This window comes from Bacillus salipaludis, assembly GCF_004358205.1.
The window spans coordinates 1-57,671 of the sequence record NZ_SMYO01000012.1 but is presented as its reverse complement, the minus strand read 5'-3'; the positions used below and the strand labels follow the sequence as shown (position 1 = coordinate 57,671).

Annotated in this window: 47 protein-coding genes and 2 pseudogenes (1 of these 49 running past the window's edge); 12 read left to right on the top strand and 37 right to left on the bottom strand. The window is 40.4% G+C overall.

Translation table 11 applies throughout. The features are described from left to right. The 10 genes from E2K98_RS22450 to E2K98_RS22405 form a co-directional block, all read right to left on the bottom strand. Positions 1 to 575, bottom strand: partial view of a DUF6449 domain-containing protein gene (locus E2K98_RS22450; RefSeq protein ID WP_133338145.1) — the 5' end (the start) only. Its footprint begins 1,399 nt before the window's first position; only the first 575 of its 1,974 coding nucleotides appear in the window; the start codon lies at positions 573 to 575; its stop codon lies beyond the left edge, outside the window. Beyond that, a complete protein-coding gene (locus E2K98_RS22445) occupies positions 550 to 1,449 on the bottom strand; it encodes an ABC transporter ATP-binding protein (RefSeq protein ID WP_133338143.1) in 900 nt (299 codons plus the stop codon). Before E2K98_RS22445 ends, E2K98_RS22450 begins: the two co-directional genes overlap by 26 nt. After that, positions 1,442 to 1,831, bottom strand: coding sequence for a GntR family transcriptional regulator (locus tag E2K98_RS22440; RefSeq protein ID WP_133338141.1), 390 nt, complete (start codon positions 1,829 to 1,831; stop codon positions 1,442 to 1,444). The genes E2K98_RS22445 and E2K98_RS22440 overlap by 8 nt, the downstream gene beginning before the upstream one ends. A 231-nt stretch (positions 1,832 to 2,062) precedes the next feature. Continuing rightward, positions 2,063 to 3,085, bottom strand: coding sequence for a galactose/methyl galactoside ABC transporter permease MglC (mglC, locus tag E2K98_RS22435; protein WP_133338139.1), 1,023 nt, complete (start codon positions 3,083 to 3,085; stop codon positions 2,063 to 2,065). 12 nt (positions 3,086 to 3,097) lie between these two features. Further along, on the bottom strand, positions 3,098 to 4,603 hold the full coding sequence (gene mglA / locus E2K98_RS22430) for a galactose/methyl galactoside ABC transporter ATP-binding protein MglA (RefSeq protein ID WP_133338137.1): 1,506 nt from the start codon (positions 4,601 to 4,603) through the stop codon (positions 3,098 to 3,100). 259 nt (positions 4,604 to 4,862) lie between these two features. Further along, positions 4,863 to 5,921: a galactose/glucose ABC transporter substrate-binding protein MglB gene (mglB, locus tag E2K98_RS22425; protein ID WP_133338136.1), complete on the bottom strand. Its 1,059-nt coding sequence runs from the start codon at positions 5,919 to 5,921 to the stop codon at positions 4,863 to 4,865. A gap of 282 nt (positions 5,922 to 6,203) precedes the next feature. Next, entirely contained in the window at positions 6,204 to 7,799 is a 1,596-nt protein-coding gene (locus E2K98_RS22420) for a response regulator (protein WP_133338134.1), read from the bottom strand. After that, the gene (locus E2K98_RS22415) at positions 7,792 to 9,255 is read right to left on the bottom strand and encodes a sensor histidine kinase (protein WP_133338132.1); all 1,464 of its coding nucleotides are present in this window, start codon (positions 9,253 to 9,255) and stop codon (positions 7,792 to 7,794) included. Before E2K98_RS22415 ends, E2K98_RS22420 begins: the two co-directional genes overlap by 8 nt. Continuing rightward, the gene (locus E2K98_RS22410; protein ID WP_133338130.1) at positions 9,239 to 10,261 is read right to left on the bottom strand and encodes a sugar-binding protein; all 1,023 of its coding nucleotides are present in this window, start codon (positions 10,259 to 10,261) and stop codon (positions 9,239 to 9,241) included. The genes E2K98_RS22415 and E2K98_RS22410 overlap by 17 nt, the downstream gene beginning before the upstream one ends. A gap of 268 nt (positions 10,262 to 10,529) precedes the next feature. Next, positions 10,530 to 12,719: an alpha-galactosidase gene (locus E2K98_RS22405; RefSeq protein WP_133338128.1), complete on the bottom strand. Its 2,190-nt coding sequence runs from the start codon at positions 12,717 to 12,719 to the stop codon at positions 10,530 to 10,532. A 215-nt stretch (positions 12,720 to 12,934) separates the two neighbouring features. On the opposite strand from E2K98_RS22405, the gene E2K98_RS22400 reads away from it, so the two are divergent. Continuing rightward, the gene (locus tag E2K98_RS22400; RefSeq protein WP_133338126.1) at positions 12,935 to 13,441 is read left to right on the top strand and encodes a DinB family protein; all 507 of its coding nucleotides are present in this window, start codon (positions 12,935 to 12,937) and stop codon (positions 13,439 to 13,441) included. Between the two features lie 68 nt (positions 13,442 to 13,509). On the opposite strand, the gene E2K98_RS22395 is transcribed toward E2K98_RS22400, so the two are convergent. From E2K98_RS22395 to E2K98_RS22380, 5 genes are all read right to left on the bottom strand, one after another. Beyond that, the gene (locus tag E2K98_RS22395) at positions 13,510 to 14,052 is read right to left on the bottom strand and encodes a DinB family protein (RefSeq protein ID WP_235824907.1); all 543 of its coding nucleotides are present in this window, start codon (positions 14,050 to 14,052) and stop codon (positions 13,510 to 13,512) included. A 138-nt stretch (positions 14,053 to 14,190) separates the two neighbouring features. Further along, positions 14,191 to 14,349, bottom strand: coding sequence for a hypothetical protein (locus tag E2K98_RS31150; protein WP_165976348.1), 159 nt, complete (start codon positions 14,347 to 14,349; stop codon positions 14,191 to 14,193). A gap of 182 nt (positions 14,350 to 14,531) precedes the next feature. Further along, positions 14,532 to 16,085: a glutamate synthase-related protein gene (locus tag E2K98_RS22390; RefSeq protein ID WP_372512571.1), complete on the bottom strand. Its 1,554-nt coding sequence runs from the start codon at positions 16,083 to 16,085 to the stop codon at positions 14,532 to 14,534. A 288-nt stretch (positions 16,086 to 16,373) separates the two neighbouring features. Continuing rightward, a complete protein-coding gene (locus E2K98_RS22385; protein WP_133338122.1) occupies positions 16,374 to 17,780 on the bottom strand; it encodes an amino acid permease in 1,407 nt (468 codons plus the stop codon). A gap of 27 nt (positions 17,781 to 17,807) precedes the next feature. Beyond that, the gene (locus E2K98_RS22380; protein WP_133338238.1) at positions 17,808 to 18,662 is read right to left on the bottom strand and encodes a dimethylarginine dimethylaminohydrolase family protein; all 855 of its coding nucleotides are present in this window, start codon (positions 18,660 to 18,662) and stop codon (positions 17,808 to 17,810) included. Between the two features lie 196 nt (positions 18,663 to 18,858). Here E2K98_RS22380 and E2K98_RS22375 point away from each other — a divergent pair, with 196 nt between their 5' ends. Beyond that, complete coding sequence (locus E2K98_RS22375) at positions 18,859 to 19,596, top strand: IclR family transcriptional regulator (protein ID WP_133338120.1); 738 nt, start codon at positions 18,859 to 18,861, stop codon at positions 19,594 to 19,596. Between the two features lie 119 nt (positions 19,597 to 19,715). On the opposite strand, the gene ilvB is transcribed toward E2K98_RS22375, so the two are convergent. The 3 genes from ilvB to E2K98_RS22360 form a co-directional block, all read right to left on the bottom strand. After that, complete coding sequence (gene ilvB / locus E2K98_RS22370) at positions 19,716 to 21,386, bottom strand: biosynthetic-type acetolactate synthase large subunit (RefSeq protein WP_133338118.1); 1,671 nt, start codon at positions 21,384 to 21,386, stop codon at positions 19,716 to 19,718. A 166-nt stretch (positions 21,387 to 21,552) separates the two neighbouring features. Next, positions 21,553 to 22,092, bottom strand: a complete 540-nt coding sequence (locus tag E2K98_RS22365; RefSeq protein WP_133338116.1) for a GDYXXLXY domain-containing protein — start codon at positions 22,090 to 22,092, stop codon at positions 21,553 to 21,555. After that, positions 22,085 to 23,161 (bottom strand): DUF2157 domain-containing protein, encoded by a 1,077-nt coding sequence (locus E2K98_RS22360; protein ID WP_165976347.1) that lies wholly within the window; start codon positions 23,159 to 23,161, stop codon positions 22,085 to 22,087. The genes E2K98_RS22365 and E2K98_RS22360 overlap by 8 nt, the downstream gene beginning before the upstream one ends. Positions 23,162 to 23,414: 253 nt before the next feature. Here E2K98_RS22360 and E2K98_RS22355 point away from each other — a divergent pair, with 253 nt between their 5' ends. Next, positions 23,415 to 23,945: a ribonuclease H-like YkuK family protein gene (locus tag E2K98_RS22355; protein ID WP_133338112.1), complete on the top strand. Its 531-nt coding sequence runs from the start codon at positions 23,415 to 23,417 to the stop codon at positions 23,943 to 23,945. A 144-nt stretch (positions 23,946 to 24,089) separates the two neighbouring features. Here E2K98_RS22355 and E2K98_RS22350 read toward each other — a convergent pair whose 3' ends face one another. The 4 genes from E2K98_RS22350 to E2K98_RS22335 form a co-directional block, all read right to left on the bottom strand. Then, positions 24,090 to 25,550, bottom strand: a complete 1,461-nt coding sequence (locus E2K98_RS22350) for a PAS domain-containing sensor histidine kinase (protein WP_133338110.1) — start codon at positions 25,548 to 25,550, stop codon at positions 24,090 to 24,092. Between the two features lie 170 nt (positions 25,551 to 25,720). Beyond that, positions 25,721 to 26,224 carry a hypothetical protein gene (locus E2K98_RS22345; RefSeq protein ID WP_133338108.1) on the bottom strand — a complete coding sequence of 168 codons (504 nt, stop codon included), beginning with the start codon at positions 26,222 to 26,224 and terminating at the stop codon, positions 25,721 to 25,723. A gap of 307 nt (positions 26,225 to 26,531) precedes the next feature. Continuing rightward, entirely contained in the window at positions 26,532 to 28,052 is a 1,521-nt protein-coding gene (locus tag E2K98_RS22340) for an acetyl-CoA hydrolase/transferase family protein (protein ID WP_133338106.1), read from the bottom strand. A 118-nt stretch (positions 28,053 to 28,170) separates the two neighbouring features. Further along, on the bottom strand, positions 28,171 to 28,815 hold the full coding sequence (locus E2K98_RS22335) for a LytTR family DNA-binding domain-containing protein (RefSeq protein WP_133338104.1): 645 nt from the start codon (positions 28,813 to 28,815) through the stop codon (positions 28,171 to 28,173). A 702-nt stretch (positions 28,816 to 29,517) separates the two neighbouring features. On the opposite strand from E2K98_RS22335, the gene E2K98_RS22330 reads away from it, so the two are divergent. Next, positions 29,518 to 30,735 (top strand): MFS transporter, encoded by a 1,218-nt coding sequence (locus E2K98_RS22330; protein ID WP_133338102.1) that lies wholly within the window; start codon positions 29,518 to 29,520, stop codon positions 30,733 to 30,735. 82 nt (positions 30,736 to 30,817) lie between these two features. On the opposite strand, the pseudogene E2K98_RS32365 reads toward E2K98_RS22330, so the two are convergent. From E2K98_RS32365 to E2K98_RS22300, 8 genes and pseudogenes are all read right to left on the bottom strand, one after another. Continuing rightward, a pseudogene (locus tag E2K98_RS32365) lies at positions 30,818 to 30,910 on the bottom strand (peptide ABC transporter ATP-binding protein); the annotation flags it as partial. 35 nt (positions 30,911 to 30,945) lie between these two features. Then, on the bottom strand, positions 30,946 to 34,116 hold the full coding sequence (locus E2K98_RS22325) for an ATP-binding cassette domain-containing protein (protein WP_133338100.1): 3,171 nt from the start codon (positions 34,114 to 34,116) through the stop codon (positions 30,946 to 30,948). Between the two features lie 155 nt (positions 34,117 to 34,271). Beyond that, positions 34,272 to 34,409, bottom strand: a complete 138-nt coding sequence (locus E2K98_RS31145; protein ID WP_155925532.1) for a hypothetical protein — start codon at positions 34,407 to 34,409, stop codon at positions 34,272 to 34,274. Positions 34,410 to 34,706: 297 nt separating this feature from the next. Continuing rightward, positions 34,707 to 35,681, bottom strand: a complete 975-nt coding sequence (locus E2K98_RS22320) for a 5-oxoprolinase subunit C family protein (protein ID WP_133338098.1) — start codon at positions 35,679 to 35,681, stop codon at positions 34,707 to 34,709. Next, a complete protein-coding gene (locus tag E2K98_RS22315) occupies positions 35,682 to 36,563 on the bottom strand; it encodes a 5-oxoprolinase subunit B family protein (protein ID WP_133338096.1) in 882 nt (293 codons plus the stop codon). It abuts the gene before it with no gap. Beyond that, on the bottom strand, positions 36,547 to 38,643 hold the full coding sequence (locus E2K98_RS22310) for a sigma 54-interacting transcriptional regulator (RefSeq protein WP_133338094.1): 2,097 nt from the start codon (positions 38,641 to 38,643) through the stop codon (positions 36,547 to 36,549). Before E2K98_RS22310 ends, E2K98_RS22315 begins: the two co-directional genes overlap by 17 nt. A gap of 244 nt (positions 38,644 to 38,887) precedes the next feature. After that, complete coding sequence (locus E2K98_RS22305) at positions 38,888 to 40,873, bottom strand: hydantoinase B/oxoprolinase family protein (protein ID WP_133338092.1); 1,986 nt, start codon at positions 40,871 to 40,873, stop codon at positions 38,888 to 38,890. Position 40,874: 1 nt separating this feature from the next. Then, positions 40,875 to 42,920 carry a hydantoinase/oxoprolinase family protein gene (locus E2K98_RS22300; protein WP_133338090.1) on the bottom strand — a complete coding sequence of 682 codons (2,046 nt, stop codon included), beginning with the start codon at positions 42,918 to 42,920 and terminating at the stop codon, positions 40,875 to 40,877. Positions 42,921 to 43,516: 596 nt separating this feature from the next. Between E2K98_RS22300 and E2K98_RS22295 the strand changes: the two genes are divergently transcribed. Continuing rightward, positions 43,517 to 43,840, top strand: a complete 324-nt coding sequence (locus tag E2K98_RS22295) for a DUF3870 domain-containing protein (protein ID WP_208025408.1) — start codon at positions 43,517 to 43,519, stop codon at positions 43,838 to 43,840. Positions 43,841 to 44,323: 483 nt separating this feature from the next. Next, positions 44,324 to 45,877 (top strand): ABC-F family ATP-binding cassette domain-containing protein, encoded by a 1,554-nt coding sequence (locus E2K98_RS22290; protein ID WP_133338088.1) that lies wholly within the window; start codon positions 44,324 to 44,326, stop codon positions 45,875 to 45,877. 146 nt (positions 45,878 to 46,023) lie between these two features. On the opposite strand, the pseudogene E2K98_RS22285 reads toward E2K98_RS22290, so the two are convergent. Further along, positions 46,024 to 47,506: pseudogene (locus E2K98_RS22285) on the bottom strand (MFS transporter). Positions 47,507 to 47,719: 213 nt separating this feature from the next. On the opposite strand from E2K98_RS22285, the gene E2K98_RS31140 reads away from it, so the two are divergent. Continuing rightward, positions 47,720 to 47,860: a hypothetical protein gene (locus tag E2K98_RS31140; protein WP_165976346.1), complete on the top strand. Its 141-nt coding sequence runs from the start codon at positions 47,720 to 47,722 to the stop codon at positions 47,858 to 47,860. A gap of 143 nt (positions 47,861 to 48,003) precedes the next feature. Here E2K98_RS31140 and rlmD read toward each other — a convergent pair whose 3' ends face one another. Next, positions 48,004 to 49,377: a 23S rRNA (uracil(1939)-C(5))-methyltransferase RlmD gene (gene rlmD / locus E2K98_RS22280; protein WP_133338086.1), complete on the bottom strand. Its 1,374-nt coding sequence runs from the start codon at positions 49,375 to 49,377 to the stop codon at positions 48,004 to 48,006. Positions 49,378 to 49,512: 135 nt separating this feature from the next. Between rlmD and cidR the strand changes: the two genes are divergently transcribed. After that, the gene (gene cidR / locus E2K98_RS22275; RefSeq protein ID WP_133338084.1) at positions 49,513 to 50,406 is read left to right on the top strand and encodes a cidABC operon transcriptional activator CidR; all 894 of its coding nucleotides are present in this window, start codon (positions 49,513 to 49,515) and stop codon (positions 50,404 to 50,406) included. A gap of 102 nt (positions 50,407 to 50,508) precedes the next feature. Here cidR and E2K98_RS31135 read toward each other — a convergent pair whose 3' ends face one another. Further along, a complete protein-coding gene (locus tag E2K98_RS31135) occupies positions 50,509 to 50,679 on the bottom strand; it encodes a hypothetical protein (protein WP_165976345.1) in 171 nt (56 codons plus the stop codon). Positions 50,680 to 51,326: 647 nt separating this feature from the next. Here E2K98_RS31135 and E2K98_RS22270 point away from each other — a divergent pair. Both E2K98_RS22270 and E2K98_RS22265 read left to right on the top strand, forming a co-directional pair. Next, positions 51,327 to 51,860: an acyl-CoA thioesterase gene (locus E2K98_RS22270; protein ID WP_133338082.1), complete on the top strand. Its 534-nt coding sequence runs from the start codon at positions 51,327 to 51,329 to the stop codon at positions 51,858 to 51,860. Then, entirely contained in the window at positions 51,860 to 52,231 is a 372-nt protein-coding gene (locus E2K98_RS22265) for a hypothetical protein (protein ID WP_026573578.1), read from the top strand. The genes E2K98_RS22270 and E2K98_RS22265 overlap by 1 nt, the downstream gene beginning before the upstream one ends. Positions 52,232 to 52,367: 136 nt before the next feature. Here E2K98_RS22265 and E2K98_RS22260 read toward each other — a convergent pair whose 3' ends face one another. The 3 genes from E2K98_RS22260 to E2K98_RS22250 form a co-directional block, all read right to left on the bottom strand. Then, complete coding sequence (locus E2K98_RS22260) at positions 52,368 to 53,831, bottom strand: nicotinate phosphoribosyltransferase (RefSeq protein WP_133338080.1); 1,464 nt, start codon at positions 53,829 to 53,831, stop codon at positions 52,368 to 52,370. Positions 53,832 to 53,894: 63 nt separating this feature from the next. Further along, the gene (locus E2K98_RS22255; protein ID WP_133338078.1) at positions 53,895 to 54,446 is read right to left on the bottom strand and encodes a cysteine hydrolase family protein; all 552 of its coding nucleotides are present in this window, start codon (positions 54,444 to 54,446) and stop codon (positions 53,895 to 53,897) included. A gap of 107 nt (positions 54,447 to 54,553) precedes the next feature. Then, on the bottom strand, positions 54,554 to 55,495 hold the full coding sequence (locus E2K98_RS22250; protein ID WP_026573575.1) for a diacylglycerol kinase: 942 nt from the start codon (positions 55,493 to 55,495) through the stop codon (positions 54,554 to 54,556). 413 nt (positions 55,496 to 55,908) lie between these two features. Between E2K98_RS22250 and plsY the strand changes: the two genes are divergently transcribed. Continuing rightward, on the top strand, positions 55,909 to 56,523 hold the full coding sequence (gene plsY / locus E2K98_RS22245) for a glycerol-3-phosphate 1-O-acyltransferase PlsY (RefSeq protein ID WP_133338076.1): 615 nt from the start codon (positions 55,909 to 55,911) through the stop codon (positions 56,521 to 56,523). A gap of 159 nt (positions 56,524 to 56,682) precedes the next feature. Here the strand turns inward: plsY and E2K98_RS22240 are convergent, their stop codons facing one another. Then, positions 56,683 to 57,237, bottom strand: coding sequence for a thioredoxin family protein (locus E2K98_RS22240; RefSeq protein WP_133338074.1), 555 nt, complete (start codon positions 57,235 to 57,237; stop codon positions 56,683 to 56,685). A 273-nt stretch (positions 57,238 to 57,510) separates the two neighbouring features. Here E2K98_RS22240 and E2K98_RS22235 point away from each other — a divergent pair. Beyond that, a partial coding sequence (locus E2K98_RS22235) for a sodium:solute symporter family transporter (protein ID WP_407921223.1) occupies positions 57,511 to 57,671 on the top strand: 161 nt, incomplete at its 3' end.

Sequence of the window (57,671 nt, the reverse complement as noted above, 5' to 3'; positions counted from 1 at the left end):
ATTGTTATTCCCACTGGAAACAGGACAAAAATATAGGTTAACACAGCCTGAACTACCGATAATCCAGTCATCATTGCAATAAACACACCAGCTATAAAAAACAGCAGGTCAAATAAAATCGTGGTTCCTGCCCAAATAAAAATATCGGTTTTGCTATAAATCGCCGTAATATCAAGGTTGATCCGAATGATTAATAGCAAAATCGTTGTAATCGCAACCGGTAAAACCAAAAGGATGATTCCCGTGAGCGCATAGTGATGGAAAATTTTATCCCTTTTAAGCGGAATACTATGCATCAGGTCTGAAGCCTGTTTTACATGTAAAAAACGGAATAAAAACACCGCCAGCAAAACAGGAACTGTAATCATTAAGGTAATTTGAATATCATAATAAAATTGAAAAAGGTTTTCAGGCTTCGTGTAAAAGGCTCTATTTTCTTCCGAAGAATACCTCATGATCAGCTGCAGTGGCAGCGCAAACAACAGTCCAAAAAAATAAACGATGGAAATCCAGCCCGTACCCCTGCCAATCTGCATGATTAGTTCTCTATTAAACAATGACATTTTTGATGGCATAGCCGATATCCCCCATTTCGTAAATAAAGATTTCTTCGAGAGTGAGCGGCAGCAAGTCAAAAATGACCGGATTCGTCTGGCGGATTTGTTTTGCAATTTGATCCTCGTCGCCTCTAATAATGAACAAGTAGATACTGCCCCGTTTTTCTTGATGGAGTAGGTCCAAATTTTTCAGCAAATGTTTTGGAAGTCCATCCTTATACGCAACCTGAACTTTTTGAACATTGGCTTTTAAATCATCCAGTTCTTTTTGTATGATGAGCTTTCCCTTATGGATGATGCCAATATGATCGCAAATATCCTCAATCTCACGGAGATTATGAGATGAAATAAGAATCGTCATTTCCCGTTCCGCCACATCATTGATGAGCAGATTCTTCACTTTTTTCCTCACAACTGGATCCAGTCCATCCATTGGTTCATCTAGAATAAGAATTTCAGGATTTGAAGAAAGAGCAAGGATGAAAGCAATTTGTCTTTGCCAGCCTTTTGAAAACGTGTGGATTTTTTTCGATAGGTTGACTTCAAACAGCTCAGCCAGTTTATGAAAACGCTCCTCACTCCAGGTTGGATAGATGTTTTTATAAAAACGGGCCATTTGCTTGGTTGTATAATGGGATAAAAAATACGGCTGATCTGGTATGTAAAAAACCTTCTGTTTCAGGCTGATGTTTTCAAATACTGGTTGACCCTCCACCGTGATTTCGCCTGACTCTTGGCGGTAAATACCAGCAAGCAGCTTGATTAAGGTTGTTTTCCCTGCCCCATTAGAACCGATTAATCCGTAAATCGATCCTTTTTGGATGGAAAGATTTACTTGGTCTACAGCTTTAAAGCAATCAAATGTTTTGCTGACATTGTTCATTTCAATCATTGCTTTCGCCTCCCCCTTTTGAAGCGTCTAAATCTTCGATTAATTCGATGATTTCTCTAGCTTGGATTCCCAGGTATAGTGCCTCTATAATTAGCTTCTCTAGCTCCTTTTTAACCTCAGTGATTTTCTCATTGTCCTTCACCTGGTTGTTCGGACTGACAAAGCTGCCTTTGCCTTTTATGGAGTAGATAAATCCTTGGGTCTCAAGTTCCCTATAAGCCTTCTGGATGGTATTGGGATTGATGGATAGTTCAGTGGCAAGCGCCCGGACCGAAGGCAGCTGCTCATCCGCTTTGACCACCTCATTCATAATCAATTCCTTCATTTTGTCGACAAGCTGTTCATAAATGGGCTTACGGCTTCGAATATCAAGCTCAAACATAAAGACCCCCCATCTGTACTAAGTGTACTATTATTCGTAATACAGTTGTATTATATTCCATCTACTACCAAAAGAAAAGGGGGATTCGAAAAAAAATAAAAAAAGCCCAGCTCTCAACCAAGAACCAGACTTTGTGATCAATTTAGTATTCGATTCAGAAGCGTCCGTCACACGTGGACAAATCAAGGTAAAAGTCCACGAACGGTGTCAGGCACCGTCTTAGGCATCGCCTTATTTTTTCTTTGCGTGTTTGCGCATGTCAAAGGCTACTGCGACGATGATGATGGCGCCTTTGACGATGAATTGGATGTATGGGCTTACGCCAAGGAAGGCTAGGCCATAGTTGATGATTTGGAAAATCAGTACCCCGGTGATCACGCCAGGTACAGTTCCGATACCGCCAGATAAAGATACCCCGCCGACAACGCAGGCTGCGATTGCATCCAGCTCATACATATTACCAGTATTGTTGGTGGCACTGCCGACACGGCCCGCTTCAAGCGTTCCAGAGAAACCGTACAAAATACCTGCTATCATATAGATAATAATAATATTTCTCGCAACGTTTACCCCAGATACCTTTGCAGCTTCTGGATTCCCACCGATTGCGTACATGTTTTTACCAAGTGTCGTTTTATTCCAAACTACCCAAATGATAGCCGTAACAATAATCGCATAAAGCACTAGATAAGGAATCTCGTATTGTCCAATAGGAATTCCCCGCTGAGCGAAAGTCGTAAATTTTTGACTTAATCCACCGATTGGCTGCGCCCCGTACGGAGGGCGGTCGAAATAGATGGAAGTGATTCCGTAAACTCCAATCATCATCCCTAATGTGGCAATGAACGGAGGAACATGGAATTTAGAAACAATCACACCATTTAGCACTCCAATAAGTCCCGTGATGGCCATTGCAATTAAAATTGGTACAAAAAGCGGCAATTCATGAAGATGAGGATACATTTTATAAGCATAGTCAGATGCCTGTAAAAGAGATGCAGACACAACTGCCGCAAGTCCGACCATCCGTCCAGCCGACAAGTCTGTACCCGCAGTAATCAAAATCCCAGCCATCCCAAGGGCAATAATGATCCGAGAAGATGATTGACTTAAAATATTGATTAAGTTCGTAACGGATAAAAAGTCTGGAGAAGCAATGACAATTCCCACGACTAATAGAATTAAAAACACATAGATTACATTATTAAAGAGCCATTTAGAGACAGTAGTTTTTTGTGAAACTTGATTATTCATTTGCATCTCCTCCTAATACAAAGCTGCTAATCGCATGATTTCTTCTTGCGACGTTGTGGCCGTTTCCACGATTCCAGCTGCTCTTCCATTACTCATGACTAAAATGCGATCAGTAGTCCCTAAAAGCTCAGGCATTTCAGATGAAATCATTATGATTCCTTTTCCTTCAGCGGCTAATTGGTTGATTAATTGATAGATTTCGAACTTCGCCCCTACGTCAATCCCCCGTGTTGGTTCATCCAATAATAGAATATTGGGTTTGGTTAACAACCAGCGGCCAATGATAACCTTCTGCTGATTTCCGCCAGATAAACTACCAATGGAGGTCTTTTGCGAAGGTGTCTTTACTTTCATCGAGTCAATCACCCATTTGGTATCATCAAAAACCCTTTTATCAGATAAGAACAATCCATTTGTCTTATATTGCTTCAGATTCGAAATGATAGAGTTAAAACTGATACTCAGCTCTGGATAGATTCCCGTTGTCCTTCTTTCTTCGGTAACAAGGGCAAAACCATTTTTGATGGCATGCTGCGGGGTCGGATTTTGGACCACTTTGCCATTCACTTCAATCGTCCCGGATTTTAGTGATCTCATTCCAAATAACGATTCCACCACTTCTGTTCGTTTCGAACCCACTAAACCGGCAATTCCTAAGATTTCGCCTTTACGAAGTTCAAAATCCACATTCGAAAAAGAACCTTCTGCTTCCGCTGTTAAATCGGACACCTTTAGGATGACTTCCCCTGGCTGATTGATTTTTGTAGGGAAGCGCTGTGAAAGATCTCGTCCAACCATCAGCTTAATTATTTCGTCGGTGGTTAAGTCCTGCGCACTCTTTGTTGCGATGTACTGTCCATCTCGCATGATCGTTACTTCATCAGAAATTTTTAAAATCTCTTCCATTTTGTGTGAAATATAAATGATCGCTACATTTTCACTTTGCAGTTTCTTAATGATTTTAAACAAATGATTTACTTCATTCTCTGTCAGGGATGATGTTGGTTCATCCATTACAATGATCTTAGAATGATAGGAGACCGCTTTTGCAATTTCCACCATTTGCATTTCCGAAACAGATAAGGTACTTACCTTGCTGCGCGGATCAAGATTAATATCAAGACTTTTAAAAATAGCGACAGTATCGTCATACATTTTTTTCTCATCAATGAAAATACCTTTTTTCGGATAGCGGCCGAGCCAGATATTGTCCATGATATTTTGCTGACGGACTTGATTGAGCTCTTGGTGGACCATGGAAACTCCGTTTTCGAGGGCTTGCTTGGAATTCGCAAACGCTACTTCTTTTCCGTCAAAAACAATCTTGCCTTCGTCCATGGAATAAATCCCAAATAGGCATTTCATCAACGTCGACTTTCCAGCACCATTTTCGCCCATCAAGGCATGAACGGATCCCGCTTTTACTTTTAGGGAAACATTTTGCAGCGCCATAACCCCTGGGAATTTTTTTGTTATATTAAGCATTTCAAGTAGATTAGTAGTACTTGATTCTGACATGAGCGAACCTCCTCGCGTAAAGTGAAACTTCGATCAGGAATATATTAGGGTGAAAAAGTGTCCAGCTTCACTAACGATGGAAGCCTAACCCCGAACGAAGGAAAAGCATGATCTTTTCCTTCGTTCGAGGAGCGCCATGCCCCTTGTGATCAGCTCAAGGTGCTGGACTAAGGCGCTGCCTCTATGAAACTAAACAAAATCGCTTCTGCTTTTTTATTGTCTAGCTGCAGCGCCCCTGGTCAAGGCGCTTCCGCTTTTTTTATTTATAAGCGTCTTTACCTTCTTGGATGTTATCCTTAGTGATTTGCACGTAAGGTACACGAACTGCCTTTGCATCGTCCAGCTTCCACTGAGTTCCGTCTAAAACATCCTTGCCTTTTGCAGCATTTGCAGCTAAGTCAATCGTAGCCTTCCCTTGGTTTTTCGCATCATTCAAGATGGTTCCAACCATTTTGCCTTTTTCAATCATTTCAAGTGCTTCCGGAATGGCGTCAACCCCTACAACCGGCATGAATTTGCCGCCAGTGAAATATCCTGCTTTTTCGAGAGAAGCAATCGCACCTAAGGCCATGCCGTCGTTGTTAGCAATAACAAATTCAATTTTGTCGCTGTATTTTGCTAACCAAGCATCCATTTTCTCTGTCGCTTTTGTAGCATCCCACATTGCGGTATCTAATGCTAACTGTTCTACCTGAATGCCTTTTTCTTTGATCGTATCCACCGCATATTTTGTACGTGCCTCTGCGTCCGGGTGCCCTGGCTCACCTTCTAATAAAACGTATTGGAGTTTGCCATCATGGTTTTTGTCCCATTTATCTTTGTTTGCTTCCCAAGCCTTAGCAATTAATTCACCTTGAAGGACACCAGATTCAGATGAAGTTGTACCAACATAGTAAGCTTTGTCATAGCCTTTCAATACAGCAGCATCCGGCTCTTTGTTAAAGAAGATAACAGGGATGTTTTTCGGTTTCGCTTTATCGATAATCGTTTGAGCCGCTTTTGGATCGACTAGATTAATAGCCAGTGATTTTGCTCCTTTTGCAATCAGCGTATCCACTTGTTCAATTTGTTTGGATTGGTCATTTTGAGAGTCATTCAACATTAATTTCACATTGCCTTTTGCCGAGTCTTCCATTGAACGGCGTACATAGGACATGAAGTTATCGTCAAACTTATAAATCGTAGCGCCAACAGCCGGAAGGTCGCTGCCCTTGCCGCTTGCAGAATCTCCAGAGGTTGAGCTGCTGCAGCCCGTAGCTAAAAGAATACTAGAAGCAACCGCTAATGAGAGGATGAGGCCTTTTTTCTTATTAAACATCGAATCAATCTCCTTTTTAATAAAGTTATTGGAACCGGTTTCAACGCCTGATGTAAACCCTTACATTCATGGTAGCATGGAGCATGTTTTTCAAATAGTTCAAAACAATAGCACTAATCTGTGATTATCTAGACTATTTTGTTTTTTGAGAATTTCTCCAAAAAAATACTCTGTTACACTTAGCTGTTGATTTCCGCTCCAATCAACTTTGTTTTAAAGATCAACATTGATCTTTAACATAGCAAAAAAATAAGACCAAATCCGATTTGGTCTTATAAGCTATTATTCTTTTATTACCGCCTTGCGGAATTCTGATGGTGATGAGCCTGTCAGCTTTTTAAACACACGGCTAAAATAATTGGGATCCTTATAGCCAACGGAATAACAAATCTCCTTCAAGCTTTTCCCCGGATTCTCCATTAAGGCCTTTGCCTCTTTAATCCTAATTTCTGTTAAATAATCGATAAACGTCATCCCAAACCGGTCCTTAAACAATTTGCTAAAATAAAACGGACTTAGCTCGACATACTCTGCAACAGATTCTAATGTAATTGTATCGGCAAAATTCTTTTCAATATAATCCTTTGCTTTTTGCAGCATTCCTTTCGCATGATTGGTCCGCCATTGCTGCACGGATTGGACAATGGATATAAGGTGTGCTTTTCCGGCTTCAAGCATCTCAGCAACCTCCTCTGACTGATGAACCACAGGAGTTCGTTCTAAATTCACACCTAGACCATGCAGCATACGGGAAATCAATATGAAGAGCTCATCAAATGATTTTTTTACAACAGCAGCCTCTATCTTTGAGTTCGACTGGTGTTTGGTAATAAAGGAATCAAAGAGAAATAGTACCTTATTCACATCGCCTTGACGAACCGCTTCTAATAATTTTTTCTCCATCTCAAGGATTTCTGAAGCAATGGTTGAATTTTCTTCTTGTTCAGCTTGTTTTACCCCGATTAAATACTTTTGGTTTGGATTTTTCATGAGGTGGTTTAATGCCATCACAGCCTCATGATAGGATTTATTGAGTTCATAGGCATGATGGTAAGGGTGGCCAACGCCAATCCGTAATTCTGCTTGAAAGGACTCTTTTTGAAAATGGGTCAATAAACTTTCAATTACATACTGTGACAGCGATTTAAACAGCAATTTCTCGTTCGATTTTTTCCAAAGAAACAATACAGGCACTTGTAATTCTATTAATGGGCCAATCATGATTTCCTGCTTTTTTACGACCGAATGCAGGGCCTCCTTCAACCAGGTGTACCAAATTTGTTTCTCCGTAGCGGTAAACTCCCTTTGGTCCTTGGGCTTTAGAGAGAAAAGCATGATATAGCCCGTGGTAATCTCCACCCCTAATAATTGTCCCCATTCTTCAAAGGTGATGTCCTGAACTTGGTTAATAATAAGGGAAGAGACCCATTCTTTTTGTGCGAGGGTTACCGCACGGTTTAGGCTTTCCCGGAGACTTTGCTGTTCTTCCTGCTGTTTGCGCTCTTCCTGAATTTCAGAGGAAACCCGCGCGAGGGAGTCTAAAATATCCTGTTTTCTGCTGGGTTTAAGAATATACTCCTTAACTCCCTGCTGCATAACTTCTTTGGCATATTCAAACGTATTAAAGGCCGAAACCATAATGAATTTAATGGCCGCGTTGAGCTTTTTGATTTCCTTGACAGCTTGCACCCCATCCATTCCCGGCATTTTGATATCCATAAAAATAATGTCGGGATTAAGTTCGACGGCCAGTTCTACCGCTTTCCTCCCATTCGGGGCTTCACCAATTACTTCAACATCTTCCACGCTTTTTTGAATCATTTTTCCGATTGCCTTCCTCTCAAGGGCTTCATCATCGACAAGTAGAATTTTAAGCACGTTCTCCTCCACCTTCCCCTTCATCAGGCAGGACTAGTCTAAACGTTGTCCCTTTCTCTAGTTCAGATTCAATTTCAACGATCTTGTTTCGCTGATAAAATAACTGAAGCCGTTTAATTACATTTTTCACGCCAATGCCCGTCGAATGGCCCGTCGATTTTTCCAGCTCAAAGTTCTCTTCTTTTTCAATCCCTTGAACATAGTCTTGAAGTTTTTTCTTGGTTGCCGCATCCATGCCTCCCCCGTTATCCTTCACTTCCACGAAAATCCGGTCCACTAGCCGATATATATTTAAGCTGATCACTGCATTTTCCTCGTATTCCTCCACTCCATGGATGAAGGCGTTTTCAACTAAAGGCTGAAGAATTAAACTTGGCATTTCAATATCTAAACAATCCTCTTGAATATCTGTCTTAAACTGAATTCGTTCCCCAAATCTTGTTTGCTGGATATAAAAATACTCTTTCACCACTCTAACCTCATCTCGAAGCGTGGATGCCTTATTTAAATCACCAAGATTATAACGGAGCAAGGCCGCAACCGCTTCAATTAATCTTGAAGTCTCTTCTGCGTCCTCTAGGTAAGCCATTTTAGAAACGGTGTTCAAGGTGTTAAAAAGAAAATGTGGATTGATTTGATTTTGCAGGCTCTTTAATTCCAGTTCCTTTAAGAGCTTGTCCAATTCGGACTTTTGTTTGATTTCAATAACCAGCTGCCTGATATTCGTCCGCATTTGGTTAAACGTTTCTGTTAATAATTTTAATTCATCATTTGTAGAAACCTTAATATCCTCTCCGGAAAAATTTCCTTTCGAAATTTCTTTTGCGGCCTTCGAAAGCTGGCGGATTGGTTTCGTAATTCCACCTGAAATCCACAAAGCAAGTAAGGTACTAAGAAAAAAAGTGGCAGCAAAAAGTGAAATCGCCATTAATTTGTAGTAATGGTTTTGCAATTCGATTTCACCATAAAATTTCTGATAGTCTGTCAGCTTATTATTTAACAATGATAGTGTACTTTCTTGCAGGAACGATGCAATTTTCAACGCTTCATTATAATGATTTGAATAGCGATTTATATCATCTTTTTGAAAAAAATGAATCGAGGAATCGCATTCTTCCAAAAAGCTGTCGATCATATTTTTATAGTTTACAAGGGTAATATCATTGGTGTTAATATCTTGATATAATCTCTTTTGATCTTTGAGCAGTTTTGTCTTTTTTGCTGTATAGTCCTCTAAATAACGTTCTTCTTTATCCAAAATATACGCATGCAGGCTCTCGGTAATTTGGTTAGTCCGTTTTGAGATATCATTTAACAAAAGGAACTGTTCAAAGCTGTTATCGTATTCTACCACCAGTTTTTCACTGCTATTATAAAAATAAAAACCGATGGAGGTTAACAAAACGACAAGCACAATAAAATAAAGCAACAGTTTGGATCTAATTCGGAATAGCATTTTTTTTGCCCGCCTCCATTCTGTTCTGATGTAAGTCGGACAAATCCTTTTTTCTGATTACCTGTGTTTCTGTATGGACAATTGACGGGATATGTTTCTTCTCCATTAGTTCAACCATCATTTTGACCGAACCATATCCCATTTCATAAGGCTGCTGGACTACGGTTGCATTTATGGTTCCTTTTTGAAGATTTGCAATGGTTTCCGGCAGGACATCAAAGCCAATTATATAGATGTCATGCTCTCTCTTTTTCAATTCAACCACTTTAGCAATACTGATTCCATCTAGGGCACTTGTCCCGTAAAAGGCATTGACTTCAGGGTGTTCCTGCAGGATTTGATAGGCCTTCTCCGCTGCCCGAATCCGGCTGATTTGTGATTCTTCGATCGCAACAATATGAATGCCTTTTGCTTTTTTTACTGCATCCTTAAACCCTTTTACCCGCTGAATCATATGATTCGCGTAAAAACTCCCGGTAATGATGGCTACATTGGCCTTTCCCTTTGTATCGGCAATTAGCGCTTTTCCCGCGAGGTAACCTGCATGATAATTGTCCGTACCAATATAAGCAATGCGATGGCTATTGGCTGCATCTGTATCAATCGTAATGACCGGGATTCCATAGGAGGAGACAACCCGATTAATCAGCGGGGTAAACTGCTTGTTGCTCAATCCCTGTGTGATGACTCCATCGACCTTAGCGGCTGCGGACATTTCAATTGTTTTTAAATGCTCATCAATATTCGCCTGTTTCGGCCCGACGTACTCAAGTACCACTCCATAATGCTTAGCCGCAGCTTTTGCTCCCTTTTCGACAAGCCTCCAATATTCGTTGTCAAGCTCCTCAGGAACAAGCACAAAATGATACCGCGCCTCTTCGATTGTTTTCTTCGTTTTTGGTACGTCATGGGTAAAGATTTTATATCCATAAAAAATCGCAAAAGAGCAGCTGATCAAAAAACAAAAGATGCCTAAAATATAAGCGGTTTTGGTTAATCTGCTCATAAAACAACCCCAGTCCCAGTAAGTGAAAAACTAAACTCATTATACGGAATTTTCACAAAATCAACAACGAAATAAAAAGTGACACATAAGGTGACAGGCACCGTTCGTGGACAAAACGCGAAATTTGTGCGTGTGGAGTGGACACAAGGGGAATTAAAAAACTAATCAAACGTTTGATTAAATCCAGCGGAAGCCTTGCGACATATGGCCTTTTTGGAACTAATCAAACGTTTAGTTAAATTTTGAGGGCTGTTTGGGGGAATTGGAGTCACGGTGTTGCTTCGATATAGAATAAATAAGATGAAAAGTCATTTTTTATCAGCGGCAGGTTGAGCCCGATCTGCATGAGTTCGCTGCCAAAATACTCTCGATTCTCATTGTTGAGTTTATAACTTTTTTTAGCCTCCAACCCCCGTAATTTCACACGCTGGAAGGGAGGATTTGGAGATGCCATGGTTTTAAAATAAAACAAGACTGCTTTTATTTTATCCTCTGAAATATACATCCAGGCTGTATCTGTACCAGCAAAGGGACTCATCAGCCGGTAGAGATTTCCAAAACAAACCAACTCCTTGATTTTATGATACTGTTTGATTTGGTCGGCGACCAACTTCTTATCCTCCCTGCTCAGCTTATCGATATTTAATTCAAAGCCAAGATTCCCCGCCATCGCTACATGGCATCTCATTAGGAGAGGTGTTGTCCTGCCCACTTGATGGTTTGGCACATCTGAAACATGGGAGCCCATAGTGATAGCGGGATAGAGCAGGCTCGTTCCGTATTGAATTTTTAACCGCTCGGCAGCATCAGTATCATCACTTGTCCAGGTTTGCGGCATGTAATAAAGCATGCCCGGGTCATACCGGCCGCCGCCTCCAGAACAACTTTCAAATAAGATATCAGGAAAACGTTCAGTCAGCCTCTCTAAGATCCGATACAGTCCCAGCATATAACGGTGAGCGGTTTCCCTTTGCCTTTCAGGCGGCAGTGCTGCGGAACCCACCTCCGTCATATTACGATTCATATCCCATTTAACATAAGCAATTTGGGCACTTCGAAAAACTGCAGTTAAGGTATTGATTAAATAATTGCACACGTCTTCCCTGCTTAAATCCAGCACTAATTGATTTCTCGACGGTGTCCGTTTCCTGTCAGGCACATGCAGGCACCAATCCGGATGCTCCCTGTATAGGTTACTATCCGGTGAAACCATTTCCGGCTCCACCCATAATCCAAACTTCATCCCCTTTTTTCGGAGATATTCTTCTAAGCCCTCTAGTCCATTAGGCAGTTTCCTCTTATCAACCACCCAATCCCCCAATGAACTCTTTGCATTGTCCCGATGCCCAAACCAGCCATCATCCAGAACAAACAGCTCAATTCCTAATTCTTTTCCTGCATCAGCGATGGCCTTTAATTTTTTTTCATTAAAATTGAAATAAGTAGCCTCCCAATTATTAATTAAGATTGGCCTCGTTTGATCACGAGAAGCACCACGGCAAACTCTTTTTCTTAAAAATTTATGAAAGATTCGGGACATCCCGCCGAGACCTTCATTTGAATAAACCAGTAGCGCCTCTGGGGCTTGAAAAATTTCTCCCGGTTTTAACAGCCATGTAAAATCAAAGGAATTGATGCCCATGGCAAGCCGTGCGGTTTGAAACGGGTCCACTTCGATGGAAGCCTGAAAATTCCCACTGTAAACGAGGCTAACCCCATAAACATCACCATTTTCCTCGTCTGCATTTTTGGAAAGCAAGGCGATAAACGGGTTCTGCTGGTGGCTGCTTGCCCCTCTTGCCGATGAAATCATTTGGCTTCCATGGTGCAGCGGCTTTCGCTCAATATGACGCTCCCTGCCCCAGGTGCCGTGGAGATGCAGCCAGTCCCAATTGGCTTGATGGAAATCTACCGACATACTCATACACTTCAAGATTTTTACTTGTTGGGACCCGAGGTGCTCAACGGAGGTGGATCTTGTGATGACTTCGAAGTCCTGATAGATAGAATATTGAAGATGGAGACCAATCCCAAGCTTGGAATCTACCAATGTAATCACGAGGGTTTCGGCTTCAGATCCATCCTCCACATAGGAAGCAGGCAATCCGGTTAAAGGGCGTTTTCCTTGAAAAATTTCATGGGAGTCGTAGATGAATTCTGTAATTGTGGAACCATCGGCGGTTTGGAGTTGATAGCTTGGTGAGCGGAAGTCCCCGTTCCCAAACGCCGGATACTCCTGTGGCAGTGTATCTAGTGAAAATTGCGGATAGGCCGGTTCTGTTGAAGGCGAAAATGCCCTTCCCTTAAATGAAAGAATGGCTGCAGCCTGCTTTGTTTCGACCCGCTTCCCCCAATACAAATGGGCAGGATACTTCCCATGAACAATCTGGATTAGATAGCTGACCTTGCTATTATATAAATGAAAGATTCCATCTTGTTCATTCCACTCAATTGGCATAACCCGTTCCCCCTTAAAACACGTCCTAATTCATCATATTCCCCTGATTGAAAACAATGTTCTATATTTCTAGTAAACCCTGAATGTCCACCTCACACGGACAAAATTAGGGATTTGTCCACGGGCGGTGCCTGTCACTTTGTTATTACTTTGAAGGATATAATTTTGATACACCGAATATATAATTGGGAAGCTATTTTGAAAGGGGAAAGGCTATGAGCTCTGTAAGTGAAAACTTAGCAGTAACAAGGAATGGCTTAGTTGATGAAATTAAATCTCTTACCTATGAGGAATTTAATCATAAGCATGTCAAAGAAAAATGGAGTGTTGCTGAGGTATGCCATCATCTAGTTTTATTGGAGAGACGAACAGCTAAGCTTATTCACCATCTAGTAACCAAGCCAGAAATTAACAAGGCCGAGTCAAAGCCCATCCAACATGCGACTGACCGCTCTACAAAATATATTGCTCCTGAAATCGTGCAGCCCAGCGGAGAGCCATTTGAAGTTCAACAGATGCTGGAAATGTTAAACGATGCTAGAAATAAGCTTCTAAAGGTTTTGGATAGCCTTGAAGATCAAAGCATTTTAGCGGAAAGATCCGCAGCTCACCCTGTCTTTGGAGAACTGCCCTTAACTCAATGGGTAGAACTGATTTATCTCCATGAACTACGGCATATTGAGCAAATAAAGGAGATTAAGCAGCTTGTTAACAGGCATTAAATCTCTCCATAAAAAAGATGCACTCGCCTTTGAGGACATCTTTTTTTATGCGAACAGTATTCCAAATTTTACAAAGGCCCCTTATGCTTCTTAATCATTTTTTTAATAATCCGAATCTGCCCTCGATGGCTTAGTTCATCTTCAAAAACATGGAACCATTTAAAATAGTTGTTCGCAGGGCGGTCCCACCAAAACGGAGTTTGTTCAAACAGCCATTCATCCGGGAGCTTTTTAAACATGGTGATAGTTTCATTCCGAATCTGCGCTAATTTTTCCAAATAATGCTCGATTGGTTGGCCCTTAATCACTTCTCTTGCTGGAGCGCCTAAATCTAACCCAGGGTTCAAACGATCGACCTCTTCATCCGTTAAGTCGCGATTTTCGAAAGTTAAAATTTGATAGGCCTTTTCCACCTCAGCCATATGGTCTAACAGCATACCAATCGAATTTGCTTCCTCATCATAATGAAAGTCGAGCTCCTCAACTGTTAGCGCTTTGACTTCCTCAATGGTGATTGTTCTTGTATAGTTCATCATTGATACTAATTTACTAAACTCAGAACTAAACCCCTCTTTTTGATCAATTAAATATAAAGTATCTAAATTTGCCATATTCCCCTCCAACATTTTGTACAAATACCCAATGTAATAATTCAATTTTTTGAGCCGGAAACCCTTTTTTCAAAAAAATAACCCCTTCGCTTCGGAGGAGGTCAGGGGCTATTATATTCTCAATCTAGAAAAATATGATTATTTATGACGGCACATCTTACAGACTTTGATTGTTACATTTTCCACTGTTTTATACGGATACAATAATTTAATTCTTGTTCTGCCGCACAACGGGCAAGTCCCGCGCCCCCTCGAAGGCAGATAGCTGATCGTTTTCCCCCGATTCCTCTTCGCCATTTCCATCCATCCTATTCAATAAATCTTGTTTCTTTATTAAATGATGGACGGGTACAAAGATTGATAGGCAGATAACTTTTTTCATTAAATTCGGCAAAAAATGGGGACAGTCACGCAAATCAACTGATGTCTCCCCCACACGGACAAAATTGAGGATTTGTCCACGAACGGTGCCTGTCACTTTAATGATTAGGAAGCAGGTCTGAGAGCCTTTTTATTTTTCCATCACCATCTTTAAATACGATATGGTCGCGGGTGAATTTACGAGGGGTATCAATTCCACAGGCTGCTGCTAAGGCGTACAAGCCCTGCCGGACATTTATAATGTAGTTCATAACACGCCATTTCTTTTCCTCCGGGACAAGGGCTTCTTGGTATTTGGGGTCAGTGGTGGTAATACCTGCCGGGCATTTTCCCGTATGACACTGCATCGCCATGATACAGCCACCCGCAATCATGAATCCCCGGGCAGAATTTACGGCATCCGCTCCAATAGCAAGGGCAATCGCAATTTTATCCGCCGAAATCAGCTTTCCAGAAGCAAATATCTTAAATTGATTGCGGACACCATATTCATTTGCCTTATCGACGAATGTAATCAATGCCGGGTACAGCGGCAGCCCCATCGTATCTGCCATTGATTTATAAGTAGCGCCCGTACCGCCTTCGCCGCCATCAATCGTAATGAAATCAGGATAGATATGGAGCTTTTTCATGGTTAAAAATAATTCATCAAGCATGGCCGGCGCCCCAACGACAATCTTGATTCCAACCGGCTTCCCGCCCTCCTTTTGCAGGAGTTTGACAAAGGTAAGCATTTCTACAGCATTTCGTAAAAATGGGAAGCGGTTTGGGGAATTTATGGTCTGACCCACCGGAACCTTTCGGATACTGGCTACTTTAGGAGTAACCTTTGCCCCTTCAAGATGCCCCCCGCGGATTTTTGCGCCTTGGCCAAATTTCAATTCAAACGCTTTAATATTGGGCTCCTCTGCCTTCAACTTAAATTCAGCGAGCGAAAAGTCCCCATTCTGGTCGCGAAATCCAAATAACCCCGGTCCAATCTGGGCGACAACATCCGCCCCGCTATCTAAATGCTCCGGAGCCACTCCTCCTTCTCCTGTATTAATCCACGAACCACCTGCCATTTGGCTGCCGCGACCCGTTGATAAAATATAGTTTTCACCAACTGAACCGTAAGATGTCGCTGAAGCACCGAACGGTCCGAGCAGCCTCCAAGGTACTTTCCGTTCCGGTCCAACAATAATCGCGTCCTCGTTGGGGAATAGCCAGCGGGAGGCTTGATCTTTTTCAAGCTGTTCCCTTCGAGTGAACAGGCCCTCATGTTCAATTTTATATTTCATCGCATGAATCTTTTCCTGATTGTCCACACGAAGTTCCTCTGTTAATAAAGGAAACAAATTATTTGCTATATAGAAACCCGGCTGATCAAAGTTCCTTTTAGAGCCGAAGCTTAAAAGATCATTCCGATATTTTGCCGAAAACACAATACCTAAGAAGTCATATCTTGAAAAAGGTCGGCCGTCATTATCATTTTCATACCAATACTGTCTTAATTTAGGCCCCATCTGTTCTAAAAGGTAACGCGCCCAGCCCAAATACGGATGCAGTCGGATAATCGAGTGCTGAGGTCTTTTTGCGATACTCCGAAGCCATAAGAATAAACTGAGCAGCCCCATAACAAATACAACCAAAATGATAATCAGAGCAGTCATAAATATCCATAATCCCCTTTTGCATGGTAGCTATATTACAATCAATCTATGCAAAAGAAGTGAGGTTGTTATTAAAGGAATCTATTGTATCCTTTTTAAATGTGAAATTGGTGAAAAGACAAACCAAGGATGCCCTTTTAACGAGAGCATCCTTGGTTATTCAAAATATATTCAACCACAGAAACTGTCCATTCCACACGAACAAAATCGCTAATCTGTCCACGAACGGTGCCTGTCACTTTAATAGTGGCACTTTGATTGTGGCACTTTGATTGTCACAATGTTCTATCAACCGCTAATTTTGGTATCAGCCTTTGATGTTTTTTTATCTTTAAAGTAGTATCCAAAGTAGCAGATGAGCAAGAAGCCGATTCCAACTAGTAGTCCTACTAACTGGGTTGGATCAAAGGCCAGGAAGATTAAGATCGATATGCAAAATACGATACAAATAATTGGAATCAACGGATAGAACGGAACCTTGTAGAGCAAATCCTCCAATTTTCCGCCATCCTGTAAATATTTACGACGGAACATCAATTGGGAGAGAGCAATTCCAATCCAGGATATGGTCACAGAGATACCGGCAATCGACATTAATAACACAAACACAGTATCCGCAGCAATCACGCTTGTTAACAAGGATAAAAGGGAAAAAATCATCGTAAATACAAGAGCAGTAAATGGAACTTTACGTTTTGAAAGTTTTCCAAAGTACTTCGGTGCCATTCCCTCCCCTGCCATCGCCCACAGCAAACGAGTCGAAGCATAAATACATGAGTTCCCTACAGATAAAATGGCGGTCAAAATAATAAAGTTCATAATATCAGGGGCGAACGGGATCCCCGCCAAATCCATTAAGGTTACAAACGGGCTCTCTAACAATCCTAATTCTTTCGTTGGGAAAATCGCTGATAAAATCACAATCGAAGCAAGATAAAAAACAATAATTCTAAAAAGAACGTTTCGAATGGCACGAGGGATGTTTTTCTCGGGCTCTTCACTTTCTCCTGCCGCAATCCCAATCAATTCCGAGCCTTGGTATGAAAAAATAACATTCATCATTGTCGTAAAGAGAATGACAAATCCGGTCGGGAACAATCCTGATGGAGCAAAATTTTTCGCGTACGGTGCCGGACGGTCGGATAAAGGAATGATACCAAAAATAGCTCCCAGCCCAATAATTATAAAGAAAATAACCGCAATTACCTTAATCCCAGCAAACCAATATTCAGCCTCGGCAAAGCCTTTTGTCGTTAAGGCATTCAGTAAAAATAACAAGGCGATAAAAATCGCACACCAAATCCAAACCGATATATCAGGAAACCATCGTTTCATCAGAATTCCGGCAGCGGTAAATTCCACCCCGGCCGTTGTTGCCGATCCAATAAAGTACATCCACCCCAGTGAAAATCCTGCCGAAGGATTAATAAATTTAGTTGCATAGGTTTGGAAGGAACCGGTAACAGGCATATAGACAGCTAGTTCACCAAGACAAACCATAACTAAATAAAGAATAATTCCGCCAAATAAATAGCCAATTAACGAGCCGCCCACTCCTGCTTGATGAATCGTATACCCTGCATTTAAAAATAATCCTGTTCCAATGACACCCCCAAGCGACAGCATAAATAAATGCCGGCGCTTCATGGAACGATTCAACTGATTTTGCTGATTTTGCTGAGCCCCTTGTTCCATCACTTCCCACACCCTTCGTTTAATGTATTATGAACGGACAACAGGACATGTAAGACATGTCGGACCGCCAGTTCCCAAGTAAGAAATTTCATTTCCTTCGTACTCATAAACCATTGCCCCGGCATCAAGTAACTGTTGCTTCGTGGAAGGGTTTTCAGAGGCAATCATACAAACACGCGGTGCCAGAGCAAGAACATTACACCCGAGTCGAAGATATTCATCATCTGGAACCTCTATTAATTGAATGCCGCGCTCAATCAGCATTTGCCGTAGAAATACAGGCATTAATCTTGAATAAACAACAGCTAAATCCTCATCAACCAGGCTAATAAACGACATAAGATGGAGACATTCATCCTCGCCTTGGTCATGCGGAAGCTGCACGACAATAAATTCATCCACTAAATCCTTCGTGATTTCTTTTAACTGCCGGATCGCCTCATCATTAGTGCGATAACCACGGCCAACAAGCAGTGTCCGGTCATTAAGCCAGACAATGTCTCCGCCATCACAAACAGCATCGCCAGTAAGTTCCCCAATAATCGGAATTCCTTTTTCCTGTAAAAATTGCTTATATACCTCGGCTTCAGGCTGGCGCAGTTTTTTTCCTGATTTTAAAATCATTGCTCCATTTTTGGTGAACTTAACAGGATCATGGGCATAGAGCGAGTCTAAACCGACACTCTCTGAAGCTGGTAAAAAATCAATCTGTTCTACATGCTGTTTCAAAATAGAAAGGAACTTTTCATATTCATGTTGAGCTTTTGTAAAATCAGGCTCCTCAAGGTAGTTGAACTTTTTCCATTCCTTACTTAAATGTTCCTGGTTAAGAAACGCATCTTTTGGATGCTTCACAATGACATGACCTAGTTTTTTATGCATGGATTGACTGTACGACAAATTTACCCCTCCTACTTTTCCGCATATTGGAATACATTTCCCCATAAAGGAAAAATCTATTAATGAAATAGTATGATAGATGAAATCGTATGTCAATATTTTATGAATTTACTGAATAATTTTGTTTTTAATTTTTTCCCGCTATAGTAGATAATAGAAAGGAATAGGAGTTGAGCATATGCAGACAATTGACCGCGCCATGCAGGTTGCGGCTGTCCTTGCCGGAAGTGAAACAAAAAAGTGGTTTTCTATTACCGATTTATCGAAGGAATGTGAGTTACCTGTAAGTACAATGCATCGAATCTTACAATCCATGAAAAAACATGGTTTGATTCAACAGGACCCCGATTTAAAGCTCTATTCGTTAGGGACTAAGTGGTTAGAGTATGGTTTGCAAATGTATGATACTTTTGACTTTGTTGGTCAGATCCGTCCGGAAATGGAAAAATTAATGCTAGAGGTTGAAGAGAGTGTGTATTTTAGTAAACCAATTGGACTGGAATCGTTGATTGTCGAGAGGATTGACTGCCAGCAAAACCCGATTCGTATCTATGATCAATTAGGGATCCGAATTCCTCTGAATGTCGGTGCTGCTAATAAAGCGATGCTAGCAAACATGCCAAAATCAGAGGCAGCAAAAATCGTAGATGCTCTGGTTCCGAAGGAGGAGAAGGAGGCTTTTATTGGAGTTTTAAATGAGGTTCGTGCAAAGGGATTTGGAGAGAGCCACGGAGAGAAAACACCAGGAACTTCCTCTGTTGCGGCACCGGTTTTTAATCAATTAAATGAACTGATGGGTGCCATTAGCATCGGGTACGTTTCCTTTAATTTATCAGAAGAAAGACAAACCTTTTTAAAGGAAAAAGTAGTCGAATATGGAATCCGCATTTCCTCCAAATTAGGATACAAATTTTAAGGCAGAAGCCGATTTCTAAGCTTCTGCCTTTTTGTTTCGCACCTCTACCCAATAGACCGTCCACCCCACACGGACAAATTTGGCCTTTTGTCCACGAACGGTGCCTGTCACCATAGTGGTCACTCTAGGATAATTTGGTGGTTGTTATGGTTGGGCGGCACCATTGGGTATACATTTTCCTCTTCTACTACATCGAATTCTATTAAAGCTGGTCCGCTGTGCTTAAATGCCTCTGCTATCACCCGTTCAGCTTCATTCTCGGTACGAGCCTTATATCCGGGGACGCCATAAGCCTCTGCCAGTTTCGCAAAACTTGGTGAGCCAATTTTTACAGAAGAATAGCGTCCATGGTAAAAGAGCTCCTGCCACTGACGAACCATTCCGAGATATCCATTATTGAGGATCGCAATCTTGATCGGAAGTTGATATTTTACTGCTATGATTAATTCCTGCAGGTTCATTTGAAAGCTGCCGTCACCAGATACACAGAGGACTGAATTTCCCGGACATGCCGATGCTGCACCAATTGCCGCAGGCAGCCCATACCCCATTGTTCCCAAACCACCGGATGTAATCAGTGTTCTAGGGGTTGAGAAAGCATAATGATGTGCTGTCCAAATTTGGTGCTGTCCCACATCCGTAACAACGATTGTATCCTGAGCTGAATATTCATCCAGCTTTTTTATCACCGTCTGCGGGCTAAGATGACTATGAGACTTGTCAAATCGCGGCACTGTCCGCTTCCACCCAATTACTTCATTTGTCCAAATTTTAACATTTCTTAAAATCTGCTGATAATCTAAACGCCCTTTAAGCTCGCAAAAAAACTCTTTTGCATCACTGACAATCGGCAGGTCTACCGCAATGATCTTGTTGATTTGAGCCGGATCCACATCGACATGGATTTTCTTTGATTTTGGTGAAAACCCGCTGATTTTCCCTGTGACCCGGTCACTAAAACGGACCCCGATACTAATTAGTAAATCACATTGGTGAACAGCTTTATTCGCAGCAAATGTTCCATGCATCCCCAGCATTCCCAAGTACAGCGGATTTGCAGCCTTCATCGCACCAATTCCCATAAGGGAGCTGACCACCGGTATTCGAGCCTGCCGAACAATTTCCCTTAAAAATTCGGCTGCCCCGGAAGAAATCACTCCACCGCCAATAAATAGAACCGGTTTTCTTGCAGCTTCAATCAATTCTACTGCCGATTCAATCGATTTTTCGATCTGTCCCTTTTTTACTTGACCCCGAGGGCGCGGATAACTTAGAAGTCCATCCTGATTATTCGTTGAAGGTCCCGCCGCATATTCAATTAATACAGGGCCGGGTCTGCCCTCTGCTGCTATGGTTAAGGCATTTTGCAGTGCCTCGGATAAACAGCCCCAATCAGTTAGTTTAAAAGAATACTTTGTAATCGGCAGCGTGATTCCCAAAACATCCAACTCTTGAAATGCTTCCTCAATTTGCGGCTTGGTTACGAGCGGACCCGTGACTATGACAAGGGGTACTGAATCGCTATAAGCCGTTGCAATTCCTGTAATTGCGTTAGTTACTCCGGCAGCGCTTGATAGGAGGACGACACCGGGTTTCCCCGTCGCACGGGCAAAGCCATCTGCTGCATGAACCGCGGCCTGTTCATGATTTAATTGAACGTAACGAATATTTGATTGGTCAACGCCTGGAAGCAGGCCACGGTCATCACATCCAAAAACACAATCCACTTCTAAAAGGCTTAAAGACTCAAATAATTCAATTTTTTCTGTAACCTCTTTTTGTAAAAGCATATCTTCGCCCGATTTCCAATTTTTTAATATTTTAAATCATCGGAAATCAAAAGTATGTGAGATATATCATGCTTAACTATAATTTTGGGAGTCTATCTAAAAGATATGGGCACCCGGGTCCACCCCACACGGACAAAAATAGCCATTTGTCCACGAACGGTGCCTGTCACTTTTTTTTGATTCCGGTTAGGATGGCGTAGCCGTTTTTGACTTTGGCTGTGGCTAGGATTTCTCCTTTTACTGAGGCCGCTTCCCAATCCATTCCTGTGTTATCCTCAACAAAATATTTATCCAAGCTGTATTGAATGAAGGCAACTTCTTTTTGGTCCCGATTATCCCCTACATAGTCCAAGGTTCCTTTTAGATATACAGCGCCAGATTTCGGTTTTACAAGAGAGACCTTGGCCGGGGTGTCAATTCCATTCTTTTTTACCAGTGTCACGTACACCTTGATCTCACCTCGCCCCTCTTTTAGCTCATTTAGTACTCCCTCTTCCACCAACTCCTTCGGGACCTCCTCCGCTTCATACCGAAGGGTCACATAATCGCCCCGAAACAAATCCGTTGGGTCAACTGGAATGGTTTGAAGAATGACTTCTTTCCCGGTCATCAAAGTATATAAAGGGGTAAAGCACATACCAAGGAGGATGACTACCGGTACCAAGCAAGCCAATATCAACTGCTTTCCCCTCGTCTGCTTATTCATGAACTCTCCCCCCTTTTTTCCTCTGTTTTTCAAAATAAAAACCAAATCCAAGCAGGAGAAGTCCGCCTATGATAAACACAAGCGATTTTGGCAGAAAGTCAAATGATAGGTCGATATAAAACCGGAAAATCAATCCGCAAAGAATCACAATGCTAAACAAACTTCCCCGATTCACTAAAAATAGTACAAAAATCAGGTAAAGAATTGAGAACGGAATATACACCCAACCAATCGAAGAAGGCCAGACATCCTCGAAGGATAGCATCAGAGCCGCTACCCCATGAATAAGGTGTCCCAATAAAACATAGACATCTCTAATTTTTGATCTTCTAAGAATAAGCGCGATGCCAAGAGCTAAATAGATTACCCCATAGACATATAAGAACTCATCGTCTCCTCCGATAAAGAAGGTAATAACCGTGCTGATAAAAACAAGTTGCTGCAGCCCGTTCACAAACCCCACTGCTCGCGAAAAACCAATTTTTTCATTCAGGAAATAAATCATCGCTATCAACAGAATCGTCCAAATTGGGATACGGTCTCCTTGAAGGAACGGTTCATCCAGCATATAAATAAGGGTAAACAGAGCAGAAACAAGGAGAATCCATTTGTCCCGCAGCACCCAGGCTAAAGGCAGAATACCAATGGACCACCATAAAAAAGCCCCCTGAAAACTGCCGCCAAAATGGAACATTTGTCCAATCAAGAATATTCCCGCTCCGAAAACCATCACACCCAGATAATAAAAGCTTCTAGATGTTTTTGGTAAGCTTTTTTCCAGCTTGAATCCAGCAAAGTTGCATCCAAGGTACAAACAGAGAATAAACAGAAACTTAATTGTCTTTCCAATTTCACTCCAATTGCTGGCGATAAAACTAAGAATCCCTACCCCAATTAAAATGGATCCAACATATAAGAGAGTTTTTGTAAAAGATAGCTTTTCCTCCACTTTATATAACTCTTGAATTTCTTTGGCTTTCCCCCTGGGGATGGTCTCTGAATCCTCTAAAAACTGAAGTTCCCTCTTTAAAAATTCAAACTCATTCTGTTTTACTTTCCGCTTGGTCACTAATCTCGCCCCTCTCTGTATAAAAATATCTTTAAGGTACCACTTCTTTCTAATCCCATTTTAACAATTATATGATTTTTTAGTTAATTTTTCCCAAAAACAACCTAATTTTCTTCCGATATGTTATTGTTCCCCCATAAAAATTTCAATCTTTTTCAAGATCATTCTCAGTTGCACGTCATAAAAACTTTTTCCATAAGATAGAAATAAAAGCGGTTTATTCTGCTGAAAAAGGAAGATGTGGTGCTTCCAGATGAGTAAAAATCAAGATTATTTATTTCAAAACCTTCAAGAACAAAATATGACATTTGAGCATGTATTTAGCCAAATTGTTTCTTTCATGAAATCTGACCCTTTGGGAAACTACAGATTAATGGTCGGAACAGACTCACAGGTTCATCGATCGTATACTGTTTTTATCACGGGTATTGTCATTCAAAATGAAGGGAACGGGGTATGGGCTTGTATTCGGAAATACGTTGTTCCACGAAAAATGCTTCACCTGCATGAACGGATTTCCCTTGAATTATCCCTGACAGAGGAAATCGTCTCCATGTTTACAGAGGGGCGAAAAAATGAGCTCATCAATATTATTCTTCCGCACCTTTATCAGGGGGCAACCTTTGTTATGGAAGGACATATTGATATTGGGGCAGGAAAACGGAATAAAACCAGCGCATTTGTAAAAGAAATGGTAACCAGAATGGAGTCAATGGGGGTCGAGCCAAAAATCAAACCGGATGCTTTTGTCGCTTCAAGCTATGCAAACCGCTACACAAAATAAAAGCCTGACACCCAGCACGCTAACCAAGCGCCCTGAGAGTCAGGCAAACAGGCTAAAAACAACATTGTCCACCCCACATGGACAAAACGACCGATTTGTCCACGGACGGTGCCTGTCACTTTTTTTATGCTGTCACTTTTAAATTTATAAACAGTCCAATTCTACGGTGACGGTTGTGCCGACACCGATTTGGCTTTGTATTTTCATTGTTCCACAATGTTCTTGGATGATTTTATTGCTAACGGTTAATCCGAGCCCAATTCCTTTATCTTTTGTGGTGTAAAAGGGGGTTCCTAGGTAATTCAAGCGTTCCTGTTCAATCCCCACACCTTCGTCCGTAAAGCTAATCACGACCCGATTGTGGTCCACTTTTTCTACATTAATATGTACAGTCCCGCCTTTTGGCATGGCTTCTATTGCATTTTTCAAAAAGTTAACAAATACTTGTTTAAGCTGATGCATACTGCAATTAATCTCAACATGATCAGTTGGATAATTTATTTTGATTTCTACTCCATGCAAGAGTGCCTGTGGATGCAGGACATTAATGGTGCTGTCCAAGATCAAAGTTAACTGTTCCCGTTCAAAATGGATTGCTTGTGGTTTTGCTAAAGACATAAACTCATTCACAATCATATCAATCCGGTCCAATTCGTTCGTAATAATTGATAAGTATTGGTCATTCTTTTCCTTATTTGTCGTACTTTTTAAAAGTTTGGAGAACCCCTTTAAAGATGTTAACGGATTTCGGATTTCATGGGCAACACCTGCCGCTAATTGTCCAATGATGGAGAGCCTATCCAAATTCCGAAACGCAGCATCATTGTTCACTCTCTCGGTTATATCCCTTCCTACCGTGACATATGATTCAACTTCTTTTTTTTCATTAAAAATTGGACTAATATTGGATTCAGAATGAAAAATTTCGTTCGTACTTGTCTTCATTTTCACTTGAAAAACTTGAGATTCCCCTGTTTCCTCTATTTTTTGAAACATCTTTTTGAAATCTTCCATTTCCTCAGGAAAAACCAAATCAAATATACTTTTGCCTACTAATTGCTCGGGGGTGTATCCAATTCTTTGTTCATGAGATGGGGAAGCATAGAGAATATCATAATCCTTTGAATAAACTTTTATCATATCGGTTGTATTTTCCGTAATTAATTTATACAATTCACGTGTTCGTTTTAACTCTTTTTCCATTAAAACCGTATGGGTGATATCACGATAAGTCGCAATAATGGCGATCATATCACCATTCGAATTTCGAAAAGGTGAATAGGTAACCGATATGTCAAGGGCTGTGCCATCTTTATGAAACCGTTGAATAATCATATTGGTAAACGATTTGCCTTGTTTGACCTCTTTAATAATTTCCTTCACTATATCGGAATGTGGAATTTCATCAAACCTCTTTCCAATAACATCTTCCTCTGTAAAACCGAAAATCTGTGTATACACAGGGTTTATGCGAATGAATCGATTTTCCATATCGACGATCGCAAATCCGTCTGCTGTACAATTGAGAAACAGATCAATTAATTCATCAGGATTATATAAGACCGATTCATTTCCATTACCAAAAATCGGGATACTAATCGACATAGAAATCTCTCCCACCGCTACAAATATTCTCTCCATCCATTTTACTGAATTTTACGGCAAATAAAAGAACTTTTTTGAATATAGCGACAAAACCGAATAAGGTGACAGGCACCGCTCGTGGACAAAGCGGTTGATTTGTCCACACCACGTGGACACGGGTATGATCTCCTTTAATTAAGGAGGACAAAAATATGGATTAGAAAGGCTGCCAAGAGGATCATAGCTGAGGTAAGGTGGAATTTACGCCGAAATCCGGAGGACTTCTTATAACGCAAATAGCCGGCAAATAATGTAACCGAAAGCATTAGGATTGCAAGATAACCGCTTACAAACTTTACATGAGTATAACCTACCAGCGGCCCCACCTTACTTAAATTAATCAACGCATGGGCCAAAATAAGAATGGTGGCGGAGACTCCTATTTTTATATGCCACTTCATTAAAGCTCTTGAAAACTTCGCCAGGCGAATCTTCACATTTCGTTGCGAAGTATTCCGAATCACAAGAAAAATGAAATACATATTCACATTCACGATGAAAAAAATCACAGCAATCTGTGCCAATAATTGAGCTAAAACCACACTGGAACTATCATGAGGGCTTATTATCCAAATATATACTGTCAAAATAACGACTAATGCAGTATTAACAATCAGCCAAAGCCGGTGATACAAAATAATCCCCTTCTTCCATAGTGGATTTGCATGTTGCCTACAAAAAAATTGGGGGCTGACACCAAGATACATTACAACAATAACAACTTGAGACTCAGTCCCCAATATTATATGGCTTCTTTTACTACTTTTTCCATTTCCTTTACAACTTTAAAACCACCATTTCTTAACTATTATGGCCTTCACATTTAGTCAAAAAAACACCTGGATACAGATATCCAGGTGCTACAATTTAATTAAGTTCAAATCTTCCGCACTAGGGTCCCCATCCCAGTTGGACAACAGTTGACATCCCTTATCAACATAATTAAACCGTTTCGGCAACCTTCTGCTGCTGCAGCATTGTCCCGTTCGCTGCAAAGTTGGTGTGCCATGAAAGTGCTTTTTCTAATACGTGAGGGGTCTGACCTCCCCGAACAAGAGCCTCACGATAATATTCTCGAAGCTGCTCGCGATACATCGGATGTGCACAGCGCTCGATGATCAGTTCCACCCGCTGCCGTGGAGCCAATCCGCGCAAATCTGCATATCCTTGTTCCGTCACAATCACATCAACATCATGCTCTGTATGATCAACGTGTGAAACAAACGGAACAATACTTGAAATTTTCCCGCCTTTGGCAATCGATTTTGTAACGAAAATAGCTAAGCGGGCATTCCGGGCAAAATCACCGGATCCGCCGATACCGTTCATCATTTTCGTTCCTAACACATGGGTAGAATTAACATTCCCGTAAATATCTAATTCTAATGCAGTGTTAATCGAAATCAAGCCAAGACGGCGGATGATTTCCGGATGATTGGAAATCTCCTGCGGCCGCATAATCAACTGATCCCGATACCGATCAAAGTTTGCAGAGACCTCTTTCATTTTTGCATCCGAAAGCGTAATCGAACAGCAGGATGCAAACTGAACCTTTCCTGCGTCCATTAAATCAAATACGGCGTCCTGTAATACCTCTGAATAAACCTCTAAATCATGAAACTCTGAATCGACCATTCCATGAAGAACCGCATTAGCAATCGAACCAATTCCAGATTGCAGCGGGGCAAGACGTTCCGTCAGCCTGCCGGCAGCAATCTCTTTACGCAAAAATTCCATTAAATGCTGGGCCATGACAACCGTTTCCTCATCAGGTGGAACAATCGTAGACGGAGAGTCCAGCTGATTGGTAAATACAATCCCCTTAACCTTTTCAAGATCCACCGGAATTCCAATTGTCCCAATCCGGTCATCCACTTTCGTTAAAGGAATCGGGTCCCGTTCTCCCTGTTTTCCAAGCTCATATAAATCATGCAGGCCTTCTAGGTTCACCCGATGAGCCAAATTGATTTCAATAATAATGGACTTGGCATTTGCCGCGAACGATAAGGAGTTCCCAATCGAAGTCGTTGGAACCACCATTCCATCTTCCGTTATTGAGAACGCTTCCAAAATTGCCACATCAATCGGGTCCATTACATTTGCACGAACCAATTCAGCGGTGTGTGATAAATGCTGATCGACAAACAAAATCTCACCATTGTTAATTTTGCTCCTCATGGTAGGATCCGCTTGAAACGGAAGACGTTTTCCTAAAATCCCCGCTTCGGCAAAAAGCTTATCCACATCGGAACCTAAAGAAGCCCCGGTATACACATTCACCTTAAAGGATTCCTTTTCCGCCCGTTTCACTAACGCAAAAGGAACCGCTTTCACATCGCCGGCACGTGTAAATCCACTTAACCCTAATGTCATCCCATCTTGAATCCATGATGCTGCTTCCTCAGGTGTTACCACCCGATCCCAGAGCTTTGAATCACGAATCCGCTCAAGCCGTTTATCCATATCCCATCCAACCCCCTTACCTAAGATTTTACAGATAAGGTTGATCATTTGGGGATTTTAAGGATTAGTTACGAAAAATTCAGATAAAACAGCAATTCCAATGGATAAAACAGAATTTTTAAAATCCAAGCAAGCGGCGAAAATAACTGGAATAGGATTGACTTACAGGAACTTGATCACCATTATCCATCGAAAGAACAAAAGTAGAATGGGTATCAGGATAAATCGCTTTAATATGATTCACATTCACAATAAACGAGCGATGACAGCGGATAAAATAATCCTTTGGCAGCAGAAATTCAAATTCCTGAAGGGAGTATTTATGCGTCCCGCTATGCTCCTTGCCAAAAACATACGTCTTTTTATCCTTGGCTTCAAAGTAAATCACCTGTGAAAAAGGAATCGGAATCCAGCCATCCTCTGTTTTAATCGTTACAACTAATTTCCCGCTCGTTAACGTTGGAAATATAGCTGTTACGCAACCTTCTAGCTTTCCAGCATGAAAAAAGGGCACAGCCATCCCATGATAAGGAATGCCAAAAACATCACGATCAATAAATTCGGAAATTTTTTGCTTCATGTGAAGCGCTTTAAACGCAATTGTCCCTTCTTTTATCGAATCACCAGGTCTAATCTTTAAATCCACCCTCTTACTTGGCCGATAATAGATATATTCCTTTGTATTGGATACCGCAATGGAAATTTCATCAGAAAACAATTCACTGATTACATCTAGAAGAGAAACGACAGTAATGCTTTCCATAATCCGGCCCCTCCTCCTACAAAATTTCACAACGCCCGTTCTACCTCCTAAGGTTGGCACATTGTGACATGCACTTAAAATTCTACTATAATAGTATACCATTTATACATCCGACCCTATCCGCTCAATCCTAGTCCCCCCTAGAAGACCACTTGGTTCCTAAGTTCTAAAAAAACAGACACCGATATACAAGCGGTGTCTGCTTCCATATTTTATTTAATGGCTATGTTAAACTTAGTTGTTGATTTCCGCTCCAGGCACAAGCGGTTCGGGAAGCCTCCTCGTCGCTTCGTTCCTGCAGGGTCTCCCCTATCCCACTTCAAATGTGTCGAAGGTTGTAGAACTTTGTATTCATATTAGTTTGATTTTATCATCACCCGTGACAAAATTTTATTGTAAGTTTTTTCAAATTACCATATTTAAATTTTCATTGAACGAAGTTTATAAGCATGCTAGTATATATAGTAATATAATAATTCCTTTAAAAATCAGTCCAGAGAGGCTGAAAAGGGCGCGTAATAATGAAATAGGCTTAGTCTATCCATGCCCTTTTGTCCTCTGTGATGAAAGGGCATTTTTAGTATTACGCAGTACTCTTTTTAACGTAGTCCTGTGAGGCTTGAAAAGAGAATGGAAGATTCATTTACTGAATTAAGTATCCATTCCCTTCAAACATTTGTAAAAAACTGGAGGGTATCAAAAATGAACTATCAGAAAAAAACAGTTGTTGCGTCTGTAACGGGCTTAACACTAGAAGGCATGGACATTATGTTTATCTCCTTCGCCATGTCGATGATTATTGCCAATTTTCACATTGATTTAGCTACAGGAGGACTTATTTCTTCGATTACGAATCTAGGAATGCTTGCAGGCGGAGTGATTTTTGGAATTCTTGCAGATAAGTTTGGCCGGGTTCGGACGTTTACGTATAGTATTCTCTTCTTTGCCATCGGTACAGCTTTAACCGGAATGGCAACTAATATAGAACAAGTTTACATTTTCAGATTTATCGCCGGGCTCGGTGCAGGTGGGGAATACGGAATTGGGATGACGCTAGTAGCAGAGGCATGGCCAAAGGAAAAACAAGGCAGGGCCTCATCTTATGTAAGTATTGGTGCTCAATTTGGGGTTATTATCGCAGCCGTACTAAGTGCGATCATCCTTCCTGCATTCGGCTGGAGAGCATTGTTTTTTGTCGGAATTATTCCGGTTATATTTGCCATTATGGTACGTAAAAACTTAAAGGAATCACCGGAATGGCTGGCAGCTCAAAAACGCCAAAAGGCAGATAAAAGACTCGAAAAAAGCAAACTTCCTCAATTATTTGCTACACCGAGAACATCCATGACCACCATTTCATTAGCGATTATGGCAACAGTACAAATTGCCGGCTATAACGGCTTGATGATTTGGCTGCCATCTATGCTGCAAAAATCACAAGGATTGTCCGTTTCAAGTTCGGCTTTATGGACGATCAGCACGGCAGTTGGGATGTTGATTGGAATGCTGACCTTTGGTCAATTCATCGACCGCCTTGGAATGAAACGTTCTTACGGGATTTTCTTACTTGCTTCGGCCTCTGCGGTGTTTTTATACTCGCAAGCAGCAGGTAGTGCAGCTGTACTCATTGGCGGGGCAATCGTTGGGTTCTTTTCAAACGGAATGTTTGCCGGCTATGGCGCACTTATTAGCAGTTACTATCCAGTTCAAATCCGCAGTACCGCCACAAACGCCATTTTTAACTTTGGACGTGCACTTGGAGGACTGTCGCCAATCCTGGTTGGCTACATTTTGCAAAACTATGATATGACTGTCGCGATGACTTATTTGGCGGTTCTTTACTGTGTATCCTTTATTGTGATGCTTGCTCTTAAAAGAAATCATCGGGCGGAAGCTGTAGAATTGAAGCGGGCTGGTTAAGCAATCGAGGTATAGATAAAAAGGGAAGTCTGCCCAAACTTCCCTTTTTAATTTATAGCACCTTGCTCACGAGAGCCTTTTTTCACTCATGCTGTGGGTTACCGAATAACTGAATCGGTTCATTTTCCTCTACAATATACCCTCCATCCATAAAAAATGAGCTTTCTATCACATCATGGCATCTAGCTTTGTTTTAAAATATGGCTTGTTTTAATTATTTTCCTCAAGGCATTGATAGACCGCCATCATATCTCGTTTATTCAATTCACGAATACGATTGAAAATTGGAATATCTCGGGCAGCTTCAAGATTTGAGCTTCCAGCAACTACATCTCTTACTTTTCCAGTTAACCAAGTTTGTACATCTATACCATCGACGATTTCCTTACGACCCTCATCATTAATGCCACTTGCATAACAACTAACACATGGAACCGATAATTTAAACACGCCATCATGAAGATTATCTTCTGAAATTACTTTCTTCCCTTTGCAGAACGGGCATGGCTGACTTGCTTTAATCTTATTAATTTGGGTAACAATTTTTTTGTAACCAAACGCTTCATAGACATAGGTTAGTTTTTTGTATTTACCATTGGTGAAATACTTATCAATAATGGTTTCTCTCGTTTCGGTAATATTGGCAAAATCACAGACGGTGATCCGATTTTTGCTGCTTATTTCTTCGATACTGCCTTTAATACTGTCCCAAAATGGTAATACATTTTGTAACACTATTTCATACCCAACAAAGCTTGCTCGTTCCAGTTCGAACATTTTCAAGCGTACTTGAGTTTCCCTTGGAAGTAAGGAGACATCTTCCGTAAGTGGCATATCTCCGCCGACAATCGCTTTTAGTTTTTCCAATTCCGGTAACTTCCCTATTGTTTTTATGACCTGATCAATAGGCTGATCAATCATCACTCGAATATCAGTATCACTATAGATTAGCTTTTTATGGTGATTCAGCACTGTTCCTTGGCAGACTGGGCAGTTAATCATCTCTCTGGATGCTTTCATTTGCTCTTTAATGATTGATTTCGAAATAACCATATACATCCCAATGATTTTATTAAAGCCCTCCCATGTCCGCCGTGTCTTTCCTTCTTTATCATAGAATGTCTTTTCCCAATAACCGTATAGAAAGGTATGCTTCTCTGCTTCCGTCATTTCATTATAACTTTTACTAATATCTTGACCGAGCTCATTCTTAATCTCTTCAAAGAGGAATTGTAATTTTGGATATTTATAATGTTTTAATACCTTCATCACGTCTGGATGTAGGAGGCCATCCCAGAATGGAACGGTTTTGTCCTGAATAACAACATCTATATCAAATTTTTCAATCATCCTGCGGCCAGAACAATATGGACAATGATTTTCTTGATGATAAAAATCGAAACTTCTTGTATCTTTATTGGTTGGATGCGCCGCAACAATATGGTTGATGATGCCGCCAATTTCATAAAGAAAACTATATTGACTATACAAATGTCTTTCAAGATCAATGGCGATGACGGGTGCTATAGTGTCAGATTCATATTCACCATAAATCAGACGGGCCATGGATGATAAGCTTTTTAAGATACCGCCCTTATAGACGTTTTCGGCATTTTTAAAATAGGCAATATGATTTTCTTGTAAGTAGTAAATACCATTTTGAGGCTTAAGTGTTGAGGAAATGTGCAATGGCGCCACATTTTCTGCACTGTTATTTTGACGAAAAAAATCATCATGACCAACAACATCAAGATGCTCGACAGGTGCAAGCTGTCTTTTACCAAAATCAATAATAAAATCAGAGCTTTCCAGCATATAGGCGTTATGTTCAATCATCACGATAGAAACCGATTCATCTTGTAGAATGACCCGTACACTATCAATAAATTGGTTTAAAATATTTTGTGACAAACCCTTTGAAGGCTCGTCAAAAATAAACAGCGTATGCGGGTTTCTTGAGTTCGAAAACAGCTCAGAAACTAAATGGACACATTGAAATTCACCTGTCGATAAAGACTGTGTTTTTCTTTCCAACGTCAAATAACCAAGCCCAAGTTTGATCAATAAACTCAAGCGCTTGTGAGTAATGTCTTCATTTGGAAGTTCATCAATAATATCTTCAATTGAACGCTGAAAAATATCCTCAATATCTTCACTGTATTTAGTTAGTCTCCTTTTGATATCAAGAAACGTCGCAACGGTTGACCGGCTGGTAATTGATTGGTTTCGGTCCTGCCCTACCATGACCAGTTTATCTTTTGGGTATCGCTTTAGAAAATCCTTGGCAATACACTCATTGACGAGAGTGGATTTACCACTTCCAGACTCACCCGTAAAGGTGACCAGTCTATTTTTAGGAATCTGAATTTCTCTGATTTGAATATTACGACAATAAAGATCTTGAAATTGATAGAATTCAGGTGGCATGGACGGATTTCGTTCCCAATTGATAGGTTTTGGACGTGGCGATTCTTCCACGATTTTCCCACCATATTTCCCACTGCCAGGTCCAAAGAATAATTGCTCTTCCGTTGCATCGAGTACCGTGTCAGAATGATCAATCAGCCAAATTTGATTCCTATAGCCTAATTGTGTAATCTGTTCTAATATCTTCAATAGTGTTTCATGATCCATTCCAACGGAGATTTCATCAATAATAATTACCGTATTGCTACTTGCTGCCATGAATTCCGCCAAGTAAAGCCTTGTTAATTCCCCTCCTGACAATGTGCCCATGATCCGATTTAATGTTAAGTACCCAATATTCATATTGATAATATTTTTAAGAATAAGTTGTTTCGCCTCACTAATATGTAAAACCTCTGCAAGTGAAAGGATGGATTCAATGCTTAATTCATTGATATCTGAAATACTATGTGGTTTTTCAAATAATTCGAGTTGTTTCTGCTCAACTTCTAGATTATAGCGCCGGCCTTTACACTTTGGACATTCGACATTTTTGGTAGTTCCCCGTCCTTTACAAGCCGGACACCAGCCTAATTCATTATTAAAGGAAAAAACTTCTGGGGAAAGATGATATATTTCAGCAAGCCTAACGCGAATCTCTGTAAAGACGCCGGTATGGGTGCCAATTGTTGAACGCGGATTGGAGGAAATCGATGATCTTCCAAGAAAAAGTACTAAAGGCATCTCTTCCATTTTGATGGCACTGAAATTTGTTTCCATAATATTTGGAAATAAATACTGGTATTCAGCCTTTGGTAATAAGGAAACGAGACGCTTCTTGGATTCTTCACCAATGGTTTGACAAAATGTGGTTTTACCAGATCCAGACAAACCAGCGATTCCTAACGATTGATCTTCCGGCAAGACCGCATCTAAACGGTTAATATTGTTGGCAATTAATTGATTTATTTTCATTGGATATCCTCTCCATTTCTCTAAATCTAGTATTGCCATGTTAGCACAACTTCAAATGAATTTGTTGTGTGTTTTGTATTAATATTTGTACTAATAAAAGAAAACGGCCCAGTCCTAAACCGAGCCCTTTTCTTTTTCCCTATTCATTTCACTTGTTACTCCTCAGAATCATCCCCGTACGCCTCAATCGTTTTATCCCGGCAATCCAGACATTCGCTGCGATTCCTTTCACAGGGGGCTAATTCTTGATGGCAACTGATACACTTGTCTACTAAATCTCTGATCATGTTCATATACAATTCCACCTCTCCAGGTTTTTCTAGTGATTCTTTGACTCATATAGCAAAAAAAGCCAGCTGTATTAATCGGAATAATTCCGGATAATACAACTGGCTTTGATCTACTTTATGTATCCGATCTCTCGGAGTTCAGAAGATTCATCAGTTTGTTTACTTATTGAGTTCAAAGAATATATTCACTGCTCTTGAAAGAGGTAATCCTTCTGGGAGTGAATTTTGGTAATTTTATACTATAATATTATAAACACGCTGTCAATAGTAATTACTAATATAAGTAAAATCTCTCTACATTCATTTGAGTATTTCTTCAAGAAGGCCGATTTTCTTATTTCTCTCTCTTCTTACTTGCACCGCTTGGTTTACTGTAACTGCAGTAAACCGGATCTTGGCAGCTGGTCTAAGCTGTGCGATTAAATCAAGATCGGGGCTAATCACCGTTCCTATCGTCATAAAGCCTCCTCCTGTCGTCGCATCTTTTAGAAACAAAATTATTTCTTCACTATTAGGTAGTACAATGCCTCCTAATGGATAAGTCGTATCCACAACATTTGAAAACCCGCTGCCAGCGCCAAACGGAGTTTCGTCATTTTTTATATTTATTGAAGGCCCTTGGCATCGATAGGCTATCCTACTTGATTCAGTGGAGACGGTCCATTCATTATTAAGCAAGGTCCGAACTCCCTCATCGGTTAGCAGGTAACTAGCAAACCCTAAGACTACTCTTACTTGGATTTCTTGCTCGTTGATCGGAATAAACTCAGAAGGAATGGCTTTTCCTACATTTTTAAAAACACCCGGCAGAGGTTCACCAATGTCAATTTCATCTCCAGCTTTTAAATTCCTCCCCTTGAATCCTCCTAAACCGGTCGTTTGATAGGTGGATTTACTTCCCATCACTTCGGGGACTTGAATTCCCCCTGATACACATAAATAGCTGAAAACACCTAATTGGTTAAATTTAAATGACATAACGTCACCTGGTTTAACCTCCACCGCCTGCCACATCGGAATCAGTCGTTCATTGAGATAGGAGGAAACTGGAGCGCCAGTAATGACAATCATCGTTTTTTTGTAAAATTCCAGTTTCGGCCCCAGCAATGTTATTTCAAGCGCTGCATAGTTAACTGGATTGCCCAAAAGTATATTCCCTATCTGATAAGAATATTGATCAGCAGCTCCTGAAGGCGGCATCCCCAGATGATAATAACCATCCCTTCCTAAATCTTGAACAGTGGTTGATAAGCCGGGTTCAATTACTTTAAGCATTTAAAAATCCTCCATCAGTTCACGAATATACATTTTTCCTTTTGTAAGGTACTCCTCAGGGGAAAACACTACTTCTTTGATATGATAAGTGAATGTTCCGCTTTCTACTTCGGAGCGAATTTTCCTATATTCAATTTCATCAATAGGACGGTATTTCCAAATATCCCCTGGACGAGCAAGCACGACATTCTGCAAGTCTTCTAAACGAAACCCAGTATCAAAGACAGGAACGGCTGACATGCCAATCAATTGGTAACTACCTGGGGAATCAACTGGATAGACTGCGGTAAATGCCCCGCCGATACCTACCGCACGATTTGGAGTCTCTGTACGGGGACTGGAGTATTTTGGAACTTGGATGATTTCTTCCTTGGACAAACCTAATGGGAAGCACCAGGCTATTCCCGGAATATAACCCGTCATAGTAATAAAATAGGGTATGGATGAATGGGCCTCTATAAAGGCATTCCTTTCCTTAAAACCATTAACTCTCATGGCAAACTCAAAGTCTGTCAAGTCCGGATGCTGATGTCTATTTTTATATTTAAAGGAGTATTCTCGAGTAAGGGGATCATCGTACCAGGTTGGAATTTCAACGATCTTCGTCAAAAGATTCATTTCAGATAGATGGCTTTTGTTCATGTCTATATCCATCAGATAATCATGCAAATCAGTTGAAGTTATCATCTCGGGATCATATCGAACGAGATAGGAAGTGTTCGCAGGACAGATATCAATAATCCCCGGTATGTTTCTCCTTCGCAATTCATCAGTGATTGCCAGAGCTTTAAAATTATTCTCAAGACTCATCTCTCTGGAAATTTCCGCATAAATATATTCGTCCCCTAGAAAATCAAATTTGGTTTCAGGTAACGTAAACATCGAGGTTACTCCTTTCTCCTTCGTTAAACAGCTTATTGATCCTTCGGCTAATGGTCGCCGGACTTATTCCGAGTACTTGAGCGGCTTTAGCTGCTGTACCATATTTATCCATCGCACTTCTAATTAACTGCGCCTCTACTTCTTCGACTGCTTCTTTTAAGGGAACAATGGAATGAATAATAGCTTTAAACTTTGTTTCTTTTGACTCTCCATAAAGAACTGCCATCACATCTTCTCCGGTAATAGAGTTTTCTCTCGTGGTTACGACTAATCGCTCAATCACATTTTGTAATTCTCTTACATTACCCGGCCAATCATAACATTCAAGAACATCCAATGCCTTTCTCGTTAAGGCCTTTTCCCATTTGTAAGTAGCATTAAACTGTTCTAGGAAATTCACAGATAAACAGCTGATATCATGATTTCTTTCTCTTAGTGGTGGAATCGTTACCGGGATTACATTCAAACGATAGTAAAGATCTTCTCTAAATTTGTTTTCTTCGATCAATTTCTTTATGTCCCTATTCGTTGCCGCGATTACCCTTACATCCACTTTCTTACTTTTAACGCCACCAATTCGCATAACTTCTCTTTCTTGTAACACTCTAAGAAGTTTAACCTGCAAGTTCAAGGGGAGTTCAGTAATTTCATCTAAGAAAATGGTACCCTGATTGGCCAATTCAAACATTCCGGGTTTACCATTTTTATCCGCCCCGGTGAAAGCCCCTTTTTCGTAGCCGAAAAATTCACTTTCGATCAGATTTTCAGGTATGGCTCCGCAATTTACTCTTATTAAAGGATACTCACTTCTCTGACTATAAGAATGAATTGTTTGAGCAAACACTTCTTTCCCTACCCCGGATTCTCCATAAAGCAAAACTGTAGAATCCACTGAGGCGATTTGTTTAATTTGCTCAACTAAATTTTCCATCACTTTAGAACGATAGATTAGTTTTTTTTCATGGTCCTTACGTTTGATCATTTCATCTAGTTCTTGTTTAATTAAATTGGATTTTTGTTTTTCTATCTCCAACTCTTCCCGAAGCTGGTTAATTTCCGTGATATCCCTTGAAATAATGACTACCTTTTCTAATTTATCTTCGTAAAAAATGGGTGTAGCAACGGACCAGATCTTTCTTCCTCTCGCGTTTTCATGAACAAAAATCCCTTTGCCTTTTTTCCGAGTCTCTTCCAGTATATTTTGTTTAAAAAAACCTCTCTGTTGAAGTTCATTTACCTTTTTCCCAATCAATTGATTGGAAGATTGCAACATCCAAAAATCTTTGAGAAAGGTACCTGCTGCACGGATAATTTCTCCTTTAGAATCAATGACAAGAATTTCTTCGTCCGCGGAAGAGTAAATGGCTTTTAAATCTTCATTTAAACTTCTGACCCACTCTAGTTCGTTTATCGCTTCTTCTAATTGTTCGCGGAGATGAAAAATATGAATGATTCCTTCAATCTTTCCGTCATTAAAAAGTGGAGAGAAGTTTCCGATTATCTGCTTAAAATTAATGGAGTTGTTTACATTTACGAACTGTTTTCCATTCAAGACATCTTCTAGCTTATCTATCGCAAGTAATGTTTTATAATTCCTGTTCATTAAGAAACGACTAGATAATCCCAGTATATTTTCCGCCATCTCATTAACAGAGGTGATACCTAATTTATGATCCGTTGTAATGACTCCAATCCGGGCACTATTAAAGATTTGGCTTTTTTGTTGCAATTTAAGTTGTGTTAATTTGTTCCTTGCATCCTCTAACGAACAATATCCCACCACTTTGCCATGCTCATCTATCCCGAGAACAACCGATACATTATGAAAGAACTCAACCGAATTTTGAAATGGTACTAATAACACATCCGTTTGATATTCAACCCTTTTTTGAAGGTCTCCATTTTCAACTATTTGTTTAATTAATTCCTGATGATTGAAGTATCCAACTATCGTCCCATTATCCTTTACAAAAACCACTTCATCTCCTTCGTTACAAATCAACTCCATAGCTTCATGTAAAGAAGACTGATGGTTGATGGTTGTTGAAATCGGTTTCAAAAGATCTTTCCAAAGGATCATCTTTTCACCTCCAGAACTTTATTAAAGAAATAATTCCGTAACAATTTGAACGTATTTTATTCTATTTTACTATTAAATTTCATATTTGAAAATGAATGTTGTTAGACTTTATAAAATCTTTTAATTATTATAATAAATTTCAAAATTGAAATATATATTATATTCAGTGGACAGCGCGTGTAAATTATTAAAACTAAAACCCTTGGTCCTGTAGCAGGATCAAGGGTTTTCTGATACAACCTAATTATTCTTCCCAGTATTGCAACGTTCTTTTATACAACATTTCCCGATACTGCTTCGTAGATTTAGGAAGGATTTCACCTGTGTGATCATCAAGCACCACACCATAACGCCGGATTAAATCAAGCCGATCAATTTCACCCGCATTGTATAATCTTTGCACTTCCGAAATATCCATTGTCAACCAAGCTTTCCGATTGAACCTTATATATCCCCTTTCGCGTGCAGTAGCTTTTTCATCGATCTCATAAAGATCAATTTCTTTATCCATTTCTGAAATAATTACACCATAATCTTTTTTAGCTCGTTCGATAGAAACATAGCCATCAATAATATCTTCCAAGACCTGTTTTGGCTCTCTTTCTAACGGATCCCCTAATCCACCGCCACCAGCAGAAGGGCGAACAAATTCATCACCTTGCCCGACTTTCACATTCGAGAAAATGGTCCCTAAAAACTGCTCACTTTCTTTTCCAGGGTTCAACCAAACCCCTTGCGGATAAGACGGCAGCCCTCCAAAGATTCCCCATGTGATGGATCTTGAACGGTCACAACAATATGACATGACGGTCCGATCGATTTGGGAGAGAATCCCCCCCTTTTCAACCCCACAACCACCACGATACTTACCAGGTCCGCCGGAATCCGTAATGATGCTATGGTGTGTAGTAACGACAGGAGAAAGCCGCTCTTGTCCTTCGCATGGCTGTATGCTTAAACCAACTCCAAATACTGGAGAAAGAGCATTCGCCCCATCTTTTTCATTTCTTCCCCCATGTCCACCTGCCATCCAATCATACCACATAAAATAATTATCATAGTTTTCTCGCTTATCCCATCCGCCAATTAATAAATATTCTAGATTGAAGGAACAGGCTAATGCCCTTTCAGGCATAACATGTGACCAAAGCTCAAAAATGGCATTCATAATTTTCTCATATGCTCCCGAGCAAAAACCGGAAACCGCAGCTGGCCATGGGGCATTTACCACTGAATTCTCAGGGAGATGCACATCTAGAACTCGATAAAACCCTGAATTGAGAGGAATCTCAGGGAAGAACGTTTTGGTTCCTGCCACAACAGCTGAAAAGGAAGCACCGAACCCGGCATTCAGGAAGCACCCAATGTAGTGATGGGATCCACTCAAATCGTAAAGAATCTTGTCATCCTTAATTTCCATTTTTACCTTGATTGGAATCAAGCCGTCACCTAATTGAGGATCCATGTCGATAAAATCGGCCGTTTCCCAAGTACCATTAGGAAGTTCAGCGACTTTTGACTTGGCTAACCTTTCCACATAATCCTGTACTTCTTCAAACGCTGTAAGAACCGTTTCTTTACCATACTTTCCAATCAACTGTAACAATTGCCTTTCTCCAACTCTAGTAGCTTCCGCTTGGGCACGCAAGTCACCCAACCGTTCCTCCGGAAGGCGCATGTTGGCCACTAAAAGATTGGCCACATCTGCCAAATAGACACCCTTTCTCCAGATTCTGATCGGAGGAATTCGAGTACCCTCACCATAATGTTCTTGAGCTTGAACATCAAAGGAACCAGGGACAGATCCGCCTACATCTGCCCAGTGACCAGTGGACTGCATAAGTGCAATGAGTTCTCCCTCATGGAAAACAGGACGGATGATTCCGACATCGCAAAAATGTGTTCCACCGCGATAGGGGTCATTAATCAGAAAGACATCTCCAGGATGAATGTCATCACCAAAATCTTCAAGAATCGCTTTGGCTTTTAAATGTAAAGTTCCGACGTGTACCGAGATATCCTGTGTTCCCTGCATAACTGTGTTCCCTTTTGCATCGCATAGCGCTGAACTAAAGTCACGATTATAGATAACAAAAGAATAACAAGTTCTTAAAATCTGCTCAGAAATTTGGTCTACCAAGTTTACAAATGCATTCTTTAGAACCTCAAATGTTACCGGATCTAACTTACTCTTATATCCCTTTGTTGTCCCTTCATATATCTGGTTCATACTATGCCTCCTTCTTGACATGGGTCATAATGATATTTTTATATTCATCTACTTTTACAATGAATTCTGGCGGTATTACGGTAGTGGAATCCATCTGTTCTACAATTGCCGGGCCGGAAAATTCAGCTAAGGCAGGAATTTTATCACGGTTGTAGATTGGTGTTTTGACGTACCCGCCACCTTCCTCAAAATATACATCTCTATATTCTGCTAAAGCGTCATCTAATGTTCCAATGGGTTCGAACTTAGGAAGCGCAGGTTTTGGTGAAATACCGACAGCTGCCACTCGAATACCGTGAATTTCAACCACTTGTTCACGATCGGAAAAAGAAAATTCCCTTTGATGTTCTTGGTGGAATCGTTCCAACGCTTCCTCCAGGGAACGAATAGGACGACCTACAGGTACCTCTAAGGAACGCCATTGTCCCATATACCTCATTTCTAAATGGCGGATAAGGTTCATATTTTCCGGCTCTATCCCATCTGCTTCCAGCAGTTTCACCGCTTCTTCTTCCAACTTGGCAAATTCACTTTCTAATTCGTTACCCGTTACATCCGCTGCTACAGCTAGATACGTTTTAGAAAGATCATGACGTACATCTACCAATAAACATCCCATCGCCGAAGTGATCCCCGGGAATGGCGGAACAATGACGGTTGGGATTTCCATTTCCTTTGCTAAATGGGCTCCATGAAGTGCGCCTGCTCCCCCAAACACGACCAATGCAAAATCGCGGGGATCATAGCCGCGGCGAACAGAGATAAGACGTAGAGCATCACACATATTGGCATTGGCCACCTTAATGATAGAATTTGCTGCTTCCTCAGTAGTCAAACCAAAGTATTCTCCAATTTGTTCTTGGATTACTTCTCGGGAAGCTTCTTTATTTAAGGTCATTTTCCCGCTTAGCAGCTTGGTATTCAATCTGCCAAGCAATACGTTCGCATCTGTATTCGTTGGTTTATGGCCGCCCTTCATATAACAAGCAGGACCCGGCGCGGCTCCGGCGCTTTGAGGACCGTTTCGTAAAGCTCCCCCATCGTCAACCCAGGCCAAACTTCCCCCACCTGCTCCGATGGTTAATATTTCGATGCTTGGAAATCCGATTGGATAGCCATACTCAATATACCAATCCTTGGTAACCCTTAGGTCACCGTTATACATCAAGGAGATATCTGTGCTTGTCCCCCCCATATCTAAACCGATTGCATTATTGTACCCGCATAATTTTGCTATGTATGAACCTGCAATAGCACCTGCAGCAATCCCGGAACTCGCTAATCTCGCGGCATACTTAGAAACCGTTTCAGATGTCATGACTCCTCCACCGGAGTGAAGTAAAAGAACGTCACCTTTATATCCCTTATCTCTCATTTCTGTCGTAAGATTTTGAATATAATCATTCAAAAGCGGCCCGAGGACGGCATTTACGATGGTCGTGCTCATTCTTTCGTGTTCAAAAATCTCCGGTAGAGTCTCATTGGATGTACAGACATAAACTCCTGGAAGTTCCTTTTCCAGATTTTCTTTCATTTTCAGCTCATTCGCGCCATTGTTATAAGCATTGATAAAACATATCGCAACCGATTCCACTTCACGCCTTTTCAATATACGAGCCAGATCCTTAGCTTTTTCTTCATCTAATGGGGTGATAACCTTTCCTTCAAAATCTACTCTTTCTTCTACTTCAAAGCGATCACGTCTTTTAATATAAGGAGGAGCCACATCAATATAATTGTCCCATAGTTCCAATTTTGTTCCCCGGCGAATTTCCGGAACATCCCTAAAACCTTGGGTTGTAATTAGGGCAGTTTTAGGTAAATTTCTCGTTATCAACGCATTAAGCCCAACGGTTGTACCATGTGAAAAGAAATGAATATCTTCAGTTGAAACATTGGATTGGGTAATTCCTGTCAAGATCCCCTCAGCTGGATTATGCGGTGTTGAAGATACTTTCGTTACTGAAATTTCCCTTGTTTCTTCATTAAATATAAACACATCGGTAAAGGTTCCCCCTACATCTACGGCCAACTGGTATTTACTCATGTTTCACCCTCCATAATAGAATAATTTAGTTATAATGACTGCTTACTAAACTTGCATTATTGGGAATATTCTGAATTTATAAAGTTATCCTCTCCCACCACTTTTCTAGTTGTAAGCGAATTTAAGTTAATAAAAGTTCACTTGTCCAATAATAATGCAAATAACGTGCCAATATTGAAAATTGACCAATGCCTTGATAATAATAAAGTTGTTTTAAAAAAGGGGGTATTTATTTTTCAAAACTGAAATATGTAATTTCTATATTGAAACAAACCTATAAAGAAAGTTATTTTTCATTCACCAATAGGTTTTATACAGCGCTTTCATTCTGAAATCCCTAAAAAAACTATTTTGTTTTCACTAAAAATTTCAAAAATGAAATATTCATATCATTTTTTCTTATCCTGTTCCATAAATATCAAGGTTTTGGAGATATCATATGAACGGCATTATTCTTGCAACTATATTAAATGAGTAAATTGCTTTGTTTTTAGCAACGATTAGGCTGTATCTCAATCAAATTTAGGAAGGTTGATTATGGCTGGTCATAAAATAAATTAGTATTATACTAACAATCATTTAAGGAGATGTTTCCAATGGCTTCCATCCATACTTACTTTCTAGCCGGACATGCACGTTTACCACAAGGAATGGCTGCAAAAAGTGTTTTTGATACATTGACGATAACAGCGGAAATTGACAATAAATATGGGGTTATTATTGAGGCATCATGTACGTTAGCAACGGAACATGGTAGAAATTATGTAGATGAACTTCTAAAGGGATTAAGTCTGAAGGATGGTATTGATGAACCCATTCGTATTTTGCAAAATCACTATAGAGGCCGAGCGACAAATGCTCTAACAGCTGCACTCAAAGATTTGTTTTATCAATATGAACAATTAAACATTCATAAATAAACCTAAAAAATTCCCACTCTAATGGTTGGCATTTTTAGTAGTGTCCATTAAGACACTTTTAATCCAGAAGAATCTGCCGTCAGTAGCCATTTAAAAAGCTACCTTTCTTGTATTCGGCCATTGTATGGCGATAGTTTACCTTAATATCTAATTAGTCGATACTAAACAATCTAACCTTGTTTGTTGAATAGTCCAAAGGATATTGACAGAAAGATGTCTAACATTTTCCATTTTTCTACACTTATTCCCAAGTGGGAATAACTCATATCTTACCTTCAGGTTAGGTTGTATAATAGACTCTTACAGAATTGTTATACACCCAAGTAAATATAACTCAATAATCTCTTTTTATTAAGCTGGGACAGACTTCAATTTAGCTCAAAAATCAAATTACATTTTTCACAAAAAATAACTTCAAGATAGAAAAAACAGCCAAAATCTAGTAAGATATCCACATGTGACATTAGATAAGGGGTTAAAAAAATGAGCGTATTAAACGTACAAAATTTAAGTCACGGTTTCGGTGATCGTGCGATTTTCAATAATGTGTCTTTTCGACTTTTAAAAGGTGAGCACGTTGGACTAGTTGGGGCAAATGGTGAGGGTAAGTCTACCTTCATGAATATTGTTACTGGGAAGCTGCAACCCGACGAGGGGAAAGTTGAGTGGTCACGAAAAGTTCGTGTTGGTTATTTAGATCAGCATGCTGTGCTTCAAAAAGGCTCTACGATGCGTGACGCTTTGAGTACTGCTTTTCAATATCTTTTTGATACTGAATCAGAGATCAATGAACTTTATGCAAAAATGGGTGATGAAGGCGCTGATATCGATGCATTACTTGCAGAAGTTGGAGAGCTACAAGAAACTTTAGATAGTAATGATTTCTATCGAATTAATTCAAAAGTTGAGGAAGTTGCTCGTGGTCTAGGATTAGATGATGTTGGACTCGATCGAGATGTAGATGATCTTAGCGGTGGTCAACGTACGAAAGTTTTGCTAGCTAAGCTTTTGCTAGAAAAGCCCGAAATCCTATTACTAGACGAGCCTACGAACTATTTGGATGAACAGCATATCGAATGGTTGAAGCGCTATTTACAGGAATATGAGAATGCGTTTATCTTGATTTCACATGATATTCCATTTTTGAACAATGTTGTTAACTTGATCTATCATATGGAAAACCAAGAGTTGAATCGGTATGTTGGTGACTATGATAACTTCTTAAAAATATATGAAATGAAGAAGCAGCAGCTAGAGTCTGCTTACAAGCGTCAACAACAAGAAATTGCTGATTTGAAAGATTTCGTGGCCCGAAACAAGGCAAGTGTTGCGACTCGTAACATGGCGATGTCTCGTCAAAAGAAGCTTGACAAGATGGATATTATTGAATTAGGGAAAGAGAAGCCAAAACCAGAGTTTAACTTCAAAGAAGCTCGTGCAGCTAGTCGTTATATTTTTACGGCTGAAGATCTCGTTATTGGTTACAATGAACCACTTTCCCGCCCTCTGAATTTAAAAATGGAACGCGGACAAAAAATTGCATTCGTGGGTGCAAACGGTATTGGTAAGTCTACTCTTTTAAAAAGTATTCTTGGGTTGATTGATCCGCTGGAGGGTAAAGTGGAACGTGGTGAGTATCAATACATCGGTTACTTCGAGCAGGAAGTTAAACAGTCCAACTACAACACTTGTATTGAAGAGATTTGGAGCGAGTTCCCAAGTATGAATCAGGCTGAAGTCCGTGCTGCTCTTGCAAAATGTGGATTAACGACGAAACATATTGAAAGTAAAATCGAAGTCCTTTCTGGTGGCGAAAAAGCTAAAGTTCGATTGTGTAAAATATTAAACACAGAAACAAATTTATTAATTTTAGACGAACCTACCAATCACTTGGATGTGGACGCAAAAGAAGAATTGAAGCGTGCTTTAAAGGCATATCGCGGAAGTATTTTGATGGTATCCCACGAACCTGATTTCTATCGTGAAATTGCGACCGATATTTGGAATTGTGAGGATTGGACTACGAAAGTGTTTTAAATAAAAGAGTAAGGGGGTACCCAATGAATAAAATTTCACTTGGGTACCCCTTTTTATAAACCATCCAAAATTTTTAATAAAAATATACTTTAGATTTCTTAGTTCGCACATGTAATATTGGATTAATTTTTCTATTTAGAGTATAGCTATTTTTCATTTTCCGATTCAGCCATTTTTTCAACAATATTTCTTCCCTCCTCTTTCCACCAAAGGGCCTCATGAGGATCCTCCAGAATTTCCGCAATTTCATGTTTTTCCTCTACTGCTGGTGCTGATCCCCGCAGCGCTTTCCCCGTGGTTTCCTTTACAAAAAACATGGCGACAAGACCAATTAAACATGCAGCCATAATATAATAAGCTGGAACCATCTTGTTATCTGTCACTTTTATAAGCCACGCCATCACCAATGGAGTTGTTCCGCCAAATAGAGAAACAGAAATATTAAATGTAATGGCCAGCGCAACATATCTTACTTGTGTAAAAAACAAAGAAGGTAGCATAGACGGCATGGTTGCTTCGAAGGTAGCTAAAAGAATAGCTAATATCATCAGCCCTAAAAAAACCGTCAAATTATTCCCGCTTTCAATCATCTTGAAAGAAGGGATGGATAAAAGAATTACCCCAATCAAGCCTCCTAAAATAATGCGTTTATTCCCTATTCGATCACTGAAATAACCCATGAGTAAAACAATGGGAATCATGATAAACATCACAATTAGAATCAACAAAAGACCTTTGGTTTCTTCATAACCGAGGACAACATTTAAATAAGCTGGCATATACGATAACAACATATAATCCACAACATTAAAAAATAAAACTAAAACCATCCCTTTTAACAGTTGTGGCCAATGATAAACAAAAACTTTTTTGATTAACCCTTTTTCATTTTCCTTAGGCTTTTCTTCTTTCATTGCTTCAAAGATAGGAGTCTCTTCCAAATGGTTTCTCAAATAAAGACCAATTAGGCCGATCGGAGCAGCTATAAAGAAAGGAATCCGCCATCCCCAATCCTGCATTTTATCGTCTCCAAGCCAAAAACTGAGAATCGTTACGATGCCGGATCCAGCAATATATCCTACTAATGTTCCTACTTCTAACCCGCTTGACAAAAAGCCTCTTTTTTTATCGGGTGAAGATTACACGATGAATGTCATGGCACCTGAATATTCGCCGCCTGTAGAAAATCCCTGAACTAATCTGGCTAAAAGCAACAATATAGGCGCCAGATTTCCAATTTTCGCATAGCTTGGTATCAACCCCATACTTAAAGTAGCTAGAGACATTAACACTAAAGTGATGGTTAATATTTTTTTTCGTCCTAACTTATCACCCAACATGCCAAAAAACATCCCGCCCAAGAGGACGAACGAGGAATGCCACAGCAAAAGTACCAAATGAATATACTAATTGGAGCGGCCCGGTCACGCCCGAAAAGAACACTTTTCCTATTATTACAGCTAAGTAGGAGTAAATTCCAAAATCAAACCACTCCATCGCGTTTCCAAGAGCAGTTGCTACCACTGCTTTTTTTGTAGCATCTGTATCCACAATGGTAATATCATCTTTTCTTAGTCTCCTTTGGGATTTTTTTCTAAACCCTGCCCATTTTTCCGCATTTTCAACCAATCAGTTCACCCTAATTCATATTAAAAGTCAAATCATGATGTTATTTTAAACTGGCTTCTTCATTGCTATTCAAATAAAATTTTCGTGGAGCTTCTTAATTTTTGGCTTATTTCCAATTGTAAAAATCTATCACCTTATTGCATATATGGGCAAAATTGAACAATACATTCAAAAATAAAGTAATGAATTCAAAAGGAGGAGGAATTTTTAATTATGGAGGAAGAAGGTATGAACTTGTATGCAAAGCAACGAACCTTGTTAAAAGCATTAACGACTGAGTGGCGGACACATGAAAGGATAAAATTATTCGATGTAAGAGGATTAAACAATTTTAAAAAGAAGACTGCCCCCTAAATGAGACTGCCTTCTTATATCTTTTATTTGCCCTTCCAGTTAATGAAAAGCCTGATCAAGGGTTAGAACTGAATCGGGCCCAGGAAACGGAAATGTTTATTTTCACACAAAACGAGCACAATCAAAAACGTAAAGTTTTGGGGTTACACTTTTAACATAAGTTGCGACACACACTCCACATGTGTCGTCTGTGGAAACATATCCACCGGCTGGACTTCTAAGGTTTTATAGCCCCCATCTTCAAGGATCCGTAAATCCCTTGCCAACGTTGCGGGGTTGCAGGATACATAGACAACCTTTTTCGGCTTCATTTCAATAATCGTTTGCAGCAGAGCTTCATCACAGCCTTTACGCGGCGGATCGACAACTAATACATCCGCTGTATTGCCTTCCTTATACCACTTAGGGATTACAACTTCCGCTTCCCCAACGGCAAACTCCGCATTGGTGAAACCGTTTAAAGCTGCATTACGCCGCGCGTCTTCAATCGCTTCCGGAACCACTTCCACACCGAAGACCTTCTTCGCCTTTTGTGCTAAAAATAAAGAAATTGTTCCGATGCCGCAATACGCATCAATGACATTTTCATCACCAGTCAAGCCAGCATATTCGAGTGCCTTATTATAAAGCACTTTTGTTTGAACAGGATTCACTTGATAAAAAGAAAGGGCTGAAATTGCAAACTTTACATCGCCAATATAATCGTAAATAACTTCATTTCCCCATAAAACGGTTGTTTTCTCACCAAGAATGACGTTTGTCCGCTTCGAATTCACGTTATGGACAATCGATTTAATCCTCGGCAGCCGCTTTGAAATTTCTTCGATCAGCTTGTTTTTTTGGGGAATATCTGATGTCCTTGTTATGATCACGACCATTAATTCTCCTGTTTGCTTACCATAACGGGCCATAATATGGCGAAGAACCCCTTTATGCGTTTCCTCCTGATAGGCAGGAATATGAAGCTCACCGCAGATTTCTTTTACCACCTGAACAGCCTCATCGATTTCCGGAAGCTGGATGAGGCTTTCATTCGTATCGACAATTTCATGGCTCCTTGGTTTAAAAAAGCCAGAAATCAGCTTGCCGTCCTTTTCTCCGACTGGAACCTGTGCTTTGTTACGGTAATACCAAGGATGTTCCATGCCTAAAATTGGGTGAACCTTCACGTCCTCGAGCTTTCCGATTCGGGTAAGTACCTGGCGTACCAGATTTTCCTTATACTTCAACTGCCCTTCATAACTAATGTGTTCAAGCTGACAGCCACCGTACTTATTGGCCTCACTGCTGTCGACTTCAACCCGGTAGGGGCTTTTTTCATAAAGCTCGATTAATCTTCCAAAACCGTAGCCCTTGTTCACCTTAATTACCTTCACTTTTGCCTTTTCACCAGGCAGTCCATTAGGAATGAAAAGCGGAAATCCATCCACTTTAGCTACACCTGCTCCATCATGGGTTAAATCTTCAAAAACCACATCTATATATTCATTTTTACTCACTGGTAATGTTTTGCTCATCTAATTCTTCCTTTTCTTCGATTTGACTAGCAAGATTGTATCATATTTAGGATTGGAATACGAAGCACACGTGGTAGAATGAACCGATTAGAAGTAAAATAAGCCTAAACCTTTAACATAAGCAGGTGTACAAGTGTGGATATTAAACATTTACAATATTTTATTGAAGTAACGAATTTTAATAGTTTTTCCCGTGCGGCTGAACATTTGTTTATTACACAGCCAACGATCAGTAAGATGATAAAAAACCTTGAAACTGAGCTAGGAGTGGAGCTTTTTGACCGTTCCCGCAAGCAATTAACGTTAACGGATGCCGGCCGGGTGATCCTTGAGCAGGCAAAATTAATTGATAAAGCTTTTAATAATTTAGAAACAGAACTAGACAATTTATTAGGACTTAAAAAAGGGCATATCCGGATTGGTTTGCCGCCGATTTTTGACGCGGCTATTTTCCTCAAAATTGTTGGAAGCTTTCATGAAAAATATCCTGGTATTACCTTTCAATTAGTGGAGGATGGCTCAAAGAAGATCGAAGAAGATGTGGCGAACAATCTTCTTGATGTCGGTATCATTGTGCTTCCGACGAAAAATGAACTTTTTGAGCATTTTTCTTTTATGGAGGAGGATTTGAATCTTATCCTTCACCCCTCTCACCCGTTTTCTGATCGCTCGGAGGTTGAACTGGTTGAACTACAAAATGAGGCGTTTATTTTATTTAATAAGGATTTTGCCTTAAACGACCGGATTATTCTTTCTTGTAATAGTGTGGGCTTTAACCCGCATATTATCTCTGAAAGTTCACAGCGTTCTTTTATTGAAGAGATGGTTGCCAATAAGCTTGGGGTTTCCCTATTACCGGAAAGTGTATGCCATAACTTAAATCAAAACGTTAGGGCAATTAGAGTGGTTAACCCCTCCATCGGCTGGCATTTAGCGATGATTTGGGGGAAGAATCAATACCTTTCTTATGCGGCGAAAGAGTGGCTGGAGTTTACGAAAAAAGAACTTATAAAGCATTATCACAAATAGGTGCGATATTTAGGTTAAGGTCTCTTTCGATGACCGCGGACGCTCTTTTTTTATCTGCTCGGGCATCTTCGGCCTTTATCGGTGACCGCGGACGCTCTTTTTTTATCTGCTCGGGCATCTTCGGCCTTTATTGGTGACCGTGGACGCTCTTTTCTTATCTACTCGGGCATCTTCGGCCTTTATCGGTGACCGCGGACGCTCTTTTTTATCTTCTCGGGCATCTACTGCCTTTATCGGTGACCGCGGACGCTCTTTTTTTATGCGCTCGGGCATCTACAGCCTTTATCGATGACCGCGAACGCTCTTTTTTTATCTGCTCGGGCATCTTCGGCCTTTATTGGTGACCGCGAACGCTCTTTTTTTATCTGCTCGGGCATCTACACCCTCTATCGGTGACCGCGAACGCTCTTTTTTTTATCTGCTCGGGCATCTACTCCCTCTATCGGTGACCGCGAACGCTCTTTTTTTATCTGCTCGGGCATCTACACCCTCTATCGGTGACCGCGAACGCTCTTTTTTTATCTGCTCGGGCATCTACCCCCTCTCTCGATGACCGCGAACGCTCTTTTTTTATCTTCTCGGGCATCTACAACCTTTATCGGTGACCACAGACGCTCTTTTCTTATCTACTCGGGCATCTACACCTTCTCTCGGTGACCACGGACGCTCTTTTTTTATCTGTTCGAGCATCGAACGCTGAACACGACAATCTTCTATTTCTTTTAATAACAAACCATAACCGTTTTTGCATAACTGAAAGCATTTACATAGATAAAAGCTATACTACTGATAAAATATAACCATTTTACTTACATTGCAACCGGGCGTACACTTGTAAATGCAAGAAAAACCCTTTAGCCACTTGGAAATAGTGCTAACCCTCAACAGACTATATTCCAACTTGAAAGGATGCAACCTAGATGAACGCAAAAAAAGTAAAAGAGAGCCGCATCATTAATACTGCACAAGTATTATCTTGCGATTTAAATAACTATAATACACTATTCGGCGGAGTTTTAATGAAAAAGCTCGATGATGCCGCAACCCTATCTGCACGAAGACATTCCCGGGAAAAAGAATGTGTAACAGCTTCAACCGACTCCATCGATTTCCTATGTCCAATCCACCAAACAGATTCAGTCTGTGTCGAATCGTTTGTTACCTATACAGGAAAAACATCAATGGAGGTCTTCTGCAAAGTCATTGCCGAAGACATCATGACCGGTGAACGCCGAATCGCAGCAACCGCTTTTCTAACCTTTGTTGCCTTTGGAGAAAATAAACGCCCGGTAGAAGTTCCTGGTGTTATACCTGAAACAGAGGAGGAAATATTCCTTTATAAGACCGCGAAAGAACGTGCTGAAATCCGGAAAATCAGAAGACAAAAATCAAAAGAATTAGCTGCTTATATATCACTTAAAAAGCCTTGGGACACAGAAGAGGAGGAGAAATAATGATTACTTTATCAAGCCTTGATGAATTAACTGAAGCAAAAGAAGTACTTGCAACATTAAAAAAGGAATATCCAGGTCTTTTTGAAAAATTCCAGGATATGATTAACCTTACCCGGGCATTTCAATTTAAATACCACTATATGGGATGCTTAATTATGGGAGAAGATCCGGGAGAACATACACCTAAGTTCGTCTATGGCTCTGTGCTTAGACTCTATAAAAGAGAGTTACAGAAATTAGTAACGGATGCTGATATCGAGGTATTAAAGCAAATGTTTACCGATTTTAAATCGATTGGCTACTCTAAAATTAGTCAGCTTATACTGGGTCATGAGCCCGAATCATTAGTTGGGTCCTCAAGTATTCAATAATACTTTTTGGATATAGCAAAGGTCTTCCCCTTAACGGAATTAAAATTCCACCTCTGCAAGGAAAAACAGGAACTACACCCCAGTTCCTGTTTTTTCATCAAAAAGCGCCCCTTACTAAAGGGGCGCCTAATAGAACTTATTCCTGCATTTCTGCAACCTTCTCTTTTACTTCTTCAATATTTTTCATCTTGTTATCCCAGCATTTTTGGCTTAGGTCGACTGGGTAATCTGTTGGGTTCATGGTCCGCTTGTACTCAGGCCAAAGAGCGTTAAGGTTTTGTTTCAGATACTCCCGTGACTCTTCCAGACATGGAATTTCGTACACAAGATCACCCTTTACAAAGATATCTTCATGAAGCTCTTTTGCCGTGTAGTTCGTGACGACCTTATTAATATACGTATGGGTAGGATGGAACATCTTCAACCGCCTTTCCGGCAGCTTTTCATCCTCCATCGCAATATAATCCCCTTCAGCATGATTGTTCTGATTATTAATAATTCGGTAAATTTTCTTCATGCCCGGTGTCGTCACTTTATCCGGATTAGAGGAAATTTTAATTGTATCCTCCATTTCCCCCTGCTCATTTTCAATTGCCACAATTTTATACACAGCACCTAGCGCCGCCTGATCGTATGCTGTAATCAGTTTCGTACCGATTCCCCAGCTTTCAATTTTTGCACCCTGGGCTTTTAAGTTTATGATTGTATACTCATCCAAATCGCTCGATGCAAAGATCTTTGCTTTTTCAAAGCCTGCCTCATCGAGCATTTTACGCGCTTCTTTTGACAAGTAGGCCAAGTCACCGCTATCAAGGCGGATTCCAATGAAATTAATTTTATCGCCTAATTCCTTCGCCACTTTAATCGCATTTGGCACACCCAGCCTAAGCGTATCATAAGTATCAACCAAAAAAACGCAATCCTTGTGGGCTTCGGCATATTTGTGAAAAGCAGTGTATTCATCCTTATAAGCTTGTACCATCGAATGGGCATGGGTACCCGACACTGGGATTCCAAACAATTTTCCCGCCCGGACGTTACTTGTTGCCTCAAATCCTGCTAAATAAGCCGCTCTTGTTCCCCAAATGGCTGCATCCATTTCCTGTGCCCGTCGTGTCCCAAATTCCATCGCCACTTCATCGCCAACTACTTGTTTAATCCTTGATGCTTTTGTCGCAATCAATGTTTGGTAATTCACAATGTTAAGCAAGGCCGTTTCAATTAATTGTGCTTCCCCTAATGGAGCATCTACTCGAAGGATCGCCTCATTACCAAAGACAAGCTCTCCTTCTTTCATCCCGCGAATCGTTCCTGTGAATCTTAACTCCTTAAGATAACTTAAAAAATCATCCTCATAACCAACTTCATTTTTTAAATACGCTAAATCCTCTTCACTAAAACGGAAGCCTTGAATATATTGAATCACTTTTTCCAATCCTGCAAAAACAGCATAGCCATTCCCAAATGGAAGTTTTCGGAAAAATAATTCGAAGACTGCACGTTTATTATGTATTCCGTCTTTCCAATAAGTCTCAGTCATATTAATCTGGTACAGATCCGTATGTAATGTTAAGCTATCATCATGATAAATGTGTTTCATCATAGACCTCCGAATTGCTGCAAGAGCATTTTCACCATTTTAATCATTCTATCATTTTAATGACTATTTAACCATAGCGCCAAGCGATTGTACAAAATGTCCTAGAGCCCATTCATGTCCCTTTTGATTAAAAGAAGCCACTGCTTCTTTATAGACCACAATTTTAAAACCTTTATTATAGGCATCAATTGCTGTGTGCAGGACACAAATATCGGTACAAACTCCGACAAGATGCACCTCTGTAATTCCCCGTTCACGGAGCTTAATCTCTAAATCAGTACCGGCAAAAGCAGAATATCTTGTCTTATCCATAAAAGTAACATGATCATGAAGCCTATTCTCTTCATAAACTGCCTGAAGCCCGCCAAATAAATGCCGGCCATCGGTTCCCCGTAAATTATGCGGTGGAAACAATTTTGTTTCGGGATGGTATTCATCCCCTTTGTCGTGAACATCAATGGCAAAAACAACATAATCATCGTTTGCAATAAATTCCTTTGTTAAAGCGATGATTTTTTCTTCAATCGCTTGGCCTGGCTCACCGCAGGTCAACGCACCGTTATCCGCTACAAAATCATTGGTATAATCGATATTGATTAATGCTCTTTTTGACATATTTCGTTCACTCCTTCACATTCCCGTCTTGACTACTGTCTTTCATCCATTATACACAAAATTCTACTTATCTCACTAAAAAATCCGCTCTCAAAGGAACGGATTTTTTAGCTATATCTTTTCCCCGGCACCCAATCTGTCGGGCGGTCAAGCGGGCGAATATCATCTAGTGGAACAAACACTTCCAAATGGCGATACAGATTTTCAAATTCTGCCGGGAGCAAACCACCGAATTCTCCGTCTAAATTCAATTGAACCTTTTCGTTTGAATATACCTTGATCCGATTGGCCTGTGTGTAGATGACATTTGAGTCATTAACGTGTTCACCACGAATCGCTAAAGTGGCAACCCTGACAAACTCGGCAAGGTTAATTTTTTTCAAAATTAATAATGAAAAAAGGCCATCATTAATCGATGAGTCAGGGGCAAGCTTCTCAAACCCTCCAATTGAATTAGTCAGCCCTACTAGAAACAGCATAGCCTCCCCTTCAAAAAGCTTTCCATCGTATTCGATTCTAACCTCAGAGGCCTTGATGGATGGAAGCATCTCCATCCCTTTTAAATAATAAGCCAGTTGACCAAGCATCGTTTTTAACTTGCTTGGCACTTCGTATGTAAGTTCCGTAATTCTCCCGCCACCTGCAATATTAATGAAATACTTATCATTGATGCGGCCAATATCTACAGGAATTAAATCCCCTTTTGTAATAATATCAACAGCTGCACTAATATCACGGGGAATATGCAGAGCGCGGGCAAAATCATTGGTCGTACCAGCAGGAATAATCCCTAATTTTGGCCGAAATTCCTGTTCTGCAAGACCGTTGACTACTTCATGAATCGTTCCGTCACCGCCTGCTGCAATAACTACATCATACCGACGCTTCACGGCAATCCGTGCTGCTTCGGTCGCATCCCCTGCACCGGTAGTTGCATGACAAGATGCCTCATAGCCGGCCGTCTCTAATTTTGCAAGGATTTCCGGGAGATTACGTTTTAAAATCTCACGCCCCGATGTAGGATTATAAATTAATCTAGCTCTCTTCATTCCATCATCATCCTATTTTTTGAAATCAACAATTGGCTTTTTTGTATGTCTCGTTCCACCTTCTATATTCTACCAATTAATATTCTGCCTTACAATCTTATCGATAGCCATAATGACTATTCTAACCTGAAACGTCCGTCTATTATCATAACGTTTTTTTATTATTTTGCAAAAAAAGCGCTCTTAACACTAAAAAGAAGGCTCAAGTAAGCCCTTTACCATTCCGTAATCTATTCATTTAAGTTTACGGGAATATCCTCTCTTGAGCCAGCATAGCTATTAGCAACTTGACCAAAATCAAATGGTTTCGAAATGGGCTCCTTCTTGATTGCTGAATAATAAGCTTTCCATGAAAATAATACCATTTTAGATTGCTAGAGTGCTATAAATACTTTGACAAGGGATGGATGAAAATGTTTTGGTTGCTCCTACTTGCTTCCTACTTAATAGGAAGTATTCCGACCGCCTTAATTGTAGGCAAACTAATCTTTGGTGTTGATATTCGTGAGCACGGAAGCAAAAATCCTGGCGCAACCAATACCTTAAGGGTTTTGGGGAAAAAATCAGCGATTTTCGTACTGCTTATTGATGCTGGGAAGGGGGCGGCTGCCTCCTATCTGCCGTTGTACCTCCATCTTGACCACGAGCCGCTTTTCTTCGGGTTTGCTGCCGTTTTGGGACATTGCTACCCGATTTTTGCCGGGTTTAGAGGCGGGAAAGCGATTGCTACTACTGCAGGGGCCTTATTAGTTGCCAATCTCCCTTTATTTATCATTGCATATTTTACCTTCTTTTCCGTTATCTTTTTAACCAAATACGTATTCTTTGGCTCCATCTCAGTCGGCCTTAGTATGCTCACCTATGCTTTTTTATCTCCCAAATTGGAGTCTGAACTCATCTTTCTCGTATTCTCAATTTTTTTAATTTACCTTCATCGTTCAAACATCCGTAATTTCATCCTTGGAATCGAGCCAAATATTAATGATAAAAACATAAAAAGCGATCGAATACCACCAATAAAAAAATGAGAAGTCTCCGGCTGCCTTTTCAGCCGGAGACTTCTCATTCTATTTTAGGCTGTGTTAAACTTGTCTGTTGATTTCTGTTCCAGGGACAAGCCGTTCGCGGGCGTGCCTTCCACTCCATTCAACAGAGTTAAAAAATCAATAATGTCCTTTAACACAGCCTTATTTTAAAAGAGTTGCTAATATGCTATTGGCTACGGTCTGCCAAACGCCTGTGTCTGTTTGGTAGGATTTCGCCAAGCGTTTATATAAAGCCATTTGTTTTTCTTGAAAATCAGGCGCTTCTTTATCCGGCAATTCTGTACGGCCCTTTTCCACAAGTGCCTGAATTTCAGGTGCTCTTGGTCCCCAAACACCTATTTCATTTCCCTCTTGGTCAATAAAAATAAAAATTGGAATCGCACGGGAGGTCCCATTGGTTAAGTATTGATCCATCAGCTCAAGGTTCTGGTCACGAAGTACAAAACGAACCTCCATGTTAGCCGCCTCCGAAATTCTCAGCAAGATTGGATTATTCAATAATGCGTCCCCACACCAGTCCTCCGTAATAACAATTGCACGAAGGCCCTTTACTTTTAAAGGCTCTAGCTTTGTTTGGTCCTCTTCACTAACCCGATAGCCCTCAAAAATAGAAAGCATTTCCTCTTTATTCCTGGTCATTGAACTAATGTATTCATCCGTGGTGAGTCCCTTATGAAACCATTCATTTAAGTTCATTTTGTTAACGCCCCTTCCATTTTCTTCAAGGATAATTGATTAGATTATTAGGTGCAACGCATGTGCTCACGACTAAAGATAACATTATTTTACAATTATATAATACTATTTCAAAAAAATAATTATTAGGGACTAGTCATATTTATACAAAGTTGATAGAATATTTTCTATAGAGGAAATATTATTTTTAATTATTTCCAATATAATAAAGGGGGAAAATGAATGTCTCATCAAACTTTACAACTAGTTTCGATCGGGATTTACCTGGCCGGGATGTTGTTAATTGGATGGTATGCATATCGCAAAACAAGCAACCTCACAGATTACATGCTTGGCGGCCGTTCTTTGGGGCCTGCTGTAACCGCTTTAAGTGCCGGCGCTGCAGATATGAGCGGCTGGTTACTAATGGGTCTGCCTGGCGGTATCTATGTTAC

Excerpts from the sequence above, each read along its gene's own strand:
- E2K98_RS22445 (WP_133338143.1), bottom strand. The coding sequence starts at position 1,449 with ATGATTGAAATGAACAATGTCAGCAAAACATTTGATTGCTTTAAAGCT.
- E2K98_RS22440 (WP_133338141.1), bottom strand. The coding sequence starts at position 1,831 with ATGTTTGAGCTTGATATTCGAAGCCGTAAGCCCATTTATGAACAGCTT.
- mglC (WP_133338139.1), bottom strand. The coding sequence starts at position 3,085 with ATGAATAATCAAGTTTCACAAAAAACTACTGTCTCTAAATGGCTCTTT.
- mglA (WP_133338137.1), bottom strand. The coding sequence starts at position 4,603 with ATGTCAGAATCAAGTACTACTAATCTACTTGAAATGCTTAATATAACA.
- mglB (WP_133338136.1), bottom strand. The coding sequence starts at position 5,921 with ATGTTTAATAAGAAAAAAGGCCTCATCCTCTCATTAGCGGTTGCTTCT.
- E2K98_RS22415 (WP_133338132.1), bottom strand. The coding sequence starts at position 9,255 with ATGCTATTCCGAATTAGATCCAAACTGTTGCTTTATTTTATTGTGCTT.
- E2K98_RS22410 (WP_133338130.1), bottom strand. The coding sequence starts at position 10,261 with ATGAGCAGATTAACCAAAACCGCTTATATTTTAGGCATCTTTTGTTTT.
- E2K98_RS22405 (WP_133338128.1), bottom strand. The coding sequence starts at position 12,719 with ATGCCAATTGAGTGGAATGAACAAGATGGAATCTTTCATTTATATAAT.
- E2K98_RS22400 (WP_133338126.1), top strand. The coding sequence starts at position 12,935 with ATGAGCTCTGTAAGTGAAAACTTAGCAGTAACAAGGAATGGCTTAGTT.
- E2K98_RS22395 (WP_235824907.1), bottom strand. The coding sequence starts at position 14,052 with ATGGCAAATTTAGATACTTTATATTTAATTGATCAAAAAGAGGGGTTT.
- E2K98_RS31150 (WP_165976348.1), bottom strand. The coding sequence starts at position 14,349 with ATGGCGAAGAGGAATCGGGGGAAAACGATCAGCTATCTGCCTTCGAGG.
- E2K98_RS22390 (WP_372512571.1), bottom strand. The coding sequence starts at position 16,085 with ATGACTGCTCTGATTATCATTTTGGTTGTATTTGTTATGGGGCTGCTC.
- E2K98_RS22385 (WP_133338122.1), bottom strand. The coding sequence starts at position 17,780 with ATGGAACAAGGGGCTCAGCAAAATCAGCAAAATCAGTTGAATCGTTCC.
- E2K98_RS22380 (WP_133338238.1), bottom strand. The coding sequence starts at position 18,662 with ATGCATAAAAAACTAGGTCATGTCATTGTGAAGCATCCAAAAGATGCG.
- E2K98_RS22375 (WP_133338120.1), top strand. The coding sequence starts at position 18,859 with ATGCAGACAATTGACCGCGCCATGCAGGTTGCGGCTGTCCTTGCCGGA.
- ilvB (WP_133338118.1), bottom strand. The coding sequence starts at position 21,386 with ATGCTTTTACAAAAAGAGGTTACAGAAAAAATTGAATTATTTGAGTCT.
- E2K98_RS22365 (WP_133338116.1), bottom strand. The coding sequence starts at position 22,092 with ATGAATAAGCAGACGAGGGGAAAGCAGTTGATATTGGCTTGCTTGGTA.
- E2K98_RS22355 (WP_133338112.1), top strand. The coding sequence starts at position 23,415 with ATGAGTAAAAATCAAGATTATTTATTTCAAAACCTTCAAGAACAAAAT.
- E2K98_RS22350 (WP_133338110.1), bottom strand. The coding sequence starts at position 25,550 with ATGTCGATTAGTATCCCGATTTTTGGTAATGGAAATGAATCGGTCTTA.
- E2K98_RS22340 (WP_133338106.1), bottom strand. The coding sequence starts at position 28,052 with ATGGATAAACGGCTTGAGCGGATTCGTGATTCAAAGCTCTGGGATCGG.
- E2K98_RS22335 (WP_133338104.1), bottom strand. The coding sequence starts at position 28,815 with ATGGAAAGCATTACTGTCGTTTCTCTTCTAGATGTAATCAGTGAATTG.
- E2K98_RS22330 (WP_133338102.1), top strand. The coding sequence starts at position 29,518 with ATGAACTATCAGAAAAAAACAGTTGTTGCGTCTGTAACGGGCTTAACA.
- E2K98_RS22325 (WP_133338100.1), bottom strand. The coding sequence starts at position 34,116 with ATGAAAATAAATCAATTAATTGCCAACAATATTAACCGTTTAGATGCG.
- E2K98_RS31145 (WP_155925532.1), bottom strand. The coding sequence starts at position 34,409 with ATGAACATGATCAGAGATTTAGTAGACAAGTGTATCAGTTGCCATCAA.
- E2K98_RS22320 (WP_133338098.1), bottom strand. The coding sequence starts at position 35,681 with ATGCTTAAAGTAATTGAACCCGGCTTATCAACCACTGTTCAAGATTTA.
- E2K98_RS22315 (WP_133338096.1), bottom strand. The coding sequence starts at position 36,563 with ATGTTTACGTTACCTGAAACCAAATTTGATTTTCTAGGGGACGAATAT.
- E2K98_RS22310 (WP_133338094.1), bottom strand. The coding sequence starts at position 38,643 with ATGATCCTTTGGAAAGATCTTTTGAAACCGATTTCAACAACCATCAAC.
- E2K98_RS22305 (WP_133338092.1), bottom strand. The coding sequence starts at position 40,873 with ATGAACCAGATATATGAAGGGACAACAAAGGGATATAAGAGTAAGTTA.
- E2K98_RS22300 (WP_133338090.1), bottom strand. The coding sequence starts at position 42,920 with ATGAGTAAATACCAGTTGGCCGTAGATGTAGGGGGAACCTTTACCGAT.
- E2K98_RS22295 (WP_208025408.1), top strand. The coding sequence starts at position 43,517 with ATGGCTTCCATCCATACTTACTTTCTAGCCGGACATGCACGTTTACCA.
- E2K98_RS22290 (WP_133338088.1), top strand. The coding sequence starts at position 44,324 with ATGAGCGTATTAAACGTACAAAATTTAAGTCACGGTTTCGGTGATCGT.
- E2K98_RS31140 (WP_165976346.1), top strand. The coding sequence starts at position 47,720 with ATGGAGGAAGAAGGTATGAACTTGTATGCAAAGCAACGAACCTTGTTA.
- rlmD (WP_133338086.1), bottom strand. The coding sequence starts at position 49,377 with ATGAGCAAAACATTACCAGTGAGTAAAAATGAATATATAGATGTGGTT.
- E2K98_RS31135 (WP_165976345.1), bottom strand. The coding sequence starts at position 50,679 with ATGCCCGAGCGCATAAAAAAAGAGCGTCCGCGGTCACCGATAAAGGCA.
- E2K98_RS22270 (WP_133338082.1), top strand. The coding sequence starts at position 51,327 with ATGAACGCAAAAAAAGTAAAAGAGAGCCGCATCATTAATACTGCACAA.
- E2K98_RS22265 (WP_026573578.1), top strand. The coding sequence starts at position 51,860 with ATGATTACTTTATCAAGCCTTGATGAATTAACTGAAGCAAAAGAAGTA.
- E2K98_RS22260 (WP_133338080.1), bottom strand. The coding sequence starts at position 53,831 with ATGAAACACATTTATCATGATGATAGCTTAACATTACATACGGATCTG.
- E2K98_RS22255 (WP_133338078.1), bottom strand. The coding sequence starts at position 54,446 with ATGTCAAAAAGAGCATTAATCAATATCGATTATACCAATGATTTTGTA.
- E2K98_RS22250 (WP_026573575.1), bottom strand. The coding sequence starts at position 55,495 with ATGAAGAGAGCTAGATTAATTTATAATCCTACATCGGGGCGTGAGATT.
- plsY (WP_133338076.1), top strand. The coding sequence starts at position 55,909 with ATGTTTTGGTTGCTCCTACTTGCTTCCTACTTAATAGGAAGTATTCCG.
- E2K98_RS22240 (WP_133338074.1), bottom strand. The coding sequence starts at position 57,237 with ATGAACTTAAATGAATGGTTTCATAAGGGACTCACCACGGATGAATAC.